The following is a 54,963-nucleotide window of genomic DNA, read 5'->3' as shown; positions in this document are numbered from 1 at the left end:
TCCCGATCGTGGCCGGTGGCCGGCCAGTGCAGCAGCGGTGTGCGCGGTGCGGCAAGACCCGGATCCGTGTCCGGTAGTGCCCGGTTTCGCGCGCCCATCTATGTAGCAGGATGTAGCAAGTTGTAGCGTCTTGAATCGTGTTGGAGCGTGATGTAGCGTGTTTCTTGCAGGCGCCGATCAGCGCCTCCCTTCCCCCGGATCCCAGGAGCCCGCCATGCTCGCGCAGCGCCTCACCGTCCCCCAGCTGCTCGCCTCCGCCCCCACCAGCCGGTACATGGCCGAGCTGGCCGCAGCCGCCGAGTACGGCGTCAAGGGGATCTTCAGGGACGGCGACGGGGTGCTGGAGGTGCGGGTCTACACCGCCCCCACCGGCGCCACCCCCTGGCGTCGTGAGCAGGCCGTCCAGCAGGTGGAGACGGCGCTCCAGCACCAGCGGGCCCGGGGCCTGCTCGACGACGCGCAGCTCGTCACCCGAGTGCAGGGCGGCCCGTGGCGGCCCGCGATCGCCGCCTGACCCACCCCTCGTGCTGGGGGTCTGCGGGGAGCACGGACCCCGCCCCGCAGACCCCCGTCCTTCCCCTCAGCACAGAAAGAAAGGAGGCACGCGATGTTCACACAGCCCGGCGGCGCCACCTTCACCGCCCCGACCCCGGTCGCCCCGGTCCCGCCCGTCTTCCAGCACCCGCCCACCCCCGAACAGGCTGCGATCCTCACCGCCGCGCAGACCGGCCAGGACCTCGTCATCGAGGCCGGAGCCGGAACCGGCAAGACGTCGACCCTGAAGATGGTGGCCGCGGCCACCGGGCGGCGCGCCCTGTACCTGGCCTACAACCGGGCCATCGCCGACGACGCCCGCGCGACCTTCCCCGCGAACGTCGACTGCCGCACCGCGCACTCCCTCGCCTTCCAGACGGTCGGCCGGGCGTACGAGCACCGGCTCAACGCTCCCCGCGTCCCGGCCCGCGAGGTGGCCAGGATCCTGCAGATTCCGGCTGTGCTGGACCTCGGCGCGCACGCCCTCACCTCCGTGAAGGTCGCCCGCGTCGTCATGGACACCGTGACCCGGTTCTGCCACTCCGCCGACACCGAGATCTCCACGGCCCACATCCCCGACGTGCCCGGCCTATCGGACGAGGCGACCACCGCGCTCCGCATGCAGGTCGTACCGCTGGCCCGCCTCGCCTGGGCCGACCTCGTCTCCCCGGCCGGACGCCTGCGGTTCACCCACGACGTCTACCTGAAGCTGTGGGCGATGACCGGGCCGACGCTGCCCGCCGACCTCGTGTTCCTCGACGAAGCGCAGGACGCCAACCCGGTCATCGCCGACATCGTGTCCCGGCAAGCCGCCCAACGGATCCTCGTCGGCGACCAGTCACAGGCCATCTACGGGTGGCGGGGAGCCGTCGACGCCATGGCCTCGTTCAACGGAGTCCGGCGGATCCTCTCCCAGTCGTTCCGGTTCGGGCAAGCCATCGCCGACCAGGCCAACCAGCACCTGGAACTGCTCGGCGCCCCGTTGCGCCTGACCGGCAACCCCATGCTGGACTCCCGGATCGAGCGGATCCCCGCCCCCCACACGGTGCTGTGCCGCACCAACGCGGGCGCGATCGGACAGACCATCGCCGCTCTCGCAGTCGGCCGTAAACCCGCGCTCGTCGGTGGTGGCGACGACATCCGCCGCCTGGCCGAAGCGGCCCGGGACCTGAAGGCCGGTCGGCCGACCTACCACCCGGAGCTCATGGCGTTCAACAGCTGGTTGGAGGTGCAGGAGTACTCCGAGCACGACGCGGGCGGCCAGGACCTCAAGGTCCTCGTCAAGCTGATCGACTCCCACGGGCCCGAGCGGATCCTCAAGGTCGTCGACCAGCTCGTCGACGAGTACAACGCCGACATCGTCATCTCCACCGCCCACAAGGCCAAGGGCCGCGAGTGGCCGACTGTCCGGCTCGCCGCTGACTTCCCGGAGCCGTACGACAAGGACGACCGCCTCGTGCACGCCGAGGTGATGTTGGCCTACGTCGCTGTCACCCGCGCCCGGGAGGGGCTGGACTGTGCGGCGCTCGGCACTCCCCTGCCTGACCTGCCCCCGGCCGCCGAGCAGCAGCTGTTCCTCGACGAGCTGGTGCAGGACCCGGAGCCGACCGGCACGGACCTGCCGGAGTCGATGGTCGGGTGGTTGGACCTCGTCAAGAAGGCCCGGGAGAACAAGACGCAGTGGGCGGAGATCGAGGCGCAGGCCATCGAGAAGCTCAAGGACTTCATGGGGGACCGGGAGGAGGCGACCGTTCACGGCCGCCCCGCGATCTCGTGGAAGACGTCCAAGCCCGGCACGCAGCTCGACGGCAAGGCGCTGGAGCGCGACTACCCCGACATCTACCAGGCGTACGTGAAGCCGAAGAAGGCCGCCCGCCCCTTCACCCTCACTGGGGAGTGGAAGTGATGTTCTCCCAGCCGGACGCGGGATGGGCCGCCACCCCGCTGTCCGGCCTGGCCGCCACCATCGCCACCACCGTGGTGCAGACCGTCCGCGACGCCGGAGCCAACGCCCCCCGGTCCCGGCAACGCGTCATCGGCCCCAGCGAGATCGGGATGCCCTGCACCCGCCGCATGGCGTACAAGCTGCTCGACTGGCCCGAGGTCAACACCAGCTCGGACCCGTGGGCGTCCATCGTCGGCACCTCGGTTCACGCCTGGATGGCCGAGACGTACGAGGCCGAGAACCGGCGCCTCGGCTGGCAGCGCTACCTCATCGAGCAGCGCCTGCACATCCGCGGCAACATCTACGGCAACTCCGACCTGTTCGACCGGGACTCCAGCGTGCGCGCCGTCATCGACTGGAAGGTCGTCGGCGACGAGCAGCTCAAGAAGTACCGGAAGAACGGCCCCGGCCCCCAGTACGAAACCCAGGGCCACCTCTACGGGTTCGGCCAGGAGCAGGCAGGCGAGCAGGTCGACAACGTCGCCGTGGTGTTCCTACCGCGCACCGGCCGTATCGACGGCCTGCACGTGTGGACAGCCCCCTACGACCGGTCCATCGCGCTCGGGGCGCTGGAGCGGCTCGACAACGTCCTCACCGCGCTGGACGCCCTCGACCCGGCCAGCAACCCGCAGAACTGGAACCTCTTCCCGGCCACCGAGGCGTACTGCACGTACTGCGCCTACTTCCAGCCGGGTTCCACCGACCTCTCCCGGGGCTGCCCGGGAGCCACCACCAAGTAAACGATCAAGGAGCACGTTCATGTTCGCTCAGCCCGCCGCCCCCTCCTCCGACTTCAAGATCTCTGACTACCCCGGCCACCTCCTCCTCATCTACCCCCGTGAGCTCCGCAGCGGCATCGTCACCGTGAACGGCGCCGCCGACGCGATCTCCGCCGACCTCGTCCTCCTCACCGACCCGTCCGGCCCCCGCACCGAGTCCGGTGTCCTGATCTTCCAGAAGGTCCTCATCGGCTCCCTGAAGAGCAGCATCGGTAAGGACCCGGTCCTCGGCCGTCTCGGCCGTGGCGTCGCCAAGCCGGGGCAGACCGCGCCGTACATCCTGGAGCAGTACACCGACGCCGACGCCACGTACGCCACCCAGTACCTGCAGTCGGTCGGCGGCAACCCGTTCCCGCAGGCCGCCGCTTTCCAGGCCCCGGCCGCCCCGGCCCCTGCCCCGGTTCACGCGCCGCTCCCCCAGCCCGTCGCCCCGGTGGCCGCCGTCCCCGCCCCTGTGGCGGCCCCGGCGCCCGCGCCCGTCGCGGCCCCGATCCCCGCAGGGCCGCCCGTCACCCTCCCCACCGGCCAGACCGTCTCCGCCGAACAGGCCGCCGCCATGCAGGCCCTCGGCATGACCACCCTGCCCACCCCCGCCCCCGCCGGACCCCACCTGTAACCCAGACCGGCCCCGGACGCTGAAAGGGGAAGCAGCGTCCGGGGCCACCCCACCAGCCCCCGAGCCGAGCGCGAGTCGGCTCGGGGGCTTCCCCCTTCCCCACGCACACCAGCTCCCGGGGGACACCTTTGAACCAGCTCCAGCAGGCCGCCCACCACCTCCACGCCGCAGGCCTGTGCGTCATCCCGGCCACCACCGGCAAAGCACCCGCCGTTAAATGGAAGCGCCACACCCAGGCAGGCGGCTCAGAACCACGCCCCACCCCAGAACAGCTCGACGCCTGGTTCACCTCCGGCCGGTACGACGGCCTCGGCGTCGTCTGCGGAGCCGCCTCCGGCCACCTGGAACTGTTCGAGTTCGAAGGCCGCGCCGTCCGCGAGAACATCGCCCAGGACTACACCGCCCTCGCCGACGCATCCGGCCTCGGCGACCTCTGGCGACGCGTGACCACCGGCTACATGGAGATCACCCCGTCCGGCGGCATCCACCTCCTTTACAAAGTAGAAGGAGCCGATGCCCGGAACGCGAAGCTCGCCTCCCGCCCCGCGACAGAGGTCGAGCTCGCCGAGAACCCTGACCACCGGATCAAGGTCCTCATCGAAACCCGCGCCGAAGGCGGCTTCGTCGTCCTCGCCCCCTCCGGCGGCCGCACCCACGGCGACATCCCCAACGGGGCATGGACCCTCCTGGCCGGCGGCCCCACCACCATCCCCACCATCACCGCAGCCGAACGAGACGCCCTCCACCATCTCGCCGTCGGCTTCAACCGCATGCCCCACCCCGGCGACCACCCCCCAGCGCCCGCAGCCACCGCCCCGTCGAGCCCCCTGTTCTCCCAACCCGCCCCCACCTACGCGGACGACAGCGGCGTGTCCCCCGGAGACGACTACAACCAGCGGACGACGTGGGACGACATCCTCACCCCGCGCGGGTGGAGGCAACTGTGGACCGACAGCCAAGGCGTCACCTACTGGTGCCGCCCCGGCAAAACCCACGGCATCTCCGCCACCACCGGACGTGACGGCCTCGACAACCTGTACGTCTTCACCACGAGCACGGAGTTCGACGCCGAGAAGCCCTACAGCAAGTTCGGCGCCCACACCCTCCTCACCGAAGGCACCACCAGCCCGGCCGCGCTGTCCGCCGCCGCCACCAAGCTCCAGGCCGCCGGGTACGGCCACCGCGTCGAACCCACCGTCCCCGCACCCGCCGTACAACCACCCGCGGTCCTCGGCGCCCTGGCCACCGTGCGCGAGCTCCACCCCGACGGGCCGCCCCCGGTGCTGCGCGTCGTCGAAGAACGCACGTACGCCCAGTCGGACGACGGCAACGCCCTCCAGCTCGTCGACCGGTTCGGCGACGTCATCCGGTACGTGCCCGAACGCGGGCGGTGGATCGCCTGGGACGGCACCCGGTGGGAATGGCAACCCGTCGGCGGGGGCCTCGTCCGCGAGTACGGCAAACGCGTCGCCCGAGGCCTCGACGAAGCCGACAAGGCCGCCGTCTCCCACAAACGGAAAGCGTTGTCCGCGCTCGGCACCTCCGCCATGCTGGCCCAGGCGCAAACCGACGTGCGCGTCGTCGCTGCTTTCGACGACCTCGACGCCCACCCCTGGGAACTCAACACCCCGGCCGGGATCGTCGACCTCACCACCGGCACCCTGCTCCCCTCCGACGCCTCCCACCTCCACACCAAGGTCACATCCTGCGCCCCCGACCCCGGCGCCGACCCGGCCCGCTGGCAGGCATTCCTGGCCGACACGTTCGGCGCCGACGAGCAGCTCGTCGCCTACCTCCAACGCCTCGTCGGCTACTCCGCCACCGGCAGCGTGGCCAAGCACGTCCTCCCGTTCGCCGTGGGAAGCGGCGGAAACGGGAAAGGCGTCTTTCTGGAATCCATCATTGGCGTTCTCGGCGATTACGCGACCACCGCACCAAGCGGTTTCCTGATGGCCAAGACGTCAATTCAGCACGAAACAGAAATCGCGCGCCTGGCCGGTATGAGAATGGTCGTCTGCTCCGAAGTTGACGAGGATGCGCGTTTCGACGAAACGAAAGTCAAGCAGCTCACCGGCGGCGACACACTGACCGCGAGATTCATGCGTCAGGACCATTTCACGTTCACCGCCACCCACCACCTGTGGCTCATGGGCAACCACCAGCCCGCGGTCCGCGCCGGTGGCCGGTCCTTCTGGCGCCGCCTCCGCCTGATCCCGTTCCTGCACGAAGTCGAGCCCGAGAAGGTGGTCGACGACCTGCAAGGGATCCTCGCCCGTGACCACGGGCCCGCGCTGCTCGCCTGGATCATCCAGGGCGCGGCCGCCTACCACCAGGGCGGCCTGCAGGAGCCCGACACGGTCCTGGCCGCCACCAGAGGCTACGAGGCCGACCAGGACACCGTCGCCCGGTTCGTGAGCGAGTGCTGCCACACCGCGGCCTCGATTCAGGTCCAAATCAAGATCACCAAACTGCGTGAGGCGTACGAGAGGTGGTGCTTCGTCGAGGGCGAGACCCCCGTCAGCGCGAAGAAGCTCACCCAGGAACTCGCCCGCAGGTTCGGGGTCGGGCAGTCCCGGTCCGCCTCCTCCCGGTCCTACACCGGCATCACCATCATCGCCACCACCGAGGAGGAGGACGACGAGGAACTGTCATCGGCTCCGCATCTGTCACAGCCCACCTCCGACAAGCTCGGCGGGCCCGGATGGTGACCCGTCTTCCGATGACAGATGCGGATGACACATCCGTCACTGCCTCAAAACGCGGGTTGAGCTGGGAAAACTCGGCCTGCCGCCACCCTCGGATGACGGATGACAGTTTTTTCTGCATTCCCCCCTTACGCGCGTACACGTATACGCGCACGCATGCGCGCGCACGCAATGAGCTCATAGCGGGTGACAGGTCATATCTGTCATCCGTCATCGGGCAGGGGTCGAAATGATCTTGACGACTCCCGCGGTCCTCGACACCTGCCCCCGCTGCGGACAAGCCACCCTCGACGGCCACTCCGAAGGCCTCCACATCCGAGCCACCGCCACCCCCCTCGACCCTGAAGGTGAACTCGCCGCCCTCATGGCCGGACAGATGACCTACGACGTGCAGCCGCTCGGCCTCCCACGGAAACCCCACCTGATCTGGCGACACGAATGGAGAATCCAAGCCCCCCGCAAATACCCGGTGGTCGCCACCCACAAATGCCCACCCGGAGCACGCCCCCCGCAATTCAGGCCCGCACCCGTCGTACTCGTCATCCCGTATGGCGAGCCGATCCCCGACACCCCGCCATTCTGAGGAGACCGCAATGAGAGAAGAAATCGTGGCCGACCTCAAATGGGTAGCCGAATACTGGCCCGACCTCCTCGAGGCACGCCTCCCCGGAACCCCCCGGCCGTGGCGGCAAATGGACCTCACCCCCGAAGCGATCGCCGAACGCGACGAGCAAGCCCGCATCGAACGGTTCGAGCGCAGCCTGCTCACCCTCGGCGCGTCCCCCGCCCCGGTGGACGTGACCATCCTGTCCACCGTGCTCGACCTCCTCGTGCACGCCGACGACCTCGCGGCCGCCGTCGCACACACCACCGGCGACAGCCCGCTCCCCCCGCCGGGCCCCGGCGAGCTCGACGCCCGCCCGTACCTGCTCTACGCTGCCCGGCGCCTCCCCGACGACCTCGTCGAGTGGGCAGCGCCCACCGCCCGTCAGATGGTGGACCGGGTCGCTCACGCCCTGTCCATGGTCTACGCCGGGCAGCGCCTCGACGTGACGTGCCCCTGGTGCCGCCAGGAGGCCGCGTGGCGCGTCCGCGACCTCCCCGGAGGGATGATCGCCATCGTGTGCGAATCAGGAGCTGTGTGTGAGCCTCCAGCCCGCGAGGTAGGGACGTGGTGGGGTGGCCGGCCAGTGTGGCCCGTGCAGGACTGGGCGCGCCTCGCCCGCCACCTCCAGGCCGCCGAGGAACGTGGGAGGATCGCCTCATGAGCGGCGACCTGATTGCCTTCTTAAAGGCGCGTCTCGACGAGGACGAGCAGGCGGCAGACATTGGCGCTCAGCTTCACGAGGACGAACCTGCTGATCCTTCGTACGCGGGCGGCATCGTGAACCTGGAGGACGCAGGATGGGAACCGGGAGCAGCCCGTCGATTCAACGACTACGTGACCCGATTCGATCCGGCCCGCGTGCTGCACGAGGTCGAGGCCAAGCGATCGATCATTGCTGAACTGTGGGATGAGAAGGACGATTTCCCTACCACGTGGACGGCATCCGGCACAGCTTCGGCGGTCCTTCGTCGGCTTGCCCTGCCGTACGCCGATCACCCCGACTACCGCCAAGAGTGGCAGCCATGACCTGGCGGCACACCCACGTCACCCAGCACCTCTACGCACCCCACGAAGCGAAAACTCTCTTCGTCGCCGAGCTGCGCAAGCACTTCCGCCAGGTCTACGCGCTCCCGAACGAGGACACGATTTCGTGGATCACGTTCGCCGACCGAGACACCGACAACGTGTCCGACGAACTCGCCATGCCTGACGTCCTCTCCCACCTCGACGGCATCCTGCCCCACGACATCGAAATCGTGTCCGCGTGGGAGCAGGAGCAGGCCCCGATCCAGAGGACCCGGGTGTGGCTCGTCAGAGGCAGTGAACCCACCGAGACCGACATACAGGGCCGGGCCGCGAAGTACCTCGACCCGATGAAGCCGTACGGGTCCTCACAGGGGTGATCTTGCGTTGACCAGCAGCAACCACTATTATCCACAGGCGTACGCGTAGCATGCGCGAAAACAGCCCCGCCACCGCGCGGGGCTTCGTCGTATCCAGGAAGGTGCCGACGTGCTCAACTCCGTCGCCCGCCTCTTCGAACGCCTCCACACGCACCGCTGGTCCCTCATCGACAGCCTGAGCAACGCCTTCGTCACGGTTGAACTCGACCGCTGCCGATGCGGCCAGTACCGCACTCGCAGGCTGTAGTTCCCCGGGAGGTGGCCATTGCCTCCCCGGATCCCGGACGACGTACGCGACGCCATCCTCGACAGCATCCACGCAGGCGGCAAACGCAACGAGATCGCCCGCCAACACGGCGTCAGCCCCTCCACCGTCTCAAAGATCGCCCGCGACGAAGGCGTAACCACCGCGTTCGACCGGACGCAGACGAAAAACGCGACAGAGGCGAAGAAGGCCGACAACGCCGCGCTGCGCGCCACCACATCGCGCCGCTTCCTCGAGGAGGCGAACCGGTTCCTCGACGACCTCCACAGGCCCGCGCTCATCTGGAACTTCGGCGGTAAGGACAACACCTTCAACTCCAAGGAGTTGCCCGAGCCGCCGACGGCCGACAAGCGGAACCTGATCGTGTCCGCGGCGACCGCGATCGACAAGCACCTCGCCGTCGAGAAGCACGACAACTCCGGCGAGTCGCACGCGGCCGTGGACCAGTGGCTGGAAGGGATGACGGGCCTGTGATCGTCGCCCCGCTCGTCGGCAAGCAGCGTGAGTCCGTGCACCTGGCGACCGCCCGCCTGAACGTGTGGGACGGCAGCGTCCGTTCGTCGAAGACCATCAGCTCGCTGATGAAGTGGCTCAAGTTCGTCCGCACCGCCCCCGCCGGGCCGCTCCTCATGGTCGGCAAAACCGAACGCACCCTGAAGCGCAACATCATCGACCCCCTCGTCGAGATGCTCGGCGAGAAGCGGTGCAAGTTCGTCGCCGGGGCCGGAGAGCTCCACCTGCTCGGCCGCGTCATCTACGTGGCCGGCGCCTACAACGAGGGGTCCGAGGACAAGATCCGGGGCCTGTCCCTCGTCGGGGCGTACGTCGACGAAGCCTCGACGATCCCGGAGAGCTTCTGGGTCATGCTCCTCACCCGACTGTCGATCCCCGGCGCGCAGCTGTTCGTGACCACGAACCCCGACGGCCCACAGCACTGGTTGAAGGTCGGCTACCTCGACCGGGCCGCGCTGTGGCTCGACCATGACGGCCAGCTCCACCGCAACGAGAACTCCGATGCCCTCAACCTGCACCGGTTCTCGTTCAAGCTCGCCGACAACCCGAGCCTCACCGCCCAGTACGTCGCCGACGTCTCCTCGGAGTTCACCGGGCTCTTCTACCGGCGCCTCATCCTCGGCGAGTGGTGTCTGGCCGAGGGCGTCATCTACGAAGCGTGGGACCCGGCCCGCCACGTCGTCCAGCAACTACCGGCCATCGCACGGTGGCTGTGCCTCGCCCTCGACTACGGCACCACGAACCCGCTCCACGCCCTCCTCATCGGCCTCGGCGTCGACGGCCGCCTGTACGTCGGGCACGAGTGGCGGTGGGACTCCAAGAAGCAACGCGGGTCGCTGACGGACGCCGAGTACTCCGAGCGGCTCCGCGCCTGGATCACCGGCCTGGGCATCACCCCGGAGTACATCATCGTCGACCCCTCGGCGAAGTCGTTCCGTGTGCAGCTGCACCGCGACGGCTGGACGAGCACGCTGGCCGACAACGAGGTCGTCGACGGGATCAGGATGACCGCGTCCCTGTTCGCGACCGGCCGACTCCTCGTCTCCGCGGCCTGCCCCGAGCTGATCCGGGAAATTCCCGGCTATGCGTGGGACCCGGACGCGTCGGAGAAGGGTGAGGATAAGCCCCTCAAGATCGGTGACCACGGTGTGGACGCGCTCCGGTATGGGGTGCGGACGACGAGGGCGATCTGGGGGCCGTTGCTCGCTGAGCCGAGCAAGGCCGCCTGAACCTGAAAGAAATCCTTTCAAGTTCAGAACGCCACCCTATTTGACCGGGTAAAGTCGTCCGCGAAGTCCTCCGGTGGGGCACCCATTCCGCGCATCGGGTTACCCCGGAACGGCCCCCAGGGGTCCGGCTCACCAGCAATGGTGCGACAGCGATGGGGCACGGTTGGGCCCAGAAAGTCTCCACCACCGAAAGGCCAGGCGTTCGCGTCTGGCCTTTCGCGTTTCACACGGCTCTAGGTTTCGTGAGCACTGCTCTACTCAGCCGTAACCTTCGGGAACATGAATTCCCGGTAGTTGACTTCAAGATCCACAATGGTTCAAACTTCAGGCCATAGGGGCTAGCATGACGAGAGACGGAGAGGGCCCCGCACTCAGCCTGTCAGCAAGAAGTGCGGAGCCCCGGTGAGGGAGGGCCAGGGTCGACTACCTGGCCCCACCCCCATTAACCAGCCAATCGATGGCGATAAGAACCGCCCGCATCGCGAGCGCGATCCACTCACCACCGCCCGCCTGGCGACGTCGCTTACCTCGTGTCACGACCCATCCCTTCACGGCCCAGGACTGTGACTTCGGTGGATCGACCGAACTGGGTCGTAACCGGTCGATCCCATGGGACAGCCGACCGGTTCAGGACGAATCGCTTGGGTTGGCGATAGATCAAGCCTAAAGCCCTCCCGCGGTCGCATCTGGCCCGATCAATCGGCGAACACGTTTTCGGTCATGCCGTATATGACCGGTTGGGATGCCGTAACAAATCGGACATTCCGCCTTCGGCTTCACCCTGTCGACGGTTCCTTGACCTGCACTCAGCAACCGAAACTTGTGCTGTGATGTGCGTCACATTTTCCCTGATTGAAATTTAAAGGACATTGCATGCCGCTGCCGAGCGGCGGCACCTGGCCGCCCCAACACCTCAACCCCATCTACCAGCACTACAGCGTCCTCGATGCCTGGTACCGCGGAGACCCCGACCGGCTCGCCGACCTATACGGCGACCCCGCCGCCCACGGCCTCCCCGCCAACCGCCCCAGCCAGTACCGCGGCGGCATCCTCGGCAAGGCCGCCCGCTGGTTCTGGGGCGAACCCACACCAGCCGGCCAGAAGCAAGCCAAGGTCCACCTGCCCGCCGCATCCGACCTCGCCACCATGGGCGCCACCCTGCTCTACTCCGAGCCGCCCACCATCACCGTGGAGAACGCGGCCACCCAGGCGCGCATCAACGACCTCCTGCCCTCCCTTCAGGCCGCCCTCCTAGAAGGCGCCGAAGTCGGAGGCGCGCTCGGCTCCTACTACCTGCGCAGCGTCTGGGACCGTGCCGTCGCCGAGAAGCCATGGATCAGCGCGGTCCACGCCGACGCGTGCGTCCCCGAGTGGCGGCACGGACGCCTGTACGCCGCCACCTTCTGGCGCATCATCCAGCAGGACGACACCGAATGCCTCATCCACCTGGAACGCCACGAGCCGGGCTACATCCTCAACGGGCTGTACCGCGGCTCACCCGGCAGCCTCGGCGACCAGGTGCCGCTTACCTCCCGCCCGGAGACGAAAGACCTCTCGCCCGTCGTCGAAACGAAGCTGCCTCGGTGCACCGCGGTGCACGTCCCGAACATGCGGCCGCAACGGATGTGGCGGCACTACCCCCCAGGGGCGCCGCTCGGCCGGTCCGACTACGACGACGCGATCATCGGGCTGATGGACAAGCTCGACGAGACGTGGACGTCATGGATGCGGGACATCCGCAACGGCCTGGGCCGCATCCACGTCCCCTCCTCCTACCTGCAGAGCCAGGGCCCCGGGAAGGGCGCGTTCTTCGACACGAACCGTGAGATCTACGAGGCCATGAACGTCCTCGGCGGCGACGACCGCATGGAGATCTCCATCAGCCAGTTCGCGATCCGCGTGCAGGAACACAAGGACACCCAGGCGGAAATCCTCGACGCGATCCTCCGCGCATCCGGCTACTCCTCACAGTCCTTCGGCTTGCACGGTGAGGTCGCGCAGACCGCGACCGAGGTGTCAGCGAAGGAACGCCGATCCTTGACGACGCGCGGCGTCAAGGGCCTGTACACGATCCCCGAACTGCAGACCATGCTCGACATGCACCTGCAGCTGGAGGTCGCGCTCGGCTTCTCCCCGAACATCACCCCGGAGAGACCGTCGATCGTGCTGGCCGACAGCGTGGTGCCGGACATGCTGCAGCTCGCCCAGACCGTCAACTTCCTCCGGCAGGCCGAGGCCGCCAGCGACGAGACGTTGGTCCGCATGGTGCACCCCGACTGGGACGAGACCGAGGTGCAGGCCGAGGTCGAGCGGATCGCCGACGCCCGACCGAAGCCAGCCCCCGACCCGTTCGCCCTCCCCGACGAGATGACGGGCCCGGACAGCGGCGGGGACCCGGGGACCGAAGGGCAGGACGGGCCTCAGACACCTGAGAGTTCTCGCTGAAAGTCGCCACATCGGAAACCGCCGTCGGCTACGGTTCTCTCAGACGGCAAACCAGTTGCTCAAGTCGACCTCATAGTCCTTGCAGCTGGGCCACAGCGTTCCTCGGGTAGCAGGCCATCGCGTCTGCTACCCGGGGACGGGCACTTCTCCGATCGGCATCTTCTGATCCTGGATTCATGCCTACGAGGAGGTCCTTCTCGTGGTCGACCAGGACCTCCTCGACCAAGTAGCCGCCTCCGTCGCCGACCTCTACCGGGAGGTCGAGGCCAGCCTCATCAAGACGGTCGCCGACGAACTCAAGAAGGACCTCATCGCGCCCACGGCCGAAACCAAGTTGGACGCGGTCCGGAAGCTCAGGGCCGCCGCGGCCGCCGTCTACGACCGCCTCCAGAAAACCAAGAGCGCCACGGTCAAGGAGGCGATCCGGCAGGCGTACCGGGACGGCCGTGCCTCCGCTCTGACCGGCCTGCCCGTCAGCAAGGCAATCCGCAACGACGCCCGCGACGCGATGAAGCAGACGCCCGGGGCCGCGATCATCGAGAACATCGCCAACGCGCTCCACCGTGACCTCGGCGTCGTCGAAGGCAACATCCTCCGCGCCCCCGAAGACGCGTACCGGCGGGTGCAAGCAGCCGTCGCAGCCCGGATCGCCCTCGGCACCGCCACCCGACGCCAGGCGTCACAGGCCGCGTGGGCCCGCCTGGTGGACCAGGGGATCGTCGACTTCACGGACCGCGCGAACCGCCGGTGGCGCCTGTCGAGCTACGCGGAGATGATCGGCCGCACCAACGCCCAGCGCGCCGCCGTACAAGGCCAGATGGACCGCCTCGCCACCGTCGGCATCGACCTCGTCGTCATCTCCGACAACACCCAGGAGTGCAAGGTCTGCCGCCCCTTCGAGTCGAAGGTGCTCCGGCGGAACCCCGGGCCGATCGGAAAGATCCGCGTCCCGCACGCCACGAAGGACGGCGAGACCGTCGAGGTGACCGTCGTCGCGACACTCGACCAGGCCCGCGCTCGCGGCCTGTTCCACCCGAACTGCAGGCATTCGGCGTCGGCGTACCTTCCCGGCGTCACCAAGCTCAAGACCGCGACCGCGACCGCCGACCCTGAGGGCGACGTCGCCCGACAGCGCCAGCGGTACCTGGAGCGACGGATCCGGGCCGCGAAGGAGCAGCAGCTCGCCGCGCTCACCCCGGAGGCGAAGAAGGTCGAGGCCGCCAAGGTCCGCACCGAGCAGGCCCGGCTCCGCGAGCATCTCAAGGCCCACCCCGACCTCAAGAGGCTGCCGTACCGGGAGCAGGTCGGCGCGGGCAACGTCCCGCCTGCTGGTGGGCCGAAGGGTGGCCCGGTCACGGACCTGTCGCCGGCCCCGGTCGCGCCGACCGCTCCAGCGCCTCCTCCTTCCTTGGCGGTGGATGTCGAGGCGGAGAAGGCGAAGTCGGCGAAGGCTCAAGCCGAGGCCGAAGCACAGGCACAGGCGGCGGAGAAGGCGAAAGCGGAAGCCGAAGCGCAGGCCAAGGCCCAAGCAGAGGCAGAGGCTGCCGCGAAGAAGGCCCAGGAAGAGGCGGAAGCCAAGGCGAAGGCCGAAGCCGAAGCGAAGAAGAAAGCAGAGGCCGAGGCCAAGGCGAAAGCGGAAGCTCTCGCAGCCGCGAAACGCGCCGCCGCCGAGGCCGCGCGCCGGGCAGCCGAAGAGGCCGCCCGACGGGCAGCGGAGGAAGCCGCCCGCCAGGTCGCCCCAGGCATGCGGCACGGCCTCCGCCACACCAGCAACCGGGCAGGCCTGAAGTGGGCGAAAGAGAACCTCCCCATGCCTGCCGACCTCACCGACGCCGAGAAGAAAGCGCTGCGCGGCTACACCGGGGCCGACTACATGCTGGTCAACCACGGCCTGCGCGGCGGCAACATCGTCAGCACACAGCGAGCCAAGTACGACCAGCTCCTGGCCGACCTCGACGCCGCGTTCGCGAAGTCGAAACTTCCCGAGAGCGTGGTCGTCCACCGCGGCCTCGGCAGCGATTTCGCCCGGTTCCTCGGCGCGAGCGTGAAAAAGCCTGAGACCATGGAAGCCCTGGTGGGGAAGGTCTTCCCCGAACACGGCTACATGTCGACGAGCGTCGGCTGGAACCCTGCGTTCGACGGAGACGTTTACCTCATGCTGCGTGTCCCCAAGGGCCACGAAGTCATGAACGTCATGCCCATCTCGGAGTACGGTACTGAGGAGCGGGAGGTCATCCTCCGGCGCGGCACCCACTACGTCGTCCACGCCGTCTACAAGGTCGGCAAGTCCTGGCACATAGAGGTCGAGGTCGTGCCGGACGACTGGACGCCAGGACCAGACTGGAAGCCGGACCCCTACGGGGATGCCGACAAGGGATTCGAGAACGGATATCCGAAATGAGTAGGCACGAGCGGTGGACTGACGCCGGGGTCATCCCCGGCCCCGCCACGGCGGCCGCGCCGGGCTACTCCTCCGCCCCTGCTGGGCCGGTACGGCGCGCGCCGCTCTACGACGGTGACACGTTGCTGGGCCAGGTCTGGACCGACGACGCGGACGCCGCCGGATTCCGGCCCGACGAGCAGGCCGGGCCCGCCGGGGTGCAGGCGGGCGCGTACGTCTGGGCCGTCATGGCCGAGTGCCACAAGCGCGACATCCCCGCGGCCGAGCTGCTCGACCCGGTCTTGTACGAGCCCACCTACCAGCTCCGCCTCTAACGGCACCAGGCCTTCACGGCCTCGACGATCTGCCGCGCCTGCTCCGCGTCCACCGCGACCGCCCCAGTGAAACGGATCCTGGTGTTCGCCGTGACCTGCTCCGTGGTCTTCTTCTCCAAGACGTCCAGGCAGGTGTTCCGGCCACGCTGCACCGCCCGCTCCTCCTTCTCCACCAGGCCAGGATCGATGGCTCGCAGCGCGGCGAGGTAAGCGTCACGCTCGGCGCCGGACGGTGTCGGAACATGAGGCGCCGCAGGCAGCGTCGTGCTTGGCGAGGCGCTCGCCGTCGCCTTCTCCTGGCCGTTCCCTCCGAGGAGGAAAACGAGCCCGATCAGGAGGGCGAGGGCTCCGCCAGCCACGGCCAGTCCGATCAACCTCATGTTCGGCGCCTTCTTCGGAGGCTGACCGTGCGGGCCCGTCGGGGGCGGCCCGTACATCGGCTGCGTGCGCGGTAACCCAGGCGGAGACCCCTGCGGGGGCTGTTGAGGGTGCATGCCGCGCACCATACGCCCCACCCCAAACCCCCCATCCCGGACTCCTCGGGATGGTTGCTCAACCGAGACCGCCCGGAGCGGTCCAACCATCTCGGCCCGGCCAGGTGCCGGCCACCACCCCCGCGCTCCCCAGGAGGGTCCGCATGACCACACCCATCCCGACGACCCCCGGCGCGATCATCGGCTACGGCCGACGCGGCCCCATCCGCGTGCAGGCTGGCGGATCTGAGACCGCTCCCGAAGGCGGCCAGCCCACACCGCCCACCGCGCCGACCGCGCCTTCGCCGACTGCTCCCCCTGTCTCGCCGCCGGTCCCGCAGCCACCCACGTGGATGCCGCCCGCGCCGACCGCTCCGGCCGACGACGCCGAGGACCTGGCGAAGCTCCCTCAGAAGTGGCAGAAGCACATCCGCGACCTGCGGGACGAGTCCGCGAAGTACAGGACGACGGCCCGCTCCGAGACGGTGCTCCGCCACGCGTACACCACCGCGACGGCGCACGGCGTCAACCCTGACGCCCTCCTCGGCTCCGTCGCCTTCAGCGACCGCGCGAGGACCCTCGACCCGAACGCCGAGGACTTCCCGACCCGGCTGGCCGAGGTGATCCAGGCCGTGCTGCAGGCGAACCCGTGGATGGCCGCCCAGCAGGCCGCGACCGCGCCGCCCGCACCGCAGGCGCCCCCCGTACCGCCTTCCTCAGGCGGCGACTTCGGCGGCGGCAACGGCGGCGGAACCCCACCCAAAACCATTCACGAGCAGATCCGCGAGGCCGAAGGCAAGGGCGACTGGGCCACCGCGCGCCGCCTGAAGGCCGCCCAGCTCCACCAGCTGAGCCTCACCACCGAGTAGACGACCAGGGCAAGGCAGCACTTCCGCGCCTGCCCGACCTCACCGAGAGGACGACACCCCAATGGCGGGTATCACCGGGCAGGGAACCACCTTCAACCTGCCGAACTTCGTCGGCGAGCTCTTCGCCGCGACCCCGACCGACACCCCGTTCCTGTCCGCGATCGGCGGGCTGACCGGCGGCGAGGCGGTCCACGCCACGCTCTTCCCGTGGTCTGGGTACGACCTGCGTGACCCGGACGAAACCAGGCAGCGGGTGGAGGGTGCGAACGCCCCCACCGGGGAGGCGCGGGCTCGCTACACCGAGCACAACGTGCTGGAGATCCACCAGGAGACCCTGGAGATCTCGTACACGAAGCTCGCCGCGACCGGCCAGTACAACAGCACCGGGTCGAACAACCCGGGGGCCGTCGGCGTGGCCGGGTCGAACCCCGTGATGAACGAGTGGGACTGGCAGCTGGCCCGTCACATGGAGCAGATCGCCCGCGACGTCGAGCGGTCCTTCATCGTCGGCACGTTCAACAACCCGGGCGACAACTCCACGGCGCGCAGGACGCGCGGCATCATGGAGGCCACCGATGTCAACGTGTCCACTCAGGGCACCAGCATCGGCACCGCCGTAATCGAGGCCGACGACGAGAAGGCCACCATCGCGGCGCATGGCCTGAACAACGGCGACGTTGTGTCCCTGACGTCCTTGACGGGCGGCGCGGTCGGCGTCGTGAAGGAGAACCAGCACTACTTCGTGGTCAACAAGGACACGAACACGTTCCAGCTCGCCAAGTCTGCGGGCGGTACCGCGATCGCATTCGCCACGGACGGCGGCGCCGTGGTGCGGAAGGTGACGCCGCTGACCGAAGACATCGTCCTGTCCCACATGCAGACGGTGTGGGAGAACGGCGGCATTCAGGTGTCGGAGACCGCGACCCTGATGTGCAACGCCCTCCTCAAGCGCGGCTTGACGGAGCTGTTCATCACGCGGAAGAACTACCAGGAGCAGACCCGCAGCGTGGGTGGTGTCAGCCTGACCACGTTCGAGACGGACTTCGGTCGGCTGAACATCATGCTGAACCGGCACATGCCGTCGAGCGCGCTGCAGATCGTCAGCCTGGAGGAGTGCGCGCCCCAGTTCCTCACCATCCCCGGGAAGGGCCACTTCTTCGTCGAGCCGCTCTCCAAGTCGGGTTCGGCCGAGAAGTCTCAGATCTACGGGGAGATCGGCCTGAAGTACGGCAACAAGCGCAAGCACGGCAAGGTCCTGCACGTCGGCTACCCCGCGCCGGTCGCGTAGCCGTGGCTGTGTTCCGCTGCGGGCGCTTCCCTGAGGGGGACGTCCCGATCCACACCACGAAGGGCCTGGTCGAGTTTCGGGGCGGCCGGGCCGTGGTGGACGACCCCGAAGTCGCGGCGGCGCTGCGTGAGGTGCCGGACGTGTTCGGCATCACCGAGGAGGGCCGCCGCGAACCGCCCGCCGGCCGTCCTGCCCAGTCCGCGCCCAAGGCGGCGTGGGTGGGGTGGGCGGTCGGGCACGGCATGGACCGGTCGATCGCCGACGGCCTCACCAAGACCGAGCTCATCGGCCTGGCCGACCAGATCGACCCCGACCCTGAGGAGGACTGATGGCGCGTACGGCCATCACCGCCAGCACGACCCTGACCGAGATGGGCGTCGACCCGACCGCGGTCGACGGCCCCATCGAGGCCACCGACGGCAACTCGTTCCCGTGGCGTGAGCACCGGCTGCTGTACGTCATGAACGGCGACGACTCCAGCGTCACGCCCACTTTCCTCACCCCGGGCACGGTCGGACGGCAGGCGCTGCCGATCGGCGACCTGACCGCCAACGCGATCCCCGCCGGCGCCTACAAGCTGTTCGGCCCGTTCGGCCCCGAGTTCCGGCAGCCCGACGGCACCGTGCACGTGAACTGGGTGGGCACCACCCCGGCCAGCATCACGGCGGCGGTACTCGACGCCTGACAGGCGTTCCTTGAGCGCGCGGGTGGGCGGTGCTGGAGGGGGGCCGCCCGCCCGCGTACCAACACCCCTCCCCTGACTTCTGAGAGGACGCTCTGTGCGCCTGACCGACCCCGTCTCCACCATGGTGGCCACCGCCATCACCAACCAGGCCGCCCCCAGCGAGGTGGTCGACCACGAGGTGCTGTTTGGCCTCGCGGGCAGGCCCGGCGGAGTGGACCCGGAGCTGACCATCGTCATCGTCGGCGAGGACGACGGCGTGCGGGTGATGGCTCCGCCCGCGACCATCCACGCCGCGACCACCACGCAGGCCGCGATCGACGACATCGTCGAGGACGCGCTGGCCTGGATCCGCGCCCGGTAACACCCGACTGGAGGTGTGCGGTGACCACCATCACCAACACGGTCAAGGACGCCAGCGGGGCGCCGGTCTCCGGTGTGCAGGTGACCGCGCACCTCGTCGCCGCGTCAGGCTTCCTCGCCGGGGGCGGGGAGATCGTCAAGGAGGTCGCGACAGCCTCCGCGGCCGACGGAACGTGGAGTCTCACGCTTACCCCCACGGAGTCGCTCGCCTACCCTGACGGCGCCCACTACGTGGTGTCCGAGGGTGAGCGGCGGCACACCATCACTGTCCCCGCCACAGGGGAACACAATGTCGCTGACGTGCTGATAAGCACTCCAGGCGTACGGGCCGACGTGGGTCTCACAGTCACATCTGGAGATGCCCGGTACGAGCGGACGAGTCAGCGCGGACAGCCCAACGGATACCCCTCCCTCGGCGCGGACGGGCTCGTCCCCACGAGCCAGCTGCCTGCTGGACAGGGCGGGGACGCGGTCTCCTCGGTGAACGGTCGCACGGGTGTCGTCACCCTCACGGCCGCCGATGTGGGGGCCGCAACCGCAGGTCACACGCATACCGGCGTCTACGACCCGGCAGGCACCGCCTCGTCGCTGATGACCTCGCACACCGGCGCCGCTGACCCTCACCCGCAGTACGTGACGGCCTCCGAGGGGGCCGCCTCCTACGCCCCGACGGCCCATTCCCATGCAGGTGGGGACATCACCTCGGGGATCCTCGCGGTGGCCCGGCTGCCGGTCGGGACGGCCTCCGAGACCGTCGCTGCGGGGGATGATGCGCGGATCGTCGGCGCCGTGCCGAAGAGCACGGTGACCGCGAAGGGCGACCTCCTGTACGGCGCCGGAGCCGCGACGGTCGGACGTCTGCCGGTCGGCACCGACGGGCAGCTGCTCAGCGCGGCCTCCGGTCAGGCGTCCGGCCTCCAGTGGGTGGACCCCCCGAGCGGCGGTGGCGGGTCGGGTGGCGGCCCCGTCTACCCCCTGTCCGCGTACGGCCTGCTCGCGGCGTCCGGCGATCCCGAGACCTTCATGCTGGGGTCCGGCGCCTCGGCCAACACGATCCTGGGCAGCCGCATGGAGATCCCCGCCGGGGTCACCATCACCCGTCTCTGGGCGGCTGTGCGGGCGGGCGGCACCTACGCGGCCAGCGCGGTCCCGAACAGACTCGGTCTCTACACCGATGAAGGGGTCCTGGTCGACGCGACCGCGGACGATTCCACGCTGTGGACGGCCGCAGGGTGGCGCGGAGGGGCCCTCGTCGGCGGCCCCATCGCCGCCCAGAGCACGCCGCGCATGGCCTACGTTCTGCTGATCTTCGGTGGCATGACCAATGTGGTCATGCCGTACCCGGCGAGCGCGAACGATGCGCAATCGAGCTGGTTCTGCCGAGGCCCGTCCGCTTCGGGGCCGCGCCGGGCGTTCTACACGGGCGCGGGCGGCGGGGACTTGCCCAGTTCCTTCAACCCGGCCAGCTACGGCACCGAGACCACCTACCTGTCCCTTGTGGGGGTGACATGACGTACGCGACCGTGGACGACCTCGTCGGCTACGTCTCCCCCACCCCGGCCAACGCCGCTCTACTCCTTACCCGGGCGTCCCGCCTGGTTGGTCAGGCGCTGCTGTGCGCTGTCTACGACCCGGACGACGTCGCGGTGCAGACCGCGCTCCGGGAAGCCACGTGCGAGCAGGTGGCTGCGTGGGCCACGGCCGGGGAGGACGGGTCCGGCGTCACCCCCGTCTACAGCACCGTCACGATCGGATCCGTCACGCTCGGCGGCCGATCCTCGGGTGGCGGCACGAACAACGGAAGCGCCTCGACATCCGGTCTCGCCCCGCAGGCCTACGCCGTCCTCCAGGCCGCCGGGCTCACCGGCCACGCACCCCAGACCTGGAGCTGCTGATGGGCGCCATCCCCGACTGGCTCCTCCGCCACCAGGTGCTCATCGAGCCCCTCACCGGGGAGGGTCCGTTCGGCCCCGAGTACGGCGAGCAGGTGGCCGTCCGCTGCTTCGTCGACGCCAAGCGCCGCCTGGTGCGCGACGCCGAGGGCGCCGAGGTCATCAGCGAGACGACCATCTTCATGCCGCTCGACACGACCTGTCCGGCCGGGTCCCGGGTCGTCATCGGCGACCGCGCCAGCACCGTCATCACGGCCGCGCGGCGCGACGGCGGAGGGCTCCCCGTCCCCGACCACCTCGAGGTCGTACTCCAGTAGGGAGGCCCGTGATGCCGCAGCGATCGACACTCAAGCTGGACGGGCTCGGCAAGCTTGACAAACAGGTGCACGAGGCCGCGGCCGACGGCCTGGAACTGTGGATGGAGCACAACCTTCAGGTCTCCCGGGAGCAGGTGCCCCACGAGGAGGGGACCCTGGAGCGGACGGGGGTCGCGTCCGTGGATCGGGCCAGCCTGACCGGTGCGGTCTCCTACGACACCCCGTACGCGACGATCCAGCACGAGCGCCTCGACTTCCAGCACGACGGTGGCCGGAAGGCGAAGTACCTGGAAGACCCGTGGGACTCCGAGGCGAAGGTTGGCCTGGAGATTGTGGCCGCGCAGGTCCGGCGGGCCCTCCAATGAGCTGGACCACCACCATCCTCACCGCGATCGCCGAGCAGCTGCACGCCGCGGGCGCCGGCGTCTGGCGGCTGAACGGGCCAACGTACACCGAGGGTGAAACGGCGATTGTGTTCGGCCGCCTCCCCACCGAGCCCGATCGGGCCATCGCCCTCGCCTGCTACGGCGTGGACCAGGACGCCGACGACCCGGTCAACACCGACAGCACGATCGGCGTACAGCTGCGCATCCGTGGCACCAAGGACCCCCGGGTCGTCGACGACATCGCCGACGCCGCGTTCGACGCCTTGCAGGGCTGGCAGAACCCGGCCGCCGGGATCCTCCTGTGCACCCGCCGTATCCAGGCCCCCATGGGGGTCGACGGACTCGACCGGCGGGAGCGGGCCGACTCCTACCGGCTCCTCGTCCACCGCCCCACCAGCAACCGCCCCGGATAGGGAGAGAGATCACACCATGGCCACTCAGAGCCTTCTCGCCAGCGCATGGGCGCTGGAAGTCAACACCGGCACCAGCGGCGCCCCCACATGGACGCGCGTCAAGGGCATGACGTCCTTCAAGGAGACGATCGAGTCGACCGTCGAGGACGACTCCGACTTCGACAGCAACGGGTGGGGGTCCGACCAGGTCACGCAGCGCAAGTGGAAGCTGGAGTGCGAGGGCAAGCGGAAGCGCGACGCCGCCTCCCCGAGCAGCTTCGTCGCCGACCCTGGCCAGCAGGCCATCCTCGACGCCGGAAACTTGGTCGGTGTCGGCTCCAACATCGAGATCCGGTACTACCGGCGCGATGGAGCCCCTGACGCGTGGCAGGGCCTGGTGTCCGTGCAGTACGGCGGTGGCGGCGGACCGACCACCGGCCTGGAGCCCTTCAACTTCACGCTCGGCGGCCAGGGCGCCCGCACCGCGATCACCAACCCCGCAGCGTAAGAAAGGCCCCCTCCTATGCCTCGCTTTCCCGAACTCGACGCCTCCCTGGGCGAGACGCTCGACCTGCCTGTCCCCCTCCCCGCCCGTGGATCCCGCCCGGCCGGGCAGACCAAGGTCTACCAGGTCAAGCCGATGGACGCTGACACCTGGGCGCGCTTCACCGCGCACTTCACCGGCGTACGCGACAGAGCCGCCGCTGCCCAGAGCGACGACGAGGAGATCCTCGACGACCGGTCTGAGGCCGCTTTCCTCCGGCGGTCTCTCGGTGCCGTGTATGACGAGCTGGTGGCCGACGGCGCGGCGTGGCCGCAGATTCGACGGTGTGGCGCGACCGCCCTGAACTGGCACCTGCATGGCGAGGAGCGGGCCATGGAAGTGTGGCAGGGCGGCCTCCCAAAACTGACGTCGACCTCGGAGACGACCGACGAGGAGACCCCGGCGGCGGCCCCATCGACCCCGTCACCGGCATCCGGGAGTGGTACGACCCGGAGCCGCAGGACAGCGGGATCACCTGGGAAGATCTCCTAACCCGTTGGGCCCTGATCGAGGCTGACCTCCACCAGACGTACGGGGTGGATCTGGGCGAGCCTGGCCTGCTCCGTGCCCGGACCGGGGCATGGCTGCGCGTCCGCGTCTTGGGTCTGCTGACTGAGCCGAAGAGCCGCATCTTCCGGGTGTTGCGCGCCGAGCGCGAACCTGGCGCTTCCACACCGCCCTCTACGGCGGAGTTCGACGACGACTGACCTCGAGGGGGTGATCCCTCGTGGCTCTGACCGTCGGCGAGCTCGTCGCTTACGCCCAGCTCGACAAGAGCGACTTCACCAGCGGCACCAGGGCTATCGGCCAGGACCTGTCCAAGCTCCAGTCGAGCACGACGTCCTCCATGGCCAGCATGGAATCCACCGTCGTCCGATCGCTCGACGAGATCGAGCAGGCGATCCGCGACGGGCTCGACCCCACCTCCGCGATCCGCGAGCTCGACCAGCTCGACAAGGCGCTCGACGCCAGTTTCGACGAGATGCTCGACGAAGCCGACCAGTTCGCGGCTGAGCTCGACGCCGCGATCGACGCGGCTTTCGACGAGCTCGACGACGTCGCCCAGCAGGCCGGGAAGCGCGCGGGCGACCAGCTCGTCAACTCCCTGCAGGCCGGGGTCCGGGACGTCGACCGTGTCGGCCGGGAAGCCGGGGAGCAGCTCGTCGACGGCCTCGACGACGGACTGGACGAGGCCCGCCGTGTCGCCCGACGCCGAGGTGAGCAGTCGGGTGAGGAGTTCGGCGACGGCGCCGAGGACTCCGGCCGGCCACGCGTCGCCGCCGCTGGGGACGGCTTCATGTCCACCCTGAAGGGTCTCGGGTGGGCGGCCGCGGGCGCCGTAATCGGTGAGCTGCTGATGAGCGGCTTCACCTCGGCGCTCGACGCGGAGGACGCCAAGGCCAAGCTCGTCGCGCAGCTTGGGGCGACGGGTAAGGAGTCGGAGAAGCTCGGCAAGGCTGCGGGTGAGCTGTATGTGAAGGCGTACGGCGACTCGATGGACGAGGTCGCCGAAGCGCTGGGCGCTGTGGGCAGCACGCTGGTGGATGTCGGCAAGGTCAGCCAGTCCACGCTGCAGAACACCGCGGCGCGGGCGCTCGACCTGTCACGGATCTTCGACATCGACGTCAATCGGAGCGTCGCGAGCGTCGGCATTCTGATCAAGACCGGGATGGCGAAGAACGCCTCCGAGGCCTTCGACCTCATCACCGCCTCCCTGCAGCGGGTCCCGGCCGCGGTCCGCGAGGACCTCCTCGACGCCGCCGACGAGTACAGCGTCTTCTTCAAGGGCCTCGGCATCAACGGCCAGGAGGCTTTCGGCATTCTCGCGAAGGCGGCCGAGGGCGGCACTATCCAATTGGATAAGGCCGGAGATGCGCTGAAAGAATTCCGCATCCGGTCGGTCGACATGTCGGCCTCCAGCGTCGCCGCATACAAGACCCTCGGCCTCAACGCGGAGGACATGTCGAAGAAGATCCTCGCCGGTGGCCCCAGCGCGAAGAAGGCCTTCCAGCAGATCCTCGACGGCATCCTCAGCATTCACGACCCAGTGAAGCGCGAGCAAGTCGCTGTCGCGCTTTTTGGCACGCAATTCGAGGACCTCGGAAACATCGACGCTCTCGCGGCACTCCGCCCGGCGTCGAACGCCTTGGATGATGTCGGAGGTGCCGCCAAGCGGGCCGGAGACGCCCTGCACGACACAGCGTCGAATCGCATCGAGGAATTCAAGCGAGGCATTTCCCAGAACCTGACCAATTTCCTCGGCGGTGAGGTCCTTCCCGCTATTGAGGACTTCGCCGATAAGGTCGGTACCGGATTCGAGTTTTCTGGCGCCCTGCAGAAGGTGCAGGAGTTCGCCTCTCAACTGGGGGAGCTCTGGGACAGCGTCGTCGCGGACGTCCAAGAATGGGTCTCCCAGAATAAGGCCACGATCGACGAATGGGGAGCGAAGCTTCAGGAGGGAATGTCGTCGGTCGGCGAAACCATCAGCGACGCCCTCGCCATTGCGAAGGAGCTGTGGGACGAGTACGGCGACGACGTAATTGCCACTGTCACCTGGCTGGTAGACACTTTCCTTTCGATTTGGAATGGTTTCTGGGGCACGGTAAGCGGGGCGATAAAAATTGCCAAAGGCCTTCTCACCGGGGACATGGAGGAGGTGAAAGAGGGCCTCCGCAAAATCTGGGATTCCCTATGGCAGATGGCGGAGGATCAGGTAAAGCGCAGCATAGCCGCTATCAAGTCGTCCGCTTCGAAGGGGTGGGAGGACCTGCGCTCGGACACAGTCGCCGTGTGGAACAGAATGACCAAGGCCATTAACGATGGCGTGCAGGACGCCATCAAGTACGTGCAGGGCCTCCCCAAGAAGATAAACACAGTTTTCGCGAATGTCGGGAATTGGCTTCTCCAGGCCGGACGCGACCTGATCAACGGCATGATCAACGGAATCCGGGCGAAAGCCGGGGAGCTTGCGGATTCCGCGAGAAACGTTGTGAATTCAGCGGTCACGGCTGCGAAGAATGCGCTCGGAATCCACTCGCCGTCCAAGGTTTTCGAGGAAATCGGCAAGTGGACGGTCCAGGGTCTTGTCGTCGGTCTGACCAAAGAGGGTACGAACGCGGCCTCGACCGTCGAGAAGATGGTCGAGGACATCAAGAAGGCCTTCAAGGGTCGCCCGGACGTGGTGGACGGCCTGCTCGACTTCGTGAAGGGCGGCAATGACTCGCTCGCGGCCCTGGCGAAGCAGCGCGAGGAGCTCGTCGCGAAGCTGGCGGCGGCGAAGGAGTACGCGAAGACCGTCGCCGGGTCGGCTGAGGAATGGGCGTCGATCACCGGCCTGAAAGCCGAGGACATCACCGGGGCCGGGGACATGGCGTCCCAGCTGCAAAGCAAGGCGTCCGCGATAAACTCCTTCGCCAACGACATTCAGAAATTGGCGAAACAGGGCCTAAATAAAAAAGTCCTGCAGGACATCATTGACGCGGGCGTGGAAAAGGGTGCGTCTTTCGCTGAGATGCTGGTCGGCAGCGACGGCTCCGAAATTAAGGCGCTGAATAAGGCTCAGGCCGCCGTGGACAAGGCGTCCAAGAAGCTTGGTAAATCGTCGGCTGACGCCCTGTATGACGTCGGCAAGAAGTCGGGCGAAGGCTATTTGAAGGGCTTGCAGGATTCCCTGAAGAAGCTCGACGCGGAAATGGCGAAAATCGCCAAGGCGCTCGTCTCGGCCATCAAGAAGGAATTGAAAATCAAGTCGCCCAGCCAGGTGATGGCGGAGATCGGCGGCTACACGGTCGACGGCCTCATCCAGGGCATCCAGGCCCGGGAAGGGGCGGCCACGGAGACGCTCACCGCGCTGGTCACCAAGGCCGTGGCCGGCGCCTCCGCAGCTTCCACGCTGGGCGGGGACTCCGTGGCGAAGGCCGCGAAGGCGTCGACGACGAAGATCCCGATCGCGGGTGCGGTGGCCGGATCCAACGCGGGCGACTACGCGGTCGGCAAGGAGGCCGGGGGCGAGACCGGCACCTACGGCAACGGCAAGGGCGTGACGATCAACATGCACGACACCGTGGTCCGCGAGGACGCCGACATCAACCGGATCGGCGACCGGGTCGGCTTCGACTTCCTCAAGCGCGGCAACATCTGAGACCCCCAAGGAGGTTCGGCGTGGCCGGACTACAGGCGTACACCCCCGCCGACCTGGCTCGGCTCCGGTCCGTGCAGGCCCGCCCCCGAGGGTGGTCGCACCGGGTGAAACCCCGGGTGACCGAGTACCGGGACACCCAGACCGGGCACTGGATCAAGGTCATCCGCGACGAGCTCGGCAACCGAGTGAGGATGCGGTGGGCGGGCCAGGACGCCCACGTCATCCTCCCCCACATCCACATCAACCCGTGGACCGGTCTGGTCCGTGAGGAGCGCGACTGATGGCGAAACGCATTGTGAGGCGCGGCTCACAACAGCTCCGCGCCGAACTGGAACTGCTCGAGGAGCTGGAGCCCATCAGCGACGAGCACCAGGAGGCGAAGGCCGCCTATGAGGCTGCCCTCGCCTCCGGCGACCGGGAGACGATCCAGGCGGCGAAGGAGCGCAAGCAGGCCGCCTCGAACCACCTGAACGAGACGAGGACGTGGCTCAGGCGGGAAAAGGAGATCACGAAGCTCGGCGCGACGATCGTCGCGATCGAGCAGCGGCTCGTCGGGCCGATCCTCGACCAGGACGGCGAGGAAGACGCAGCCCAGCGCGCCGAACTGGAGACGGCGTTGGGGCAGGCGCGCGCCCAGCTGGAGCGTGCGCAGACCGAGGCGGCCGTGGTCCGGCGGGAGCTAGCCGCGCTGACGGGGACGGAGGCCTGACATGGCGAGTGGCATCTACCTCCCCACGATGGAGGACATCTTCGACACCACCCAGCTGGCGCTGGACTGGGACGCGGAGACGCACAAGTGGGCTCTTTACACGGTGTCGCGGGCGCCTGACTACAACGCGAACACTGGGTACTCCAGCACGAACGAGATCAGCGGCACCGGATACACGGCCGCCGGGAAGGTCGTCACGGGCACGGCTTTCTCCCGTCCTGGCGCCGGGGTCAGCAAGTACTCGACGGACGCCGTCCAGTGGGCGTCCTCCACCCTGTCGGGTGTGAGGCACGTCGACATGTACGCCGACGCCCTCGCCGGGGATCCGCTGATGATCGGCATCGACCTCGGCACCTCCTACAACACCAGCGACGGGACCCTGCTCATCACCCCGCACTCCAGCGGGTTGATGACCGTCGACTGGACCCCATAACCCCGCTGTCCCTGCCCGCCCCTCAACTCCCCTGAAGGAGGTGACGGGTGGCCACCGACTTCGGGTCTGCGTCCAGCGCCGTCAGCGCCAACGCGTCCTTCACCGTCCCCGCCCCGACCGGCACCGCAGCGAACGAGGTGCTGGTCGCGTTCGTGTACCGGACCAGTAACGGCACCATCAGCTTGAGCGGCGGCACGACGTGGAACGTCCTGTCTGGCGGCCTCAGCAGTACCAAGTATTTGCTGGCGTGGAAGTACACCGGGGGGAGCGAGCCTGCCTCCTACACGGTGACGTTGAACGCTGCCGACAGCACTCACATCTCTATCATCCGGTCGCCCGGAGGCCCGAACTCGACCCCCGTTTTCGCGGTCAACCCGAGCGCTGGGGACAGCACCAGCATTGTCACGCCGTCCGTCACTCCCACCACCGCCAACGACCTGCTGATCCGTTTCGCCGCAGGTCTCGGTGGCGGGTCTGGCACCACCTGGACGCCCCCCGCCAGCCACACGGAGCGGACAGACCAGCAGCAAGCATCGGACGCCACTGGCACCTCGGCGACGCGGCTGCTGGCGAGCGGGGCTGCCACCGGAACCGCGGCGTTCACGGCGTCGATCGGGGTTTTCACTGCGGTCGGCATGACGGTGGCCATCGCTGGGTCGATCAGTGCGAGCGCCACCCCCGACCCCGTCGCCGCGACCACCTCGGTCCCGGCTCCGACGGTGTCGACGGGCGCGGGTGCTCACCCGGCTCCGGTCGCCGTCACCACGGCGGTCCCTGCCCCGTCCGTGTCCTCGGGGGTGGGCGCCCATCCGGACCCGGTCACGGTCACCGCCTCGGTCCCGACGCCGAACGTCAGCACCGAGCCGACGGAGCTCGTCTACCCCGACCCCGTCACCGCCACCACGGCGGTCCCTGCTCCGGCAGTCTCCGCAGGCGCCAGCACCACCCTCACCACCGCCACCGCGACCACGACGGTCCCGGCCCCGACGGTGCGGGTGGACGCTGACGTCATCATGGGCGTCGTCGCCGTCCAGGCCACGGTCCCGTCGCCGGTCGTGGACGTGCCGATCCTGCCGGGCGACAAGGTCACGAGGGCGGGTCAGGCTGAGTGGCAGGGATTCCTGCTCGGGTCCGGCACGCCGTACTCGTGGCAGGAGCTGACCGGGTGGCGCACCCTGCCGCCTGTCATCTCCGGCTCCGTTGACCAACCGCTCGGGCACGGGTCGTATGACGGTCAGCCGTACCTCGGCGAGCGCACCGTCACCTGGGTGACGCTCATCAAGGCTCCGAGGTCGCAGATCGCGGGGGCGATCCGGGATCTGGAGATGGCCGTCAGCGTCTCCCCATCTGAGGACCCCGGCTCGCTCGTCATCTGGGATCTAGACGGTGCTGAGCCGTACCTGGTGCACGGTCATGCCACTCAGCGCGAGCCGGGCCCCATCACCCGGCAGGCCCGGCTCGGCCTGTCCCGGGGTGTCCTCCAGTGGGTGTGCTCGGACCCGCGCCGGTACAGCGTGGTCCGGTACAGCGCTGTCATCCCGAAGGATGCCGAGACGGCCGTGCTGAACAACGGCAACGCCGACTCGCCAGAGATCTTGAGAATTCCGGGGCCTGCGACGACACCGCAGATCGAAAACCTCACGCTCGACCGCGTGGTCGGTTTCGACATCACGGTGCCCGACGGGCACCTGCTGGAGATCGACACGAAGCACGGGACCGTCGTCCTCGACGGGGACGACAAGCTCTCCACCCTCATCGAAGGCTCCACCTCGGTCAAGGACTTCGTGCTCGGCCCCGGCCCCAACACCTTGCTTTACACGACCGCGTCCGGCGGTACGGCCGGACTCGCCGTCCTCTGGCGCCACGCCATCGCCTGACCTCAAGGAGGTGTCGTGTCCGCCGACCCCCGGTCCATGCGTGTCACCGAGATCTACGGTCCGTACGACCTGGCCGACGCCCCCACCGGCATCCAAGCCGGGGACCTGCTCGTCGCCATCATCACCGTGTACGGGTCAGACGAGGCGCCGTCCATCACGGGCGGCACCCCGTGGAATCTGCAAGACGACCAGGCTGAGTATCCGCTGCACACGTACGTCTTCACGCAGGCGGCAGGTCCCACCAACCCTTCGTCCTACCAGATCACCCTGGAGGACAGCACCGAGGCGACGTGCACAATCCTGCACATGCGCGGCGCCACCCCCGCAGGCATGCTCCTGGTCTCGGATTCCTGGAGCCAGACAAGCACGTTCTTCGGAGTGTGGTGTCCGGACGCCTCCCCCGGAGCCGCCGGCGGGGCGGAGGTTCGGTATGCCGCCGGGTGTTCGGTGTTTCCTCCTGCCCCGTCGTGGTCAGGCGGCGCCGGGTACCTGACACGGCAGGCCGACGCGGTTTTCATGTCGTCGTGGTGCGGCGCCCGCACCATGCTGTCCAGCGCCTCCCTGCCGGAGATGCAGGTCGACCCGTCGAAGAGCGTGACGGCCTGGGTAACGTACACGCTGGTAATCCAGGCCGGGGCGATCGTGCCGGAGACCCCGCCGCCCCCGGCGTTCACTCCGGGCAGGGGGTCTGCGCTCTACAGGTATACGGCGCACGACTTCCTGACTGGCGAGTACCGCGATGACCTGTACCCGCAGGGCGTGACGTACGACAAGAGGATCAGCGAGGCGGGCGCTTTCTCTGGGACGCTGCCGGTCCCCAACGCCCGGGTCGCCCAGGCCGTGCGGCGCGTCATCCCCCTCACCCGCTCCGACCTCACCACGGGTCCGGGCCGGATCGAAATCAGGATCTGGCGCGACGGAGTCTTGGCCGGCCGATACTGGCTGCACGGGGCCCGGATCTCACGGGGGCGGGACGGGAAGGTCTCCGTGCAGCTGCGCGCCAGCACCTTGGACTCGTACTTCTTCTCCGTCCGCGTCCGCACGACCCTCACCTACTCGGGCAACCAGATCGCCAACGCCCGCTCCCTGCTCACGCACGCTCAGGCGCAGCCCGGAGCCAACATCGACTTGCAGCTGCAGGGCGGCACGGGCGGTGGATCCCGGCCTCTGGAGGTGAAGCCGGACTCCGGGACGTCGTACGGCCGCGCCGTCCAGGAGTACGCCAAGACCAGCGACGGGTTCGAGTACACCCTCACCGAGGAGGTCGGGCCGGACGGAGTCACGTCGACCTGGGTCTGGGGCGCCCCGAAGATCGTCAGCAACACGGTGCACGTGTTCACCGAGAGCCCGCACGGCGGCGAGATTGACCAGTGGTCGATCGACATCGACGCCCTCCGAGGCGGTACCGACTGGGACGTACGCGGCGGCACCCCTGAGGGGGACGCGACGGAGGACCGCACCCCGGTCTACTCGACGACGAAGACGACGCCGCACCGTGCGGCGGGGTGGCCGCGCATCGACCACCTGGTGGACCACCCCACCCAGAGCACCGACGTCGGCACGCTGAACGCGTACGCGGACTACTGGGCGGCGAGGGCGGGCGGCGCCGTATGGGTGCGGTCCGTGACCGTCATCCTCGGCCGCCACTCCTCCCTGACCATGAACTCGCTGGGCGACCTCGCCCGGCAGGTCATGACCAACGTCTGGCACGAACGCGTCGACGGGGGCGCCGGGTACGACGCGTCGGAGCGCATCATCGGCATCGCCGTCACCCCGTCCGAGAAGGGCATCGGCAAGGACATCGTGCAGCTCATCCTGGAAAGCGAGGCCACATGACAGACCTGTACGGCACGGACCTGTCCCGCATCATCCAGGACCTGCTGAAGCGCATCGAGCGCCTGGAGGCCGCCCAGCGGTCCGGCCCGGGCCTGACGGTCGGGAAGGCCAGCGGGCCTTTCAACTTGCCGACGGGCAGCGCGTCCACGCCGGGGAGCGGCGCCAACCTCATCTTCGACGGGTCGATGGTGAGGGCCGTGGACTCCTCAGGTACTTCCCGGCCCCTCGGAATCGTCCAGACGACCACACCGCAGTACCCGACTTCCTTCACCAGCCCGGCGTCGATCGGCAGCGCACCCACCGCAGCGAACTACAACGCGTTGCGAGCGGACGCGGCCATGTTGCAGGTCTGCCTCCGGGACGTGATCAACAAGGGTGCTGTGATCCCTCTGTGGCCGTCCCCCTGAGCCGGGAAGGCGCCCGTGTGGAGGGTGCGCTTCCGAGGGATGCGCGGGCGCCTTCCCACCCCCGGTGACAGATCTGTCATCGACATTTCACACCGTCTGACCTGGCGAAATACCTTCCCGGGGCCATCTCCGATGACAGATGACAGTTCCTCTCCTGTTATCGCCTTACGTGCGCGCGCACGCGTACGCGTGAGGGGGGAACGCGGCGGAACCTGTCATCCGTCACGGCCACCCTGGCATCCGCGCGTTCCTGCACGTCAACCCGCCTACCACCGTTGTGACGGATCCGTGCGACCCGTCATCCCCTCTGAACGGAGCCCACCGAGTGACCGAGATCCTTGCCGTCTGCGCAGCCCTGGCCATCCTGGCCGGGGGCGCGACCGTCGTCGTGCGGCTCCTGGCCGTCATCAAGCGGCTGCACGACTGGCTGGACGACTGGCAAGGGGAGCCCGCCAGGCCCGGGGTTCCGGCCAGGCCGGGCGTGATGGCGCGCCTGGAGGCGATCGAGGCACGCACCGAGACGATCGAGGCACGCGTCGAGGTGGTCGACGCTCAGCTTCGGCCGAACGGCGGCTCCTCGGCGCGCGACGCGGTGGATCGGGTCGAGCGGACCGTCCGGCAGATCGAGCACGCCCTCACCACCCCCGACTTCCCTCCGGAGGTATGACCATGGCCAGGATGCCCGGCGCGCAGTGGCGCCCGATCCCCATCAACTACACCCGGCACGGCCAGGTCGAGGTGCGTGGCGTGGTGCTGCACATCATGGCCGGAACCCTCAGCGGCACCGACAGCTGGTTCCGGAACCCTGCCGCGGACGCGTCGAGCCACTTCGGCACCAGCCGGGCGGGCGAGCTCCGCCAGTGGGTCGACACCCGGGATCGGGCGTGGGCGCAAGGCGCTGGCAACCGGTCATGGATCTCGGTCGAGAACGAGGGCCGCGGCGGGGACGTCCTCACCGACGAGCAGCTCGACGCGTGCGCCCGCATCCTCGCCTGGGCCCATCAGGAGCACGGCGTCCCACTCCAGGTGGCCACCACCCCGGACGGCCGGGGTCTCGGCCATCACGGGATGGGTGGTGCGGCGTGGGGCGGCCACCTGGCCTGTCCCGGCGCGCGAATCGTCGCGCAGAAGCGAGAGATCATCGCCCGCGCGAAGCGGCTCCTCGCCGGGCAGGAGGACGGGCCGCCGCCGTGGCCGGGCCGCCTCCTCAAGTACGTCACCGGGGCGCCGCTCATATCCGGCCAGGATGTCCGCACCTGGCAGGCCGCGCTCACCCGAGCGAACTTCCCGGTGCGGATCGACGGCTACTACGGCGCGAAGAGCCGCGCGGCGACGCGCGCGTTCCAACGGACCCACCGCCTGGTCGACGACGGCATCGTCGGCCCGGCGACGTGGCGGGCCGGTGTCCGGTAACTCACCCCGCCCCTGGCCGTCACCGCGGCGGCCATGACCTCCCACGGAGGAACACTGTGAACGACCTCATCTTGTCCTGGATTCGTACCGCGGTCCCGGCCGCCGTAGGGTCCCTCATCGCGTGGCTCGCCACCAAGGGCCTCACCCTCGACCCGGCGGAGGCGACCGGCCTGATCCTGGCCGTCGGCGGTGCGTGCGTCACCCTCTACCAGGTGGTGGTGTCCACTCTGCAGCGGCGTTGGCCGATCATCGGCGTCCTGCTCGGATCCACGAAGCTGCCGACCTACCAGGCGACCGCGCGAGGCACGCACTCGGATCGGCCCCTGCACACCCTGTAGCCGTTTCGGCTCCGTAGGCGTACCGTGGCCTCACCCGTGGCGAAGGGTGGGACGCGAGCCCCCGCTCGTCCTCCATGTGAGGGCGAGCGGGGGCTTTTTTCGTCATGCTGGACGCCATGAAAATGACAGACGTGCGGCTGATCGGCGGCCCGCTGGACGGTGGCCTTCTACCCGGCCAGGAGATCGATGATGATCCTGGCGCCTATCTGGTCGTGCCCGGGTGGGTGTCCCGGGCCGTGTATGAGCCGCTTCCGGATGGGGATCGGGCGGTGTGGTACTACCGGGGCGATGTCGCCTGACCGCCTTTCTGTTCCAGGATCATGAGCACCTCCTCCACCGGATCGATCGAGGTGTGATCCACCTTGGCCAGCGGGGTGAGCGGCAGCATGGCCCCGTACTTCGCGCTGAGACCGGCCACCCACGCGTCCACGACTTCCTGGCTGCCCGTATTGATCCAGGCGGGAATCGTCACCTCCCGCAGCTGCGGGTGCTGTTCCAGGATCGGCCCGGCGGATTCCTTCGCGACCCGGCCCAGCTGTACGTTCGACAGCGCCTCACCTGCCATGAAGCTGAGCAGGGGGCTGAGTTCGCTGATGGCCGGGACCAGCTGACAGTTCGTGGTGACGGTCAGGATGTGCGCGAGCGGGAATTCACGCGTTTCGTCATTCGTGGACATAGCGCCTCCCAGGGAAAGGGAAAGAGGGGAAGCCGCGATTGATCGGCCGCGACTGAGTGTGCCTTCTTCTTCTGACCCGCGCATTTCATTCGGCGCTTTTTTAGGTTTTTGTCACGTTTCGCGCGGGCCCTTCGTGGCTTCCCGCGCGTCCGTCTTGACTCGGCGCCTCCTCAGGCAGACGATCACAGCGGTGATCGAGAAATTTCCAGCAACTGGAGGGCATCCATGCGTCTGCGGTTTCTTGGTACGAACAGCGAGCAAGGCACCTGCCCGGCCGTCTACGCGACGGACCGCGACACCTTCGTCGTCCAGGGGCGGATCGTCGATGACCCCAGCGCGTTGGGGGACGTGGTGAACCTGGGCGCCGACGAGACGCTCGTCGAGATCCCCCGGGAGCTCGTCCAGTTCTTCGACAAGAGGTGACCATGCTGTCTGAGGCCGAACTCGGCGCCCTCCTGGCCGGGTTCACCCGGGAGGCGTTTCGGTTCGAGCTGCGCGACCGCTACAACAGCACGGTGGGCCGGGAGCCGTACCGGAAGTGGGAGGCCGGGGAGGCGGACGACTACGCGTGGCACCAGGGGTGGCTGGAGAAGGTCCGTGCAGACCGGGCCGCGGGGAAATCCTGGCGGCGGGTGCGGATCGTGTCCGTCCCGGTGTCGGACTACACCCGGTACGGCATCCACATCGGCCGGCTGAACGTTCAGGCCGGGGAGGACATCCGGTACCTCGACCGGGCGGCCGCCGAGCAACTCGGCGTGAAGCCGTACGACGCGTGGCTCCTCGACGAAACCCAGCTCATAAGGCTGCACTTCCACGCCACCGACGACACGTTCACCGGGGCCGAGCTCGTCACCGATCCCGAGGTCGTCGGCCGGCACCTGGCGTGGCGGGACCTGGCCTGGCAGCACGCCCAGCCGCTCGACGAGTTCGCCGCGACCCTGTGACCCCTCCGCTCCTCGGCAAGCAAGCCCTGCAGGCCCTCGGGATCCGTCTGCGTGACATCCGGCGGGACGCGGGCCTGACCGGTCGTCAGCTTGCCGAGGCGTGTGGGTGGGGGCCGTCGAAGGTCTCGAAGCTGGAGCATGGGAAGCAGGTCCCGGCCGAGGCGGACGTGCGGGACTGGTGCATCGCCTGCCGGGCGCCCAGCGAGATTCCCGACCTGGTGGCTGCGCTCCGGCAGCTCGACGCGCAGTACGTGGACTGGCGTCGGACGCTGAGCACCGGGACGAAGCGGCGCCAGCAGGCCAACATCAGCGCCTACGAACGAACCGTCCTGTTCCGGGTGTGGGAGCCCGCGGTCGTCCCCGGGCTGTTGCAGACGGCCGATTATGCCCGCGAGATCCTGGCCACCGTCATCGACTTCCACGGGATCCCGGACGATGTCGAGGCTGGGGTCCAGGCCCGGATGGACGCGCAGCGTGTCCTCACGCACGGGGACCGCCGGTTCCTGCTGCTGATCGGTGAGACCGCGCTGCACACCAGGGTCGGGGACGTTGAGGTGATGCGCGCGCAGTTGGCCCGGTTGGTGGAGGCGGCCCGGATGCCGCGCGTCAGCCTCGGCGTGCTGCCGTTGGCCGCGCCGTACACGGTGCCGAGGAACAACGGGTTCACCATCTACGACGGCCGGTCGGTCACGGTGGCGACGTACACGGCCGAGCTTGCGCTGCAGCAGCGCCACGAGGTGGCCGTGTACGAGAAGGCGTTCGACCGGCTCACGGCCCTGGCGGTGTACGGCGCGAAGGCCCGGGAGGTGATCGCCCGCGCTGTTGCTGATCTTGAAGAAATCTGAAGCAACATCCTTCAGGCTGGGATCCGTGCAGCCGTAGCGTCCTGACCATGGGCGATGACCTCCAGCACCCCCACACCCCACGGCGACGACACCGTACCCGCGACCTCCCGGAGCCCCCGGCCCCGACCGACCAGCGGTGGCCGGCCATCCACGCCCCATGGGGGATCGTGACCATGTGGCCCATCCCCGCCTCCCCCGGGTCCGTGCCGGGTGAGCCCCGATGAGCCGGGGCGACGACCAGAAAAGACGGCGGCTCCTGCTCGGCCCGTACGACCCGGCGAACTCCTACCGGGCCCGCGTCGACCCGGAGACCGCCCACAACGCGAAGGACTGTGAGCACTGCGGTCAGCGCATCGCCCGCATCACCTCGGCGTGGGGTGACCTGTGGGCGACCAAGGGCGGCTACAGCACGTGCTCGCAGTCGTCGGACACCTTTCACAAGCCCGCGTCCGACTGACCCACTCAGACCCCCGGTTTCCTGTCGTCGCTTGCCAGGAGCCGGGCCCGGCGCCCCGGGCTCTTCTGGAGGGGAGACCCCTGCGGGCGCCTCATGCGGCCCCCCGTGCAGGTGATGCTGCATGGGGGGTCGCACCTTTTTGCGCCTGAGTTAAGTGCGGAAAGACCGCTTAACTTTTTCGCGCATAGGTGGAAGACGACCAGGTGATACGATGCGCAGCGCATAGGTGGGTTGCACGTAAGACCAGGTTAAGAGGATGATCGGAGCCCCCTCCCTTCTCTCACGCCCCCTTTATCCGCCGTGCTCAGAGGCGGTCGGCCGGAGGAAAGATCATGGAAAAACACATCCGGATCGGGCGCGTACAGGTGACCGATCGAGTAACAGGCCGCCCAGCCTTAACCCTCTTTGTTGTCTTTCCGGCCGTCAGGAAGGCTCCCGGCGGCCGGAACGTGATCGAGCCCGGCCCGGCCCGCGTCCCGGACGATCGCATCGGCCCGCCCCGGATGAGACCTCCGGGGCGGGCCGGGAACCGTCGGCCGGCTCCTGGAGACGCGTCCCGGAAGCCGGTGCCCGTGTGAGGGGCCCGTCGTCCTAGGCGTCCGCCGAAGGCGCCTGCCGGTGAAGTCGATGCCGCTCCACGCCCTCCGCCACGAGAGCCACCAGCACCGCCACATCGGGGATCGTTCTGACCTGGCGGGAGATGGCCGGTCTGCCGAAGCCGGTCCAGATACGTAATCGCACTCGTGCGCGTTCGAGGCCGGTGATCTCCGACCAGCGCACGAGCCGGTCGCCGTCGCGCACGCCCTCGGCGGTGACAGTGATCGGACCGAAGGTCGAGCTGCCCGTTTCGGCGATTTCCGTCACCCTGCGCGGATAGCCGATCTCCAGCATGTAGTGCTCGATGGCCGCCGTGAGCTCCTCATCCCGGGCGTAGGGAGGTCTGGCCAGGTTCAGCTTCCCGCCGTTCTTCAGCGTCAGGATGCACCGCTCGACGTCCTGGGAACCGCCGCGTTGGTAGACCCGGGTCGTCCACTTCCGTACGTAGGCCACGTCCTCCCAGACGATCAGACGCTTCAGGACGGCGTCCCCCGTCGTGAGCAGCAGCCCGTTGGAGCACAGGTACAACCGCCTGCGGGCCTTCAGCCAGAGGGGCGGGACGCAGAGCAGGGCCAGCCCGAGGGCCACGGCGCCCATCGCCCTCCCGACGTCGTCACCGATCAGAATCCCCGGTGCTCCGAGGAGCGTAAGAACGACGACAATTCCCGCTTCCGCCAGGACCGACTGGCGGAAACAGTCAACAATCTCGCCCAGCCCGGTCTCATCGACGATCTCGATGATTTTCGGCGGGTAATCCGGCACCAGAATTCTCCTCCCAAAATCATGCCATCGACACTTCTCCTTCTATTTGGCCACGAATTCACTGAGTTCGCGTGGCCGGGAGAAAGAAAACGATGCCATCCCTGTGGCCTCGGCGCCCAGGTGCCGTTCGCCGCCCACTCGGACGAGAACGAAAATCCAATTGGCCGAACAGGGGGAGTCGCGGGAACGACGAATCCGTGAACGACACGGGCCCGGATTCCTTTACGGACGCCCAACCGTCATTGACGAAGACCAGCGGAAATGGCCGGCCATTTCCCGCGCTCTCCTGCCGACGGCCCCGGAGAGGCCCGGTCACGAGATGTTCCGGACCGGCCGCAAACGCGACGCCGGGCACCGCGATCGGTGCCCGGCGTCATGTCCGCACCGCCTCGCCGCTCGCCGTACCGGTCCCCGGACGGCCGCGGCGCGGGCGGATGGTCGTCGTGTTACTTCGGCAGTTTGGCCCGGTGCTCGGGGCACAGCAGGACGACGGCCGCGCCCGCGATGTAACCGGACGTCTCGGCGCCGAACTCGTCGGTGACCGGGCTGCTCAGCGTGACCTGGATGAGGTTCTTGCCGGTGTCGAGCGCACCGCAGACGTCCTTGCCGAGCTGCACCAGCCTGCTGGAGGCGACGCCGCTCAGCTCCTTGCGCTGCCGCACGGTCTTCAGGAACAGGTCCTCCTTCTCGTCCTGGGAGAAGGAGAAGGAGGAGGACGCGGTCGGGGTCGGCTCGCCCTCGTCGGGGTCGTCGGAGGAGGACTCGTCCGTGGAGTCGGGGGACGGCTCGTCCGTGGACAGGGACGACTTGGTCGGCCTGGGGGTCTCGGGGGCGTTCGTGACCAGCGCGACCGAGGAGCCGCTGTTCCGGTTGAAGAGGTAGACCGCGCCACCGGCCGCGACGATCAGGACCGCCACCACGGCGACCACGGCGATCACGACCCCCTTGCCGCCGCCCCCCGAGGGCGGCGGGGGCGGGCCCGGCTGCCAGCCGGGAGGAGGTCCCATGGGAGGAGGCTGCTGCCAGCCCTGCTGCGGCCCCTGCTGGGGGTACGGCGCCGTCGGCTGCTGGCCGTACGGTGAGCCCTGCTGCGGCCCCTGCTGGTAGGGGCCCTGCTGCGGCTGGTACGGCGGTTGGGGCGGCGCCGGCGGCCACTGCTGGGGCCCACCCTGCGGATACGGCTGGGGCCCGTCCTGTGGATACGGCTGCTGCGGAGGATGCACGTGCGCACCATACGGCGTACCTCTGACATTTCGCCGGAGAATGCCCGGGAATACCGGCGATAGATGCACAAAAGAGACAGCCGCCGGGGACGGTCAGAAGGTGAAGCCCTCGCCGGTCCTTCCCGGTCCGTGCGCCCTGTCCAGCTCGGCGCCCAGGCCGGGCACGAGACGTTCGAGGACCTCGTGCCACTCACGGTGGCGGCCCGGGTGTTCCACCAGCGCGCCGCATGTCCTGCAGGCAGGGGGCTGGGATTGCGTCATGTCGAGATCCCTCCGGGTAGACGTCCGGCACCTCGGACCCGTCACCTGCCCCGGCAGAGCGATCCGGAACCGTGTCCCGCCGATCGTCCGCGCCGTGCCGTACGGCGTCGCAACCGTGAGCTCAAGGGCCGCAGAGGTCACAGCGCCTTCAAGCCCTCAGAGGTCGACGTCCCGGGAGGCGAGCGCGCCGAGCGGCACCTCACCGGCCGGGGTCACCACGACCTTCCTGCCCGGCTCCTCGTATCCGTGCTCGGTCAGCCACATCAGGATGCCGATCCCCAGGTCGTCGAAGGTGACCGGGGAGTCCGGCGAGAAGATGTCCTCCCCCTTCTCCCCGGCGTCCCCCTCGACGATCGACAGGGTGTACGTGGTCATGGCGTCCCCCGCTGCAGTTTCGTTCCTACCGGGGTCCATACCCAGGCGGGAGCCCGTGGGCTCCCGCCTTCACCCGGGTCAGTTGGCGGGGATGACCGCCCCCTTGTAGGTCTGCTCGATGAACTGCTTCACCTCGGGACCGGCCAGCAGCTTGGCGAGCTTGACCACCTGCGGGTCCTGCTCGTGTCCCTCGGCGACCACCAGGCCGTTGACGTAGGGGTTGTCCTGGGCCTTCTCCAGCACCAGCGCGTTCTGCGCGGGGTTGAGGCCCGCCTCAAGGGCGTAGTTGCCGTTGATGACGGCGGCGTCCACGTCCTCAAGGGAGCGGGGCAGCTGCGCGGCCTCGAGCGGCTGGAACTTCAGGCTCTTGGGGTTGCCGGTGACGTCGCGCTCCGTCGCGGCGGTGCCCGCCCCCTCCTTGAGGGTGATCACGCCGTTGTCGGCGAGCAGCTTCAGCGCCCGGCCGAGGTTGGTCGCGTCGTTGGGCACGGCCACGGTCCCGTTCTGCGGCAGGTCACCAAGCTTGGTGATCTTCTTGGAGTAGAGGCCGAGCGGCTCCAGGTGGACCGGCTGCAGGAAGACCAGCTTGGTGCCCTTGGAGGCGTTGAAGTCGTCCAGGTAGGGCTTGTGCTGGAAGAAGTTGGCGCCGAGCCGCCCCTCGCTGAGCTGCACGTTCGGCTGGACGTAGTCGGTGAACTCGACGATCTCCAGGTTCAGGCCCTCCTTCGCGGCGAGCTTGTCCTTGACGAACTTCAGGATCTGCGCGTGCGGGACGGGGCTGGCGCCGACCTTGAGCACCTCGGCCGCGGGACTGGACGGATCCTTGGCCCCGGCGGCTCCGGCGTCCGCGGCGGGCCCGGAGGAGCCGCAGGCCGCCAGCGAGACGACCAGGGCCGTGACGGCGGAGGCGATTCCTATGAATTTACGCATTGTGCGCTCCTTTTGGGTGTGGAAAACCAGGGCTCCCGCTTGTGACGGGGTCCCGGGGGGAGTGGAGGGATCAGCCGCGTTGCAGGCGGCGGGCGACGGTGTCGCCCAGGGTCTGCACGAGCTGGACGATGACGACCAGCACCACGACGGTGACCACCATGAGGGTGGTCTCGAAACGCTGGTAGCCGTAGCGGATCGCCAGGTCGCCGAGCCCGCCGCCGCCGATCGCCCCGGCCATCGCCGAGTAGGAGATCAGCGCGACCACGGTCACCGTGAGCCCCGCGACCAGGCCCGGCATCGCCTCGGGGAGCAGGACCTTGCCGATGATCGTCGTACGGCTGGCGCCCATCGCGTGGGCCGCCTGCACCTTGTCGGAGCCCACCTCACGCAGCGAGGTCTCCACCAGCCTGGCGAAGAACGGCGCCGCGCCCAGGGTGAGGGGGACGACGGTCGCGGCGGTGCCGATGGTCGTGCCCACGATCATCCGGGTCAGCGGGATCACCGCGATCATCAGGATGATGAACGGCAGTGAGCGCCCGACGTTGACGACCAGCGCGAGCACGCGGTTCAGCGGCCAGGAGGGGAACAGCCCGCCTCGGTCGGTGACGACGAGGGCGACGCCGAGCGGCAGGCCGAGCAGCGCGGTGAACAGGGTCGACCACAGGACCATCTGGACGGTCTGCCAGGTGTTCTCCCACAGCAGGGGCGCCATCTCATCCCAGGTCATGCCTTCTCCTCCAGCGTTACGGGCGCGTTCACCGGGCTCTCCTCGACCAGCAGGCCGCGACCGGTCAGGTAGGCGAGGGCCTCGGCGCGCTGGGCGCCGCCCAGGCGCAGGCGCAGGCGCCCCGTGGACAGCCCGGCGACCTTCTCCAGCGCTCCGCCGAGGATGTTGACGTCGACGTCGAACGTGCGCGCCACCTGGGAGACCACGGGCTCGTCGGCCTGCCCGGTGAAGGTGATCGTGACGTCGCCCGGCTCCGCGGGGGGCAGGGGGAACAGTTCGGCGGCGAGCCTGGACCCCGGCGTGGCCAGCAGTTCGGGGATGGTCCCCGACTCCTCGATCCTGCCGTGGCGCATGATGGCGGCCGAGTCGCAGATCGTCTTGACGACGTTCATCTCGTGGGTGATCAGCAGGATCGTCAGGCCGAGCTCCCGGTTGAGGCTCTTGAGCAGGGCCAGGATCGACTGGGTCGTGCCCGGGTCGAGCGCGGAGGTCGCCTCGTCGGACAGCAGCACGGCGGGGTTGCCCGCCAGTGCCCTGGCGATGCCGACGCGCTGTTTCTGGCCGCCGGAGAGCTGGGCGGGGTGGGCCTTCGCCTTGTCCGCGAGCCCGACCAGTTCGAGCAGCTCGGTCACCCGCCTGGCGCGTTCGGCCCTGCCAGTGCCCATGACCTCTAGGGGGAAGGCCACGTTGCCCGCGACCGTGCGGGAGGACAGCAGAGCGAAGTGCTGGTGGACCATGCCGATCCGCTGCCTGGCCCGGCGCAGCCGGGCCTCCCCGAGCGCGGTCAGCTCCTGTCCCGCCACGGTCACGGTGCCCTCTGTCGGGCGTTCGAGGAGGTTGACGCAGCGCAGCAGGGTGCTCTTGCCCGCTCCGCTCTGGCCGAGCACGCCGAAGATCTCGCCCTCGCGGACGTGGAGGTCGACGCGCTCCACGGCGGTCACCTCACGGCCCCGGTCACGGTAGACCTTGCGCAGGCCTGACACATCAATCACAGCTGTTCCCCAACATGAACGGGTCCTCGAAAGGTTCTACGGCGGGTTCCACGGCGGGGAGGGCGGCTAGCGCGTGCCGGGGTTGAAGGGCAGGTGGCACAGGCGGCGCAGGACGAGATGGTCCGCGGGGCAGGTCATGGTCTCGGGGCCTTCGTGAGGACGGGCGGGCGAAGCTAGTGCTTGAAGCGCATACAGCTTGGAACACACATGTGGGGCATTTCGCACATGTGCTCGCCGAAGGAGACGGCCCGCCCCTGCGGGGTCGCGTCTGCCTGGTTCGCCACGTTCACGTCTGCCTCAACACGGGGTCGGCCTACCCGGATTCCCGGCATTTCATGTGATCCCTATCACCCCCATAGGGGAATTCGCCGCCCGAACACGGCGAACGGCCCGCCCCTCCGGCGAGGAGGGACGGGCCGTTCGCGGGATCGCCCAGGTCAGGCCACGGCCTTCTCCGCGACCTTGGCCGGGGTGAGCGCGATCTCCAGCACTTCCCGGACGTCGCTGACCGTGTGGACGGTGAGCTCGTCGCGGACCGCCTGGGGGACGTCGTCCAGGTCGGGCTCGTTGCGGGCCGGGATCAGCACCGTGGTGATGCCCGCCCGGTGGGCGGCCAGCAGCTTCTGCTTGACCCCGCCGATCGGGAGCACCCTGCCGGTCAGGGAGATCTCACCGGTCATGGCCACGTCGTTCCTGACCGTACGGCCGGACAGCAGCGAGGCCAGCGCGGTGGTCAGGGTGACACCGGCGGAGGGGCCGTCCTTGGGCACCGCCCCCGCGGGGAAGTGGATGTGCACCGAACGGTCCTTCAGCGCCGTCACCGGCAGTTCGAGCTCCGCGCCCCGCGAGCGCAGGTAGGACAGCGCGATCCTGGCCGACTCCTTCATGACGTCGCCGAGCTGGCCGGTCAGGGTCAGCCCGGTGTCACCGGTCTCCGGGTCGGCCAGGGACGCCTCGACGTACAGCACGTCCCCGCCCGCCCCGGTGACCGCCAGGCCGGTGGCCACGCCGGGCACCGCCGTACGCCGGCTGGACTCGGGAAGCGACGACTCCGGCACGTGGCGCGGACGGCCGAGGTAGGGGACCAGGTCCTCCACCGTCACCGGCAGCCCGGCCTCGCCGAGGGCGACGTTCGCGGTCACCTTGCGCAGGACCCTGGCGATCGAGCGCTCCAGGGAGCGCACGCCCGCCTCGCGGGTGTACTCGCCCGCGAGGGAACGCAGGGCGTCCTCGCCGAGGGTGACGTCCTCGGCGGTGAGGCCCGCCTTGTCGAGCTGGCGCGGCAGCAGGTGGTCACGGGCGATCGCGACCTTCTCGTCCTCGGTGTAGCCGTCGAGCGTCACGACCTCCATCCGGTCGAGCAGCGGCCCGGGGACGGCCTCGAGGACGTTGGCCGTGGCCAGGAAGAGCACGTCGCTCAGGTCGAGCTCGACCTCCAGGTAGTGGTCGCGGAAGGTGTGGTTCTGCGCCGGGTCGAGCACCTCCAGCAGGGCGGCGGTCGGGTCGCCCCGGTAGTCGGAGCCGACCTTGTCCACCTCGTCGAGCAGCACGACCGGGTTCATCGAGCCCGCCTCGCGGATCGCGCGCACGATCCGGCCCGACTGGGCGCCGACGTAGGTGCGCCGGTGTCCGCGGATCTCGGCCTCGTCGCGGACGCCGCCGAGGGCGACACGGACGAACTTGCGGCCCATCGCCCTGGCGACGGACTCGCCCAGGGAGGTCTTGCCCACTCCGGGAGGCCCGGCCAGCGCGAGCACGGCGCCACTGCGGCGCCCGCCGACCACGCCCAGGCCCTTCTCGGCCCTGCGGCCGCGCACCGCGAGGTACTCGATGATGCGGTCCTTGACGTCGTCGAGGCCGGTGTGGTCGGCGTCGAGGACGGCACGGGCCGCGGCGATGTCGTAGGAGTCCTCGGTCCGCTCGTTCCACGGGATGTCGAGAACGGTGTCCAGCCAGGTGCGGATCCAGCCGACCTCGGGAGACTGGTCGGAGGTCCGCTCCAGCTTGTCGACCTCCTTGAGCGCGGCCTCGCGCACCTTCTCCGGCAGGTCGGCCGCCTCGACGCGGGCCCGGTAGTCCTCCTCCTCGGTCTCCGGGGAGGAGCCGTTGAGCTCGGCCAGCTCCTTGCGGACCGCGGCCAGCTGCTGGCGGAGCAGGAACTCGCGCTGCTGCTTCTCCATGCCCTCCTGGACGTCCTTGCGGATCGTCTCGGCCACGTCGAGCTCGGCGAGGTGCTCACGGGCCCACTCGACCAGCCGTTCGAGCCGGTCGGCGGGGTCGGCGGTCTGCAGGATCTCGACCTTGCGCTGGGTGGTCAGCCAGGGGGCGTAGCCGGAGTTGTCGGCCAGCAGCGACGGGTCGTCCATCTTGTTGACCGCGTCGACGACCTGCCAGGCGCCCCGCTTCTGCAGGATGGTCGTGGTCAGCGCCTTGTACTCCCTGGCCAGCTCCTCGGCGCGCTCCCCCGCCTCGGGGACGTCCATCACGCTCGCCTGCACCCACAGGGCCGCGCCCGGGCCCGTGGTGCCGGAACCGACGCGGACCCGGCCGACACCGCGGACCACGGCGGCGGGCTCACCGCCGGGCAGCCTGCCGACCTGCTCGACGACCGCCCTGACACCCACGGCACCGTACTTGCCGTCGATCCGGGGAACGAGCAGCACCTCGGGCTTGTTGTCAGCGAGTGCCCGAGCGGCGTCGATCGCCGCCCGGACCTCGCCCTCCGAAAGGTCAAGCGGGACGACCATGCCCGGCAGCACGACCTCGTCGTCGAGGGGCAGGACCGGGAGGATCAGGCTCTCACTCATCTGCGCTCCAAAGGTTGAGTTATACCGACTCAATTAATGGGAGCCCGTGATTGTTCCCGGAGTTGAGCGTGTTCGCTGTGAGCGATCGTAATCGTGTAATCGAGCTGGTGTACCTCTCAGGGGTGACGTACGAGGTCACCCCCCGGTGGGACGCCGTTCCAGGCGCGTCTGCCTAGGCTGGACGGGTGGAACTGCCCGCCGGTCTCGTATGGCTCGCCCGCTCCCTGACCCTGGCGGTGGCCACCGGGCGGGCCGACCCGCCCTTCCCCCGTTCCCGCCGCCTGCGGATACCGATCCCCGCCGCCCTGCGGCTGCTGCCGTTCCACGCCGTCGACCTGGTCGTGGTGGCCAACCTGCTGGTCTTCTGGCTCGTGTACGGCGAGGACCTGCGCTTCCTCCCCGGGGACGGGCGGCTGCTCGGCTACCCAGGATGGTGGCTCTCCCTCTCGGCCCTGCTGTCCTCGGTCCCCGTCCTGCTGCGCGAGCACTGGCCGCTGGCCGCCTGGCGGATCTCCCTGGTCGGCGCGTGCGTCATCGCCCCGATCCAGGAGATCCTGGGCGGCGCGGGCGGCATGCCCGTGCCGCTCCCCGCGGCCGTGCCCTACCTGCTGGTGGTCTACTCCGTCGCGGTCCGCTGCGAGCGGAGGATCACCCTGGGTGTGTGGACCGTCTCGGTGCTCGTCCTGCTGTCGACCCCCGGGGGTTTCGACAGCATCACACCGGCCGCGATCCTGGTGGCCGTGACCGCCCTGCTCGGCTACAACGTCCGCAGCAGACGGCTCGCCACCCTGCGTCTGGCCCAGGAGGAACGGCGCAGCGAACAGGCCCTGGCGGCGCAGGCGACGCTGGAGGAGCGGGCCAGGATCGCCAGGGAGCTGCACGACGTCGTCGCCCACCACATGTCGGTGATCGCCATCCAGGCCGAGGCCGTACCCCTCCAGGCGGCCGGGGACGTCGGGCGCCTGGAGGAGGGGCTGCGGGAGATCCGTGCGCTCTCGCTGTCCGCCATGACCGAGATGCGCCGGGTGATCGGGGTGCTCAGGGACGCCGAAGGACGGGTGGACACCGCTCCGCAGCCAGGACTCGGCCGCCTCGACGAGCTGGTCGGCAACGCGCGCTCGGCCGGCCTCACCGTGGCGCTCTCCCTCAGCGGCGACCTGACCGGGCTGCCCGAGGCGGTGAGCCTGTCGGCCTACCGGATCACCCAGGAGGCGCTGAGCAACGCCATGCGGCACGCGCCCGGCTCGGACGTCTCGGTGCGGATCTCCCGTTCCGGCGGCGCGCTGAACGTCAACGTGACCAACGACGCCGGACGCCCCTCCCCCGGTACGGCGCAGCGCACGGCGGGTCCCGGGCACGGCCTGGTCGGGATGCGGGAACGGGTCGCCATGCTCGACGGGAGACTGTGGGCCGGGCCGGTCGGGACGGGATTCGCGATCACCGCCATACTGCCGGTCGTGGAGGAGACATGACGATCCGGGTGCTCATCGCCGACGACCAGGGCATGGTCAGGACCGGCTTCACCGTGTTCCTCGGCTCGCAGCCGGACATCGAGGTCATCGGCGAGGCGGCCGACGGCCGCGAGGCCGTGACGGAGGCCACGCGGCTGCGTCCCGACGTGGTGCTGATGGACGTGCGGATGCCGGTCATGGACGGCCTGGCCGCGACCAGGGAGATCATGGCCGCGGCGGACCCGCCGAAGGTGCTGATCCTGACCACCTTCGACCTCGACGACTACGTCTACGAGGCGCTGCGCGCCGGAGCCAGCGGCTTCCTGCTCAAGGACGCCTCCGCGCGGCAGCTGGCCGAGGCGGTCAGGGTGGTCGCCTCCGGTGAGGCACTGCTGGCCCCCTCGGTGACCAGACGGCTGATCGCGGAGTTCGCCCGGGTCGGCCCGCGCCGTCCCCGGATCAGGCCGGACGGCATCACCGAACGCGAGACCGAGGTGCTCGTCCTCGTCGCCCAGGGCCGTTCCAACCAGGAGATCGCCGCGGAGCTCGTGCTGTCCGAGCAGACGGTCAAGACACATCTGGGACGCATCCTGGCCAAGCTGGACCTGCGCGACCGGGCCCAGGCGATCGTGTACGCCTACGAGACGGGTCTGGTCAGGCCGGGCGAGTGAACCCGTCTCACCCCGTGGGGGGACCCGGGACTGACCTCTCCAGGACGATGTAAGCGACAGATCACGATTTTTAGCCTCTTGCCGGTTCCTATCCGGCCAGGAGGCCCGCATGCCACGCCGCACGTCCGTTCTCGCCGTCGCCGCAACCCTCGGCTACCTGCTCGTCCCGGCCCCGCACGGCGACCGGATCATCAGGGTCTACGGCGACCCGGGTACGGCAGGGCACGTCGCGATCCTCGTCCCGGGCTCGGGCACGACCTCGGCCGCCTTCGACGGCGGGCCCAGGCCGTACCGCAGACCGGGGGGCGGGGCCAGGGCGCTGCTGGAGCAGGCACGGGCCCTGGACCCCGGCGGGGACGGCCTGGCGGTGGTCGCGTGGCTCGGCTACGACAGCCCGGAGATCGACAGTCTCAGCGTGCTGACCGAGGGGGCCGCGCGGGAGGGCGGCACCGCCCTGCGCCGCTACATCAGGGACACCCTCGGCGGCAGACGGGTGAGCCTGCTGTGCCACAGCTACGGATCGGTCGTGTGCGCCAAGGCCGTGCCCGGCTCCGGCGTCACGGACCTCGCGGTCTTCGGCAGCCCGGGCCTCGGCGTCTCCTCGGCCGCCGAGCTGGGCGGCGTGCGGGTGTGGGCGGGCAGCGGCACCGGCGACTGGATGCGCCTGGTGCCCAAACTCAGGCTCGGACCGCTCGGTTTCGGCCCGGACCCGGCGGCGCCCTCCTTCGGCGCCCGTCCGTTCGCGACGGGGGCGACGGAGCACGGCGACTATCTGAGGCCCGGCGGGACGGCGCTGCGCAACCTCGCCCTCATCGCCCTCGGCAGGACGGAGGAGGTCTCGGGTGGCTGAGAGCACGTGGGCCGCACGCGCGCGCCGGATCGAGGCGGCGACCCCCGAGGGCCGGGACCGGTGGATCGACGCGCTGCGCGCGCTGGCGATCCTCGGGGTCGTCCTGGGGCACTGGCTGGTCACCGCCTGGTGGGTCGAACCCGGCGGGGGCCTGCGGATCACCAGCCCGCTCTCCCGCCTGGAGTGGACGGCCCCGCTGTCGTGGGCGCTGCAGACGCTGGCGCTCTTCTTCTTCGCCGGGGGCTACGCGGCGGCCAGGAGCCTGCGCTCCCCGGCGGGCGGGGCGGCCTGGGTCAGGGCCAGGCTGGGGCGGCTGCTGCGGCCCGCCGGGGCGCCCGTGCTGGTCTGGGCGGGCGTCGCCCTCGGCGCGGCGCTGCACGGCATGCCCGCGGGAACCATCAGGTCCCTGCTGCTCCCCGCGGTCGGGCCGCTGTGGTTCCTGGCGGTGTTCGCGGCGCTCAACGCGGTGACCCCGGTGCTGCTGCGGGCCCGGCCCTCGATCGTGGCCGCCTGCGCGTTCGCGGTCGTGCTCTGCGTGGACCTGCTCAGGTTCTCCGGGACGGCTCCCGGCCCGCTGATGTGGGTGAACCTGGGGGCGGGGTGGCTGGTGCCGTACGCGCTGGGGGTCCACCGGGCCCGCGGCGGGCTCGTCTCGCGCCGCGCGGCGCTCCTGCTGCTGGTCTGCGGGACGGCCGGGGCCGTGTCGCTGGTGACCTGGTTCGGGTATCCGGTGAGCATGGTCGGCGTGACGGGGGCGAGGGTCTCCAACCTCAGCCCGCCCACGCTCGCCGCGGTCTGCCTCGGCCTCGCCCAGGTGGGGGCGGCGCTGCTGGCGCGCGGCCCGATCGAACGGCTGACCCGGCGGCCCCGGATCTGGGCGGTGGTCGTGACGGTCAACCTGGGCGCCATGGCGATCTTCCTGTGGCACCAGGCCGTGCCGACCGTGGCGGTCCTGGCCGCGCTGCGGCTCGGCCCCGGGGAGGTTCCCGGGCAGCTCGGTCCGGTGGACGGGCTCCCCTGGGTGCTGTTCCGGCTGGCGTGGCTCCCGGTGTTCGCCGCCGCCCTCTACCTGGCACTGGCCGCACAGCCCAATAAGAGATGATTTTTTATGACATGGTGTCATCATCGGGTTGACGAGGGACGGCGGGCTTTGTGACACTGTGTCATATAAGACCCCTTCATTGTGGAGTGATCATGAGTGAGCCGTCGTTCTCCGAAGCGCTCAGGAACGCCACCTGGAGCGACCACGAGTCCGCGGAGGGCGAGGGCTACCTCAAGGCCCTGATGGCGGGACGGCTCAGCGCGGAGGCCTACGGCGAGATGGTCGCCCAGCACTACTTCGCCTACGTCGCCCTCGACGGCGTCTCCCGCTCGCTCGCCGGCGACCCGGTCGCGGGCCCCTTCGTCTTTCCCGAGCTCTACCGGGAGGAGGCGCTGGTCCGTGACCTGGAGACGATCTACGGCTCCGGCTGGAGGTCCAGGATCGAGCCCTCGGAGCCGACCGCGGAGCTGGTGGCCAGGATCGAACGGACCGCCTCCTGGCCGGGCGGCTACGTCGCCCACCACTACACCCGCTACATGGGCGACCTGTCCGGCGGCCAGTTCATCCGGATGGAGCTGCAGAAGATCTACGGCTACCAGACGGACGGCGGCGTCGACTTCTACCGCTTCGACGGGATCGGCAGCCTGCCCCGGTTCAAGAACGACTACCGCGCCCGGCTCGACGCGCTTCCCGCCGACGAGGCGGAGAAGGCGCTGATCATCGAGGAGACCAGGCTCGCCTACCGGCTCAACACCGAGGTGCTGGCCGACCTCGGCAGGCTGGTCCCGGCCGGGCAACCCGCCTGAGAACCGCCCCGGCCTGTGCGACGATGGGGGCATGCCTCGCATTTCGGCCGCGACGATCGGCGAGCACCGCGCCCAGACGCGGGACCGGATTCTGCAGGCGGTCTCCCGTCTGTCCAGGAACCAGGGCATCGACGCCATCTCGATGACGGAGGTGGCGGGTGAGGCGGGGATCACCCGCACCGTCCTGTACAACTACTTCCCCGACAAGGCGACCCTGCTGCTGGCCTTCACCGAGCGGGTGACGGGCTACTTCATCGACGGCTACGAGCGGGAGCTGCCGCCGGACGCCTCCCCCGCGGAACGCCTGCGGGTGTTCGTCCGCCTGCAACTGGCCGGGCTGCTCGCCCACCCCCACCCCGGCCCCGCCGACCTGTCGGCCGCGCTCGGCCCCGACGCCTACCAGCGCCTGGCCGACCACGTGGAGCCGATGCAGCGCATCCTGACCGGCATCATCGAGGGCGGGGTCGCCTCGGGGGCCTTCCGCACCTCGGACGTGGCCTCCGCCGCCCGCTTCATCCTCGCCGTCATCGGCTCGGAGCGGGTGCCGCTGCTCAGCGGGGAGACCACGGCCGAGGACGCCGAGGCCGTCGTCTGCGACTTCGTCCTGCGCGCGCTGGACGCCCTCACTCCCTGACGCGGCGACCCGAGCCTGCCGTCAGGACGACCGGCGGCCCCACGTCGGGGACGGAGCCTGCGATCGGACTAGGGACGGGCGCCCAGGGAGTCCACCCAGCCGGAGGAGAGGATCGCGACCTTGCGCCCGCTCACCTCGGCCGACCGCACCGAGGCTCCCGCACGCCTCTCCGCCCTGTCCGGCCCGGTGTAGGCGAAGGACAGCAGCCTGGCCCCGGTCCGGTCGATGACGAGCCGGGTGTCGCCGCCCGTCAGCCCGATCTCCACGCCGGTCCGCCCGGCCGGGTCGGTGACGCCCTCCTTCATGGTCAGGCCCGGCTGGGCCGCGAGAACCCGCAGGACCGCGGCGCGGGTCGCGGGGGTCGCCGGGGAGTCGAGCAGGTAGCGGGCCGCGCCGAACACGAAGGCGGGATAGGACCGTGCCCGCTCCTCCTCCGCCGCCTCGGCGGGCAGCCCCTTGCCGGCGCCGCGGTAGGCCTCGCGCAGCCACGTGTCGAGCGCCTTCTCCTCGCCGGGCAGATCGGTCACGTCCTCGTCGGAGACGAGCGCGCCGCCGATCGCGGTCTTGAGGATCATGGGCCCGTGGTCGACGGACCTCTCCTCGGGGAGCGGCGCGCCGGGGCGGGCCGGGACGTAGGCGGCGTCCTTGCCGGTCACGAGACGGCCGCCGGCCGGGGCGCTCCAGGCCTCGGCGGTGACCGCGAGGACGCCTCCTCCCTTGACCGGGTCGAAGGTGCGGGTGCTGGAGAACCAGTAGCGGGCCTTGCGTTCGGGGATGCGGGCCACGGTCTCGGCGCCGGCGAGCAGGAACGAGCGCGCGTCCACCGTCTGGACCGGGGCGGCGACCGTGGCGTACCCGGTGGGGACGACGTTCCTCGCCGCCGTCGGGGGAGCCGCGGCGGGGGCGCTGCCGATCACGTACGGCACGCCGACCGCGGCCGCCGCCGCGAGCCCGAGCGCGATCTTGAGCAGCCGCGCGGGCGGCGACGAGCGTGGCCGCCTGGAAGAGGCGAAGGCGGCCGACAGGTCGCGCTCGCGCCTCAGCCGGTGGCTCTCCTCGGTCACGGCGTCGGGCCGCAGGCCGAGCATGAAGTCGTCGGGGGTCATCGTCGTTCCTCCAGGGTGAGTGCGTCATGGTCGAGCGCTTCCGACAGGCGGCGGCGAGCGCGGTGCAGGCGGACGTTGAAGGCTCTGGCGGTGCAACCCGCGACGCGGGCGGCCTCGGCGGGGGTCAGCCCGTACCAACTCGCCAGGACCAGGGCCTCGACGTCGTTGTCGCCGAGTTCGGCGAGGGCCGCGAAGGCGGCCTCCCGCCGGGCGACGCGTTCGGCGACGTCGTCCTCGGGCGCGGGGGCGAGATCCGCCAGCCGCGCGGCGAGGGCCCGCCCGCGCAGCCCGGAGTCCTGCTGCTTGCGCAGGAGGTTGCGGGCCACGCCGAGCAGCCACGGCAGCGCCGGGTCGGGGACCTCGCGCAGCCGTCGCCACGTGATCAGAAAGGTCTCGCTCACCACGTCCTCCGCGGCCTGCCTGTCGGCGCGCAGCAGCGCGTAGCCGAGGACGTTCCGGTAGTGCCGGTCGTAGAGCTCGGTGAAGCGTTGTTGGGGATGGTCCACGGTCAGTAATCCCAGGAGGAGGGCGTGGATTACACGCCGGAGGGACGAATCACGATCGGCCCCGGCGGCCGGTTCCGCGTGGGCTCACCGGCTGCGGCGACGAGCCCGCCCGGGATTGTCGGTGGCGGTCGCTAACTTTCGATCATCCCGATCCGAGGAGTTGTGAGATGTACCGCCAGGGAGACATCCTGATCGTGCCCGTCGAGGAGGAGGCCGTCCCCGCCTCCGTCGTCACCTCGCCGTCCGTGCCGCGTGACGCGCGGGGCCGCCTGGTGCTGGCCCTCGGCGAGGCCACCGGGCACGCCCACGCCGTGGTCGGCCAGGGCAGCCTGGTCCGCGGGGCACGCCCGGCCGACCCCTCCTTCCTCAACCTCCCCTCCGGCGGGCGGGTGGTCCACGAGGAGCACGCCGCGATCTCCCTGCCCAAGGGGTGGTACCGCGTGCTGCGCCAGCGCGAGTACGTTCCCGGCGCCTTCCGCGTCGTCGCCGACTGAACCATCCCCCGCACGTCCCAGGAGCACCCGAACATGACCGTGACCAGTGAACTCTCCGACACGTTGAGCGTGGCCGCGCTCCGCTGGGAGGAGGTGGCCCTCAGGACGGGCCCCGCCGACCGCGCCCGCGCCGAGGAGGGGGTACGGCTCGCCTACCGGCTCGGCGGCCTGGCCGAACCCGAGCGGATCATCTGGGCGGCCTCCCCCGCCGAGGGCGCCGTGATCGCCGCGAAGCTCGCCGCCAACAGGGGCGGCGGCGAGCAGGACGGCTCCGGCGGCGGTCCCGGAGAGAGGAACACGGGGTTCGACGCGGGACGGTGCGTCCGTGACCAGGTCCGCACCCGGCCGTGGGAGCGGGCCAGAGCCGACGCCCTGGCCCGGCTCGGCGCCGAGGGCTGGCCGCTGGCCTGGTCGCTGACCGGGGGCGCGCTGTGGGACGAGGTGAACCGCCTGGTCATCCGCATTCGCGGCGGCGTCGCCGCGTCGGCGGACTCGGAGGAGGCCGGGGCGCTGCTGCGCGCCTCGACGCTGGACGCCGTGCTCGGCCAGCACGACGCGCCCTGGCTGTCGCTGTTCGACGCGCTGGGCGCGCCGGAGGTCGAGGGCCTGGTCCGGGTCGCCGAGTCCGCGGGCTGGTGGTGGCCCTTCGAGCGGGTGGCGCTGGTCTGTGAGCGCCCCGCCGAGCTGCACCGCGACGACGTGGGCCGTCCGCACCGCGCGGAGGGGCCCGCGCTCTCCTTCCCCGACGGCTTCGCCCTGCACGCCTGGCACGGCATGCCGGTGCCCGCCGACTTCGGCGCCTCCATGACGGGCCTGACCCCCGCGCGCATCCGCGCCGAGGAGAACGCCGAGTTGCGCCGGGTGATGCTGGAGCACTTCGGCTACGACCGCTACCTCGCCGAGTCGGGGGCGACGCCGACGCACCGCGACGAGACCGGCGTCCTGTGGCGCATCGACCTGCCCGACGACGAGGCGGTGGCGATGGTCGAGGTGGTCAACTCGACCGCCGAGCCCGACGGCACGTTCCGCACCTACTGGCTGCGGGTCCCGCCGTGGACCCGCACCGCCCGCGAGGGGGTCGCGTGGACGTTCGGCCAGACGGAGGGGGACTACCAGCCGCTCAAGGAGACGTGAGGGATGCGTTCGAGGACTCCCCCGGCGAACACGTCGTAGAGACCGGTCGGCTCCAGGTGGACGTAGCCGATGTGGCAGTCGCACACCGCCAGCGGGCAGCCCCGGGGGCGCAGGGCCGCGCGGAAGGAGCCGTCGTAGAGGTTGCCGAGGACCTCGGGCACGAAGTGGCAGCGCCGTACGGTGCCGTCGCCCGCCACGGAGATCACGCTCTCCCCGGTACGGCACGGCAGCCCGGCGCTGCGGTGCGGGGTCCTGCTGTGGTGGAACAGCGGGTCGAGCGCCGCCCACCCGGCCGCCTCCTCGTCGGTGTAGAGGTGTCCCTCGGCGGCGTTCACCCACAGATACACCTCGGGGGGCAGGTCGGCGCGCAGGCGCCGGGCGGCCTCCAGGTGCTCGGGGAGGCCGACGACGCCGACGCTGAAGCGGACGCCGAGCCCGTGCAGTTCGCGGCACCTGCCGAGGAAGCGCTCGTGGGTGACCTGGTCGGGGTGGTAGGTCGCCCACAGGGCGAGCGTGTCCAGGCCGGCCTCGGCGAGCCAGCCGGTACGGAAGCTGAG

The 54,963-nt window shown here is 69.6% G+C and carries 62 protein-coding genes (1 of these 62 running past the window's edge); 49 read left to right on the top strand and 13 right to left on the bottom strand.

Annotated elements, in window-relative coordinates:
- The first annotated feature begins 214 nt into the window (after positions 1-214).
- The 14 genes from ACFYY8_RS06375 (at position 215) to ACFYY8_RS06310 (ending at position 15,756) form a co-directional block, all read left to right on the top strand.
- Positions 215-514 (top strand): hypothetical protein, encoded by a 300-nt coding sequence (locus tag ACFYY8_RS06375; RefSeq protein ID WP_390037758.1) that lies wholly within the window; start codon positions 215-217, stop codon positions 512-514.
- Between the two features lie 93 nt (positions 515-607).
- Positions 608-2,440, top strand: a complete 1,833-nt coding sequence (locus ACFYY8_RS06370; RefSeq protein ID WP_390037756.1) for a UvrD-helicase domain-containing protein — start codon at positions 608-610, stop codon at positions 2,438-2,440.
- Complete coding sequence (locus tag ACFYY8_RS06365) at positions 2,440-3,219, top strand: hypothetical protein (protein WP_390037754.1); 780 nt, start codon at positions 2,440-2,442, stop codon at positions 3,217-3,219. The genes ACFYY8_RS06370 and ACFYY8_RS06365 overlap by 1 nt, the downstream gene beginning before the upstream one ends.
- Positions 3,220-3,238: 19 nt before the next feature.
- On the top strand, positions 3,239-3,874 hold the full coding sequence (locus ACFYY8_RS06360) for a hypothetical protein (RefSeq protein ID WP_390037752.1): 636 nt from the start codon (positions 3,239-3,241) through the stop codon (positions 3,872-3,874).
- 128 nt (positions 3,875-4,002) lie between these two features.
- Positions 4,003-6,582 (top strand): phage/plasmid primase, P4 family, encoded by a 2,580-nt coding sequence (locus tag ACFYY8_RS06355; protein WP_390037750.1) that lies wholly within the window; start codon positions 4,003-4,005, stop codon positions 6,580-6,582.
- 590 nt (positions 6,583-7,172) lie between these two features.
- On the top strand, positions 7,173-7,847 hold the full coding sequence (locus tag ACFYY8_RS06350) for a hypothetical protein (protein ID WP_390037748.1): 675 nt from the start codon (positions 7,173-7,175) through the stop codon (positions 7,845-7,847).
- Positions 7,844-8,212: a DUF6221 family protein gene (locus ACFYY8_RS06345; RefSeq protein WP_390037744.1), complete on the top strand. Its 369-nt coding sequence runs from the start codon at positions 7,844-7,846 to the stop codon at positions 8,210-8,212. The genes ACFYY8_RS06350 and ACFYY8_RS06345 overlap by 4 nt, the downstream gene beginning before the upstream one ends.
- Positions 8,209-8,589, top strand: a complete 381-nt coding sequence (locus ACFYY8_RS06340; protein ID WP_390037742.1) for a hypothetical protein — start codon at positions 8,209-8,211, stop codon at positions 8,587-8,589. The genes ACFYY8_RS06345 and ACFYY8_RS06340 overlap by 4 nt, the downstream gene beginning before the upstream one ends.
- A 109-nt stretch (positions 8,590-8,698) precedes the next feature.
- Positions 8,699-8,836, top strand: coding sequence for a hypothetical protein (locus tag ACFYY8_RS06335; RefSeq protein WP_390037740.1), 138 nt, complete (start codon positions 8,699-8,701; stop codon positions 8,834-8,836).
- An 18-nt stretch (positions 8,837-8,854) separates the two neighbouring features.
- Positions 8,855-9,328 carry a hypothetical protein gene (locus tag ACFYY8_RS06330; protein WP_390037738.1) on the top strand — a complete coding sequence of 158 codons (474 nt, stop codon included), beginning with the start codon at positions 8,855-8,857 and terminating at the stop codon, positions 9,326-9,328.
- Positions 9,325-10,596 carry a PBSX family phage terminase large subunit gene (locus ACFYY8_RS06325; RefSeq protein ID WP_390037736.1) on the top strand — a complete coding sequence of 424 codons (1,272 nt, stop codon included), beginning with the start codon at positions 9,325-9,327 and terminating at the stop codon, positions 10,594-10,596. Before ACFYY8_RS06330 ends, ACFYY8_RS06325 begins: the two co-directional genes overlap by 4 nt.
- An 873-nt stretch (positions 10,597-11,469) precedes the next feature.
- A complete protein-coding gene (locus ACFYY8_RS06320) occupies positions 11,470-13,041 on the top strand; it encodes a hypothetical protein (protein ID WP_390037734.1) in 1,572 nt (523 codons plus the stop codon).
- 199 nt (positions 13,042-13,240) lie between these two features.
- The gene (locus tag ACFYY8_RS06315; RefSeq protein ID WP_390037732.1) at positions 13,241-15,442 is read left to right on the top strand and encodes a phage minor capsid protein; all 2,202 of its coding nucleotides are present in this window, start codon (positions 13,241-13,243) and stop codon (positions 15,440-15,442) included.
- Entirely contained in the window at positions 15,439-15,756 is a 318-nt protein-coding gene (locus ACFYY8_RS06310) for a hypothetical protein (protein ID WP_390037730.1), read from the top strand. The genes ACFYY8_RS06315 and ACFYY8_RS06310 overlap by 4 nt, the downstream gene beginning before the upstream one ends.
- On the opposite strand, the gene ACFYY8_RS06305 is transcribed toward ACFYY8_RS06310, so the two are convergent.
- On the bottom strand, positions 15,753-16,136 hold the full coding sequence (locus ACFYY8_RS06305; RefSeq protein ID WP_390037728.1) for a hypothetical protein: 384 nt from the start codon (positions 16,134-16,136) through the stop codon (positions 15,753-15,755). The two genes, ACFYY8_RS06310 and ACFYY8_RS06305, sit on opposite strands and share 4 nt — an antisense overlap.
- Positions 16,137-16,393: 257 nt before the next feature.
- Here ACFYY8_RS06305 and ACFYY8_RS06300 point away from each other — a divergent pair, with 257 nt between their 5' ends.
- From ACFYY8_RS06300 to ACFYY8_RS06190, 23 genes are all read left to right on the top strand, one after another.
- Complete coding sequence (locus tag ACFYY8_RS06300; RefSeq protein WP_390037726.1) at positions 16,394-17,098, top strand: hypothetical protein; 705 nt, start codon at positions 16,394-16,396, stop codon at positions 17,096-17,098.
- A 61-nt stretch (positions 17,099-17,159) separates the two neighbouring features.
- Positions 17,160-18,386 (top strand): DUF5309 family protein, encoded by a 1,227-nt coding sequence (locus ACFYY8_RS06295; protein ID WP_390037724.1) that lies wholly within the window; start codon positions 17,160-17,162, stop codon positions 18,384-18,386.
- Between the two features lie 2 nt (positions 18,387-18,388).
- Positions 18,389-18,715 (top strand): hypothetical protein, encoded by a 327-nt coding sequence (locus ACFYY8_RS06290; protein WP_390037722.1) that lies wholly within the window; start codon positions 18,389-18,391, stop codon positions 18,713-18,715.
- Positions 18,715-19,071: a hypothetical protein gene (locus tag ACFYY8_RS06285; protein WP_390037720.1), complete on the top strand. Its 357-nt coding sequence runs from the start codon at positions 18,715-18,717 to the stop codon at positions 19,069-19,071. The genes ACFYY8_RS06290 and ACFYY8_RS06285 overlap by 1 nt, the downstream gene beginning before the upstream one ends.
- Positions 19,072-19,165: 94 nt before the next feature.
- On the top strand, positions 19,166-19,432 hold the full coding sequence (locus ACFYY8_RS06280; protein ID WP_390037718.1) for a hypothetical protein: 267 nt from the start codon (positions 19,166-19,168) through the stop codon (positions 19,430-19,432).
- A 20-nt stretch (positions 19,433-19,452) separates the two neighbouring features.
- Positions 19,453-20,943, top strand: coding sequence for a hypothetical protein (locus ACFYY8_RS06275; RefSeq protein WP_390037716.1), 1,491 nt, complete (start codon positions 19,453-19,455; stop codon positions 20,941-20,943).
- Positions 20,940-21,326, top strand: coding sequence for a hypothetical protein (locus ACFYY8_RS06270; protein ID WP_390037714.1), 387 nt, complete (start codon positions 20,940-20,942; stop codon positions 21,324-21,326). Before ACFYY8_RS06275 ends, ACFYY8_RS06270 begins: the two co-directional genes overlap by 4 nt.
- Positions 21,326-21,640, top strand: coding sequence for a hypothetical protein (locus ACFYY8_RS06265; protein WP_390037712.1), 315 nt, complete (start codon positions 21,326-21,328; stop codon positions 21,638-21,640). The genes ACFYY8_RS06270 and ACFYY8_RS06265 overlap by 1 nt, the downstream gene beginning before the upstream one ends.
- An 11-nt stretch (positions 21,641-21,651) precedes the next feature.
- Positions 21,652-22,005: a hypothetical protein gene (locus ACFYY8_RS06260; RefSeq protein WP_390037710.1), complete on the top strand. Its 354-nt coding sequence runs from the start codon at positions 21,652-21,654 to the stop codon at positions 22,003-22,005.
- Complete coding sequence (locus ACFYY8_RS06255) at positions 22,002-22,439, top strand: minor capsid protein (RefSeq protein WP_390037708.1); 438 nt, start codon at positions 22,002-22,004, stop codon at positions 22,437-22,439. Before ACFYY8_RS06260 ends, ACFYY8_RS06255 begins: the two co-directional genes overlap by 4 nt.
- Before the next feature lie 16 nt (positions 22,440-22,455).
- Positions 22,456-22,926: a phage tail tube protein gene (locus ACFYY8_RS06250; RefSeq protein WP_386189120.1), complete on the top strand. Its 471-nt coding sequence runs from the start codon at positions 22,456-22,458 to the stop codon at positions 22,924-22,926.
- Between the two features lie 15 nt (positions 22,927-22,941).
- A complete protein-coding gene (locus tag ACFYY8_RS06245; protein ID WP_386189118.1) occupies positions 22,942-23,454 on the top strand; it encodes a hypothetical protein in 513 nt (170 codons plus the stop codon).
- Positions 23,455-23,689: 235 nt separating this feature from the next.
- Complete coding sequence (locus tag ACFYY8_RS06240; RefSeq protein WP_390037705.1) at positions 23,690-27,103, top strand: phage tail tape measure protein; 3,414 nt, start codon at positions 23,690-23,692, stop codon at positions 27,101-27,103.
- A gap of 20 nt (positions 27,104-27,123) precedes the next feature.
- Entirely contained in the window at positions 27,124-27,384 is a 261-nt protein-coding gene (locus ACFYY8_RS06235) for a hypothetical protein (RefSeq protein ID WP_390037703.1), read from the top strand.
- Positions 27,384-27,812, top strand: coding sequence for a hypothetical protein (locus ACFYY8_RS06230; protein ID WP_390037701.1), 429 nt, complete (start codon positions 27,384-27,386; stop codon positions 27,810-27,812). The genes ACFYY8_RS06235 and ACFYY8_RS06230 overlap by 1 nt, the downstream gene beginning before the upstream one ends.
- A gap of 1 nt (position 27,813) precedes the next feature.
- On the top strand, positions 27,814-28,245 hold the full coding sequence (locus ACFYY8_RS06225; protein WP_390037699.1) for a hypothetical protein: 432 nt from the start codon (positions 27,814-27,816) through the stop codon (positions 28,243-28,245).
- Between the two features lie 47 nt (positions 28,246-28,292).
- Entirely contained in the window at positions 28,293-30,122 is a 1,830-nt protein-coding gene (locus ACFYY8_RS06220; protein ID WP_390037697.1) for a hypothetical protein, read from the top strand.
- A 15-nt stretch (positions 30,123-30,137) separates the two neighbouring features.
- Positions 30,138-31,958, top strand: a complete 1,821-nt coding sequence (locus tag ACFYY8_RS06215) for a hypothetical protein (protein ID WP_390037695.1) — start codon at positions 30,138-30,140, stop codon at positions 31,956-31,958.
- Positions 31,955-32,365 carry a hypothetical protein gene (locus ACFYY8_RS06210; protein ID WP_390037693.1) on the top strand — a complete coding sequence of 137 codons (411 nt, stop codon included), beginning with the start codon at positions 31,955-31,957 and terminating at the stop codon, positions 32,363-32,365. The genes ACFYY8_RS06215 and ACFYY8_RS06210 overlap by 4 nt, the downstream gene beginning before the upstream one ends.
- Positions 32,366-32,690: 325 nt before the next feature.
- Positions 32,691-33,032 carry a hypothetical protein gene (locus ACFYY8_RS06205; RefSeq protein WP_390037691.1) on the top strand — a complete coding sequence of 114 codons (342 nt, stop codon included), beginning with the start codon at positions 32,691-32,693 and terminating at the stop codon, positions 33,030-33,032.
- A gap of 2 nt (positions 33,033-33,034) precedes the next feature.
- Complete coding sequence (locus ACFYY8_RS06200) at positions 33,035-33,778, top strand: N-acetylmuramoyl-L-alanine amidase (protein WP_390037689.1); 744 nt, start codon at positions 33,035-33,037, stop codon at positions 33,776-33,778.
- Positions 33,779-33,834: 56 nt separating this feature from the next.
- Positions 33,835-34,116 (top strand): hypothetical protein, encoded by a 282-nt coding sequence (locus tag ACFYY8_RS06195; RefSeq protein ID WP_390037687.1) that lies wholly within the window; start codon positions 33,835-33,837, stop codon positions 34,114-34,116.
- 104 nt (positions 34,117-34,220) lie between these two features.
- Positions 34,221-34,415, top strand: a complete 195-nt coding sequence (locus tag ACFYY8_RS06190; RefSeq protein ID WP_390037685.1) for a hypothetical protein — start codon at positions 34,221-34,223, stop codon at positions 34,413-34,415.
- Here the strand turns inward: ACFYY8_RS06190 and ACFYY8_RS06185 are convergent.
- Complete coding sequence (locus ACFYY8_RS06185) at positions 34,394-34,792, bottom strand: hypothetical protein (RefSeq protein WP_390037683.1); 399 nt, start codon at positions 34,790-34,792, stop codon at positions 34,394-34,396. The two genes, ACFYY8_RS06190 and ACFYY8_RS06185, sit on opposite strands and share 22 nt — an antisense overlap.
- Positions 34,793-35,017: 225 nt before the next feature.
- On the opposite strand from ACFYY8_RS06185, the gene ACFYY8_RS06180 reads away from it, so the two are divergent.
- The 4 genes from ACFYY8_RS06180 (at position 35,018) to ACFYY8_RS06165 (ending at position 37,038) form a co-directional block, all read left to right on the top strand.
- A complete protein-coding gene (locus tag ACFYY8_RS06180) occupies positions 35,018-35,215 on the top strand; it encodes a hypothetical protein (protein WP_390037681.1) in 198 nt (65 codons plus the stop codon).
- A 2-nt stretch (positions 35,216-35,217) separates the two neighbouring features.
- A complete protein-coding gene (locus ACFYY8_RS06175) occupies positions 35,218-35,736 on the top strand; it encodes a DUF6879 family protein (protein ID WP_390037680.1) in 519 nt (172 codons plus the stop codon).
- Complete coding sequence (locus ACFYY8_RS06170; RefSeq protein WP_390037679.1) at positions 35,733-36,581, top strand: helix-turn-helix domain-containing protein; 849 nt, start codon at positions 35,733-35,735, stop codon at positions 36,579-36,581. The genes ACFYY8_RS06175 and ACFYY8_RS06170 overlap by 4 nt, the downstream gene beginning before the upstream one ends.
- 220 nt (positions 36,582-36,801) lie before the next feature.
- A complete protein-coding gene (locus tag ACFYY8_RS06165; RefSeq protein ID WP_390037678.1) occupies positions 36,802-37,038 on the top strand; it encodes a hypothetical protein in 237 nt (78 codons plus the stop codon).
- Between the two features lie 591 nt (positions 37,039-37,629).
- Here ACFYY8_RS06165 and ACFYY8_RS06160 read toward each other — a convergent pair.
- The 8 genes from ACFYY8_RS06160 to lon all read right to left on the bottom strand — a co-directional run bounded on the left by ACFYY8_RS06160 (position 37,630) and on the right by lon (position 45,712).
- The gene (locus ACFYY8_RS06160; protein ID WP_390037676.1) at positions 37,630-38,397 is read right to left on the bottom strand and encodes a DUF6585 family protein; all 768 of its coding nucleotides are present in this window, start codon (positions 38,395-38,397) and stop codon (positions 37,630-37,632) included.
- Positions 38,398-38,843: 446 nt separating this feature from the next.
- Positions 38,844-39,620: a DUF732 domain-containing protein gene (locus ACFYY8_RS06155; protein WP_390037674.1), complete on the bottom strand. Its 777-nt coding sequence runs from the start codon at positions 39,618-39,620 to the stop codon at positions 38,844-38,846.
- Between the two features lie 93 nt (positions 39,621-39,713).
- Positions 39,714-39,881: a hypothetical protein gene (locus ACFYY8_RS06150; RefSeq protein ID WP_352009247.1), complete on the bottom strand. Its 168-nt coding sequence runs from the start codon at positions 39,879-39,881 to the stop codon at positions 39,714-39,716.
- Between the two features lie 156 nt (positions 39,882-40,037).
- Positions 40,038-40,256, bottom strand: a complete 219-nt coding sequence (locus tag ACFYY8_RS06145) for a hypothetical protein (RefSeq protein WP_352009246.1) — start codon at positions 40,254-40,256, stop codon at positions 40,038-40,040.
- 78 nt (positions 40,257-40,334) lie between these two features.
- A complete protein-coding gene (locus tag ACFYY8_RS06140) occupies positions 40,335-41,186 on the bottom strand; it encodes a MetQ/NlpA family ABC transporter substrate-binding protein (protein ID WP_390037671.1) in 852 nt (283 codons plus the stop codon).
- A gap of 70 nt (positions 41,187-41,256) precedes the next feature.
- The gene (locus ACFYY8_RS06135) at positions 41,257-41,913 is read right to left on the bottom strand and encodes a methionine ABC transporter permease (RefSeq protein WP_390037669.1); all 657 of its coding nucleotides are present in this window, start codon (positions 41,911-41,913) and stop codon (positions 41,257-41,259) included.
- Entirely contained in the window at positions 41,910-42,905 is a 996-nt protein-coding gene (locus ACFYY8_RS06130) for an ATP-binding cassette domain-containing protein (protein WP_362916769.1), read from the bottom strand. Before ACFYY8_RS06130 ends, ACFYY8_RS06135 begins: the two co-directional genes overlap by 4 nt.
- A gap of 437 nt (positions 42,906-43,342) precedes the next feature.
- Positions 43,343-45,712, bottom strand: coding sequence for an endopeptidase La (gene lon, locus ACFYY8_RS06125; protein WP_390037666.1), 2,370 nt, complete (start codon positions 45,710-45,712; stop codon positions 43,343-43,345).
- A gap of 185 nt (positions 45,713-45,897) precedes the next feature.
- On the opposite strand from lon, the gene ACFYY8_RS06120 reads away from it, so the two are divergent.
- The 6 genes from ACFYY8_RS06120 (at position 45,898) to ACFYY8_RS06095 (ending at position 51,166) form a co-directional block, all read left to right on the top strand.
- A complete protein-coding gene (locus ACFYY8_RS06120) occupies positions 45,898-47,184 on the top strand; it encodes a sensor histidine kinase (protein WP_390037664.1) in 1,287 nt (428 codons plus the stop codon).
- Positions 47,181-47,834 carry a response regulator gene (locus ACFYY8_RS06115; RefSeq protein WP_390037662.1) on the top strand — a complete coding sequence of 218 codons (654 nt, stop codon included), beginning with the start codon at positions 47,181-47,183 and terminating at the stop codon, positions 47,832-47,834. Before ACFYY8_RS06120 ends, ACFYY8_RS06115 begins: the two co-directional genes overlap by 4 nt.
- Positions 47,835-47,943: 109 nt before the next feature.
- On the top strand, positions 47,944-48,684 hold the full coding sequence (locus tag ACFYY8_RS06110) for an alpha/beta hydrolase (RefSeq protein WP_390037660.1): 741 nt from the start codon (positions 47,944-47,946) through the stop codon (positions 48,682-48,684).
- Positions 48,677-49,786, top strand: coding sequence for an acyltransferase (locus ACFYY8_RS06105; RefSeq protein WP_390037658.1), 1,110 nt, complete (start codon positions 48,677-48,679; stop codon positions 49,784-49,786). The genes ACFYY8_RS06110 and ACFYY8_RS06105 overlap by 8 nt, the downstream gene beginning before the upstream one ends.
- Before the next feature lie 92 nt (positions 49,787-49,878).
- Positions 49,879-50,532 (top strand): heme oxygenase (biliverdin-producing), encoded by a 654-nt coding sequence (locus ACFYY8_RS06100; protein WP_390037656.1) that lies wholly within the window; start codon positions 49,879-49,881, stop codon positions 50,530-50,532.
- Between the two features lie 31 nt (positions 50,533-50,563).
- Positions 50,564-51,166, top strand: coding sequence for a TetR/AcrR family transcriptional regulator (locus ACFYY8_RS06095; protein WP_352009236.1), 603 nt, complete (start codon positions 50,564-50,566; stop codon positions 51,164-51,166).
- A gap of 68 nt (positions 51,167-51,234) precedes the next feature.
- Here ACFYY8_RS06095 and ACFYY8_RS06090 read toward each other — a convergent pair whose 3' ends face one another.
- Both ACFYY8_RS06090 and ACFYY8_RS06085 read right to left on the bottom strand, forming a co-directional pair.
- Positions 51,235-52,272, bottom strand: a complete 1,038-nt coding sequence (locus ACFYY8_RS06090) for a hypothetical protein (RefSeq protein ID WP_390037654.1) — start codon at positions 52,270-52,272, stop codon at positions 51,235-51,237.
- On the bottom strand, positions 52,269-52,778 hold the full coding sequence (locus tag ACFYY8_RS06085; RefSeq protein WP_390037652.1) for an RNA polymerase sigma factor: 510 nt from the start codon (positions 52,776-52,778) through the stop codon (positions 52,269-52,271). Before ACFYY8_RS06085 ends, ACFYY8_RS06090 begins: the two co-directional genes overlap by 4 nt.
- 167 nt (positions 52,779-52,945) lie before the next feature.
- Here ACFYY8_RS06085 and ACFYY8_RS06080 point away from each other — a divergent pair, with 167 nt between their 5' ends.
- Both ACFYY8_RS06080 and ACFYY8_RS06075 read left to right on the top strand, forming a co-directional pair.
- A complete protein-coding gene (locus ACFYY8_RS06080) occupies positions 52,946-53,272 on the top strand; it encodes a hypothetical protein (RefSeq protein WP_390037650.1) in 327 nt (108 codons plus the stop codon).
- A 33-nt stretch (positions 53,273-53,305) separates the two neighbouring features.
- Entirely contained in the window at positions 53,306-54,406 is a 1,101-nt protein-coding gene (locus ACFYY8_RS06075) for a DUF6745 domain-containing protein (RefSeq protein ID WP_390037648.1), read from the top strand.
- Here the strand turns inward: ACFYY8_RS06075 and ACFYY8_RS06070 are convergent.
- Positions 54,382-54,963: the 3' portion of an STM4011 family radical SAM protein gene (locus ACFYY8_RS06070; protein ID WP_390037646.1), read on the bottom strand. 315 nt of this gene lie beyond the right edge of the window; only the last 582 of its 897 coding nucleotides appear in the window; its start codon lies beyond the right edge, outside the window; it ends in the stop codon at positions 54,382-54,384. The genes ACFYY8_RS06075 and ACFYY8_RS06070 overlap by 25 nt on opposite strands.

It is taken from the genome of Streptosporangium sp. NPDC001559, assembly GCF_042893955.1.
Lineage (GTDB): Bacteria > Actinomycetota > Actinomycetes > Streptosporangiales > Streptosporangiaceae > Streptosporangium.
This window is presented reverse-complemented; position numbering and strand designations above follow the sequence as displayed.

What these genes read in the sequence shown, in the direction of transcription:
- ACFYY8_RS06255 (WP_390037708.1), top strand. Translation starts at nt 22,002, where the DNA reads ATGAGCTGGACCACCACCATCCTCACCGCGATCGCCGAGCAGCTGCAC.
- ACFYY8_RS06185 (WP_390037683.1), bottom strand. Translation starts at nt 34,792, where the DNA reads ATGTCCACGAATGACGAAACGCGTGAATTCCCGCTCGCGCACATCCTG.
- ACFYY8_RS06115 (WP_390037662.1), top strand. Translation starts at nt 47,181, where the DNA reads ATGACGATCCGGGTGCTCATCGCCGACGACCAGGGCATGGTCAGGACC.
- ACFYY8_RS06300 (WP_390037726.1), top strand. Translation starts at nt 16,394, where the DNA reads ATGACCACACCCATCCCGACGACCCCCGGCGCGATCATCGGCTACGGC.
- ACFYY8_RS06365 (WP_390037754.1), top strand. Translation starts at nt 2,440, where the DNA reads ATGTTCTCCCAGCCGGACGCGGGATGGGCCGCCACCCCGCTGTCCGGC.
- ACFYY8_RS06370 (WP_390037756.1), top strand. Translation starts at nt 608, where the DNA reads ATGTTCACACAGCCCGGCGGCGCCACCTTCACCGCCCCGACCCCGGTC.
- ACFYY8_RS06230 (WP_390037701.1), top strand. Translation starts at nt 27,384, where the DNA reads ATGGCGAAACGCATTGTGAGGCGCGGCTCACAACAGCTCCGCGCCGAA.
- ACFYY8_RS06320 (WP_390037734.1), top strand. Translation starts at nt 11,470, where the DNA reads ATGCCGCTGCCGAGCGGCGGCACCTGGCCGCCCCAACACCTCAACCCC.
- ACFYY8_RS06245 (WP_386189118.1), top strand. Translation starts at nt 22,942, where the DNA reads ATGCCTCGCTTTCCCGAACTCGACGCCTCCCTGGGCGAGACGCTCGAC.
- ACFYY8_RS06375 (WP_390037758.1), top strand. Translation starts at nt 215, where the DNA reads ATGCTCGCGCAGCGCCTCACCGTCCCCCAGCTGCTCGCCTCCGCCCCC.
- ACFYY8_RS06270 (WP_390037714.1), top strand. Translation starts at nt 20,940, where the DNA reads ATGACGTACGCGACCGTGGACGACCTCGTCGGCTACGTCTCCCCCACC.
- ACFYY8_RS06225 (WP_390037699.1), top strand. Translation starts at nt 27,814, where the DNA reads ATGGCGAGTGGCATCTACCTCCCCACGATGGAGGACATCTTCGACACC.
- ACFYY8_RS06350 (WP_390037748.1), top strand. Translation starts at nt 7,173, where the DNA reads ATGAGAGAAGAAATCGTGGCCGACCTCAAATGGGTAGCCGAATACTGG.
- ACFYY8_RS06340 (WP_390037742.1), top strand. Translation starts at nt 8,209, where the DNA reads ATGACCTGGCGGCACACCCACGTCACCCAGCACCTCTACGCACCCCAC.
- ACFYY8_RS06090 (WP_390037654.1), bottom strand. Translation starts at nt 52,272, where the DNA reads ATGACCCCCGACGACTTCATGCTCGGCCTGCGGCCCGACGCCGTGACC.
- ACFYY8_RS06360 (WP_390037752.1), top strand. Translation starts at nt 3,239, where the DNA reads ATGTTCGCTCAGCCCGCCGCCCCCTCCTCCGACTTCAAGATCTCTGAC.
- ACFYY8_RS06100 (WP_390037656.1), top strand. Translation starts at nt 49,879, where the DNA reads ATGAGTGAGCCGTCGTTCTCCGAAGCGCTCAGGAACGCCACCTGGAGC.
- ACFYY8_RS06140 (WP_390037671.1), bottom strand. Translation starts at nt 41,186, where the DNA reads ATGCGTAAATTCATAGGAATCGCCTCCGCCGTCACGGCCCTGGTCGTC.
- lon (WP_390037666.1), bottom strand. Translation starts at nt 45,712, where the DNA reads ATGAGTGAGAGCCTGATCCTCCCGGTCCTGCCCCTCGACGACGAGGTC.
- ACFYY8_RS06310 (WP_390037730.1), top strand. Translation starts at nt 15,439, where the DNA reads ATGAGTAGGCACGAGCGGTGGACTGACGCCGGGGTCATCCCCGGCCCC.
- ACFYY8_RS06180 (WP_390037681.1), top strand. Translation starts at nt 35,018, where the DNA reads ATGCGTCTGCGGTTTCTTGGTACGAACAGCGAGCAAGGCACCTGCCCG.
- ACFYY8_RS06095 (WP_352009236.1), top strand. Translation starts at nt 50,564, where the DNA reads ATGCCTCGCATTTCGGCCGCGACGATCGGCGAGCACCGCGCCCAGACG.
- ACFYY8_RS06175 (WP_390037680.1), top strand. Translation starts at nt 35,218, where the DNA reads ATGCTGTCTGAGGCCGAACTCGGCGCCCTCCTGGCCGGGTTCACCCGG.
- ACFYY8_RS06135 (WP_390037669.1), bottom strand. Translation starts at nt 41,913, where the DNA reads ATGACCTGGGATGAGATGGCGCCCCTGCTGTGGGAGAACACCTGGCAG.
- ACFYY8_RS06165 (WP_390037678.1), top strand. Translation starts at nt 36,802, where the DNA reads ATGAGCCGGGGCGACGACCAGAAAAGACGGCGGCTCCTGCTCGGCCCG.
- ACFYY8_RS06210 (WP_390037693.1), top strand. Translation starts at nt 31,955, where the DNA reads ATGACAGACCTGTACGGCACGGACCTGTCCCGCATCATCCAGGACCTG.
- ACFYY8_RS06260 (WP_390037710.1), top strand. Translation starts at nt 21,652, where the DNA reads ATGCCGCAGCGATCGACACTCAAGCTGGACGGGCTCGGCAAGCTTGAC.
- ACFYY8_RS06190 (WP_390037685.1), top strand. Translation starts at nt 34,221, where the DNA reads ATGCTGGACGCCATGAAAATGACAGACGTGCGGCTGATCGGCGGCCCG.
- ACFYY8_RS06265 (WP_390037712.1), top strand. Translation starts at nt 21,326, where the DNA reads ATGGGCGCCATCCCCGACTGGCTCCTCCGCCACCAGGTGCTCATCGAG.
- ACFYY8_RS06285 (WP_390037720.1), top strand. Translation starts at nt 18,715, where the DNA reads ATGGCGCGTACGGCCATCACCGCCAGCACGACCCTGACCGAGATGGGC.
- ACFYY8_RS06250 (WP_386189120.1), top strand. Translation starts at nt 22,456, where the DNA reads ATGGCCACTCAGAGCCTTCTCGCCAGCGCATGGGCGCTGGAAGTCAAC.
- ACFYY8_RS06145 (WP_352009246.1), bottom strand. Translation starts at nt 40,256, where the DNA reads ATGACCACGTACACCCTGTCGATCGTCGAGGGGGACGCCGGGGAGAAG.
- ACFYY8_RS06295 (WP_390037724.1), top strand. Translation starts at nt 17,160, where the DNA reads ATGGCGGGTATCACCGGGCAGGGAACCACCTTCAACCTGCCGAACTTC.
- ACFYY8_RS06075 (WP_390037648.1), top strand. Translation starts at nt 53,306, where the DNA reads ATGACCGTGACCAGTGAACTCTCCGACACGTTGAGCGTGGCCGCGCTC.
- ACFYY8_RS06110 (WP_390037660.1), top strand. Translation starts at nt 47,944, where the DNA reads ATGCCACGCCGCACGTCCGTTCTCGCCGTCGCCGCAACCCTCGGCTAC.
- ACFYY8_RS06200 (WP_390037689.1), top strand. Translation starts at nt 33,035, where the DNA reads ATGGCCAGGATGCCCGGCGCGCAGTGGCGCCCGATCCCCATCAACTAC.
- ACFYY8_RS06305 (WP_390037728.1), bottom strand. Translation starts at nt 16,136, where the DNA reads ATGAGGTTGATCGGACTGGCCGTGGCTGGCGGAGCCCTCGCCCTCCTG.
- ACFYY8_RS06345 (WP_390037744.1), top strand. Translation starts at nt 7,844, where the DNA reads ATGAGCGGCGACCTGATTGCCTTCTTAAAGGCGCGTCTCGACGAGGAC.
- ACFYY8_RS06150 (WP_352009247.1), bottom strand. Translation starts at nt 39,881, where the DNA reads ATGACGCAATCCCAGCCCCCTGCCTGCAGGACATGCGGCGCGCTGGTG.
- ACFYY8_RS06080 (WP_390037650.1), top strand. Translation starts at nt 52,946, where the DNA reads ATGTACCGCCAGGGAGACATCCTGATCGTGCCCGTCGAGGAGGAGGCC.